The 43620-nt window shown below is 63.8% G+C and carries 44 protein-coding genes and 4 pseudogenes; 23 read left to right on the top strand and 25 right to left on the bottom strand.

Annotated features, from left to right (window positions below; all coding sequences use genetic code 11):
• Positions 1–605: 605 nt before the first annotated feature.
• Positions 606–983 (bottom strand): annotated as a pseudogene (locus ACYPYD_RS24810) (transposase); the annotation flags it as partial.
• A 57-nt stretch (positions 984–1040) separates the two neighbouring features.
• On the opposite strand from ACYPYD_RS24810, the pseudogene ACYPYD_RS24805 reads away from it, so the two are divergent.
• Positions 1041–1169, top strand: a pseudogene (locus ACYPYD_RS24805) (transposase); the annotation flags it as partial.
• 32 nt (positions 1170–1201) lie between these two features.
• Here ACYPYD_RS24805 and ACYPYD_RS24800 read toward each other — a convergent pair.
• The 5 genes and pseudogenes from ACYPYD_RS24800 to ACYPYD_RS24780 all read right to left on the bottom strand — a co-directional run bounded on the left by ACYPYD_RS24800 (position 1202) and on the right by ACYPYD_RS24780 (position 6381).
• The gene (locus ACYPYD_RS24800) at positions 1202–2473 is read right to left on the bottom strand and encodes a tyrosine-type recombinase/integrase (protein ID WP_459666128.1); all 1272 of its coding nucleotides are present in this window, start codon (positions 2471–2473) and stop codon (positions 1202–1204) included.
• Positions 2474–3038: 565 nt separating this feature from the next.
• Positions 3039–3410 (bottom strand): annotated as a pseudogene (locus ACYPYD_RS24795) (IS110 family transposase); the annotation flags it as partial.
• A 371-nt stretch (positions 3411–3781) separates the two neighbouring features.
• Positions 3782–5299, bottom strand: coding sequence for a hypothetical protein (locus tag ACYPYD_RS24790; RefSeq protein WP_459666125.1), 1518 nt, complete (start codon positions 5297–5299; stop codon positions 3782–3784).
• 6 nt (positions 5300–5305) lie between these two features.
• Positions 5306–6103 carry a hypothetical protein gene (locus tag ACYPYD_RS24785; protein ID WP_459666123.1) on the bottom strand — a complete coding sequence of 266 codons (798 nt, stop codon included), beginning with the start codon at positions 6101–6103 and terminating at the stop codon, positions 5306–5308.
• A 17-nt stretch (positions 6104–6120) separates the two neighbouring features.
• Complete coding sequence (locus ACYPYD_RS24780) at positions 6121–6381, bottom strand: DUF6429 family protein (RefSeq protein WP_459666120.1); 261 nt, start codon at positions 6379–6381, stop codon at positions 6121–6123.
• A gap of 468 nt (positions 6382–6849) precedes the next feature.
• On the opposite strand from ACYPYD_RS24780, the gene ACYPYD_RS24775 reads away from it, so the two are divergent.
• The 4 genes from ACYPYD_RS24775 (at position 6850) to ACYPYD_RS24760 (ending at position 9659) form a co-directional block, all read left to right on the top strand.
• Positions 6850–7467, top strand: coding sequence for a 6-phosphogluconolactonase (locus ACYPYD_RS24775; RefSeq protein ID WP_036526838.1), 618 nt, complete (start codon positions 6850–6852; stop codon positions 7465–7467).
• Positions 7455–7925 carry an NUDIX domain-containing protein gene (locus tag ACYPYD_RS24770; protein ID WP_008827640.1) on the top strand — a complete coding sequence of 157 codons (471 nt, stop codon included), beginning with the start codon at positions 7455–7457 and terminating at the stop codon, positions 7923–7925. Before ACYPYD_RS24775 ends, ACYPYD_RS24770 begins: the two co-directional genes overlap by 13 nt.
• A gap of 168 nt (positions 7926–8093) precedes the next feature.
• The gene (locus ACYPYD_RS24765) at positions 8094–9047 is read left to right on the top strand and encodes an FkbM family methyltransferase (protein WP_459666117.1); all 954 of its coding nucleotides are present in this window, start codon (positions 8094–8096) and stop codon (positions 9045–9047) included.
• 159 nt (positions 9048–9206) lie between these two features.
• The gene (locus tag ACYPYD_RS24760) at positions 9207–9659 is read left to right on the top strand and encodes a hypothetical protein (RefSeq protein ID WP_459666115.1); all 453 of its coding nucleotides are present in this window, start codon (positions 9207–9209) and stop codon (positions 9657–9659) included.
• Between the two features lie 83 nt (positions 9660–9742).
• Here ACYPYD_RS24760 and acnA read toward each other — a convergent pair whose 3' ends face one another.
• Together acnA and ACYPYD_RS24750 are read right to left on the bottom strand one after the other, a co-directional pair.
• Positions 9743–12418 (bottom strand): aconitate hydratase AcnA, encoded by a 2676-nt coding sequence (acnA, locus tag ACYPYD_RS24755; RefSeq protein ID WP_459666112.1) that lies wholly within the window; start codon positions 12416–12418, stop codon positions 9743–9745.
• 143 nt (positions 12419–12561) lie between these two features.
• Positions 12562–13461 (bottom strand): DMT family transporter, encoded by a 900-nt coding sequence (locus tag ACYPYD_RS24750; RefSeq protein WP_459666109.1) that lies wholly within the window; start codon positions 13459–13461, stop codon positions 12562–12564.
• Between the two features lie 175 nt (positions 13462–13636).
• On the opposite strand from ACYPYD_RS24750, the gene ACYPYD_RS24745 reads away from it, so the two are divergent.
• From ACYPYD_RS24745 to ACYPYD_RS24725, 5 genes are all read left to right on the top strand, one after another.
• Complete coding sequence (locus tag ACYPYD_RS24745; RefSeq protein ID WP_036526845.1) at positions 13637–15088, top strand: L,D-transpeptidase family protein; 1452 nt, start codon at positions 13637–13639, stop codon at positions 15086–15088.
• A 342-nt stretch (positions 15089–15430) separates the two neighbouring features.
• The gene (locus tag ACYPYD_RS24740) at positions 15431–15724 is read left to right on the top strand and encodes an MCP four helix bundle domain-containing protein (protein ID WP_051586924.1); all 294 of its coding nucleotides are present in this window, start codon (positions 15431–15433) and stop codon (positions 15722–15724) included.
• A gap of 217 nt (positions 15725–15941) precedes the next feature.
• On the top strand, positions 15942–16202 hold the full coding sequence (locus ACYPYD_RS24735; protein ID WP_008827633.1) for a hypothetical protein: 261 nt from the start codon (positions 15942–15944) through the stop codon (positions 16200–16202).
• A 746-nt stretch (positions 16203–16948) separates the two neighbouring features.
• Entirely contained in the window at positions 16949–17746 is a 798-nt protein-coding gene (locus ACYPYD_RS24730) for a M48 family metalloprotease (RefSeq protein ID WP_459666106.1), read from the top strand.
• A gap of 144 nt (positions 17747–17890) precedes the next feature.
• Positions 17891–18103, top strand: a complete 213-nt coding sequence (locus ACYPYD_RS24725) for a hypothetical protein (RefSeq protein WP_459666103.1) — start codon at positions 17891–17893, stop codon at positions 18101–18103.
• A gap of 123 nt (positions 18104–18226) precedes the next feature.
• On the opposite strand, the gene ACYPYD_RS24720 is transcribed toward ACYPYD_RS24725, so the two are convergent.
• Together ACYPYD_RS24720 and gyrB are read right to left on the bottom strand one after the other, a co-directional pair.
• Entirely contained in the window at positions 18227–19408 is a 1182-nt protein-coding gene (locus ACYPYD_RS24720) for a pyridoxal phosphate-dependent aminotransferase (protein WP_459666101.1), read from the bottom strand.
• A gap of 129 nt (positions 19409–19537) precedes the next feature.
• Positions 19538–22072 carry a DNA topoisomerase (ATP-hydrolyzing) subunit B gene (gene gyrB / locus ACYPYD_RS24715; protein WP_459666096.1) on the bottom strand — a complete coding sequence of 845 codons (2535 nt, stop codon included), beginning with the start codon at positions 22070–22072 and terminating at the stop codon, positions 19538–19540.
• A 289-nt stretch (positions 22073–22361) separates the two neighbouring features.
• Between gyrB and ACYPYD_RS24710 the strand changes: the two genes are divergently transcribed.
• The 3 genes and pseudogenes from ACYPYD_RS24710 to ACYPYD_RS24700 all read left to right on the top strand — a co-directional run.
• On the top strand, positions 22362–23447 hold the full coding sequence (locus tag ACYPYD_RS24710) for an acyltransferase family protein (protein ID WP_459666093.1): 1086 nt from the start codon (positions 22362–22364) through the stop codon (positions 23445–23447).
• A gap of 644 nt (positions 23448–24091) precedes the next feature.
• Entirely contained in the window at positions 24092–25651 is a 1560-nt protein-coding gene (gene guaA, locus ACYPYD_RS24705) for a glutamine-hydrolyzing GMP synthase (protein ID WP_036526850.1), read from the top strand.
• Positions 25652–26051: 400 nt separating this feature from the next.
• Positions 26052–26348 (top strand): annotated as a pseudogene (locus ACYPYD_RS24700) (Arm DNA-binding domain-containing protein); the annotation flags it as partial.
• Between the two features lie 40 nt (positions 26349–26388).
• On the opposite strand, the gene ACYPYD_RS24695 reads toward ACYPYD_RS24700, so the two are convergent.
• The 3 genes from ACYPYD_RS24695 to ACYPYD_RS24685 are packed head-to-tail and all read right to left on the bottom strand — an operon-like array spanning position 26389 to position 28257.
• Positions 26389–26685 carry a hypothetical protein gene (locus tag ACYPYD_RS24695; RefSeq protein ID WP_459666130.1) on the bottom strand — a complete coding sequence of 99 codons (297 nt, stop codon included), beginning with the start codon at positions 26683–26685 and terminating at the stop codon, positions 26389–26391.
• A complete protein-coding gene (locus ACYPYD_RS24690) occupies positions 26682–27929 on the bottom strand; it encodes a type II toxin-antitoxin system HipA family toxin (RefSeq protein ID WP_459666090.1) in 1248 nt (415 codons plus the stop codon). The genes ACYPYD_RS24695 and ACYPYD_RS24690 overlap by 4 nt, the downstream gene beginning before the upstream one ends.
• A complete protein-coding gene (locus ACYPYD_RS24685; protein WP_008827759.1) occupies positions 27922–28257 on the bottom strand; it encodes a helix-turn-helix domain-containing protein in 336 nt (111 codons plus the stop codon). The genes ACYPYD_RS24690 and ACYPYD_RS24685 overlap by 8 nt, the downstream gene beginning before the upstream one ends.
• Before the next feature lie 169 nt (positions 28258–28426).
• Here ACYPYD_RS24685 and ACYPYD_RS24680 point away from each other — a divergent pair, with 169 nt between their 5' ends.
• The gene (locus ACYPYD_RS24680) at positions 28427–28678 is read left to right on the top strand and encodes a hypothetical protein (protein ID WP_459666087.1); all 252 of its coding nucleotides are present in this window, start codon (positions 28427–28429) and stop codon (positions 28676–28678) included.
• A gap of 6 nt (positions 28679–28684) precedes the next feature.
• On the opposite strand, the gene ACYPYD_RS24675 is transcribed toward ACYPYD_RS24680, so the two are convergent.
• The 7 genes from ACYPYD_RS24675 to ACYPYD_RS24645 all read right to left on the bottom strand — a co-directional run bounded on the left by ACYPYD_RS24675 (position 28685) and on the right by ACYPYD_RS24645 (position 33996).
• Positions 28685–30163 carry a thiol-disulfide oxidoreductase gene (locus tag ACYPYD_RS24675; protein WP_459666084.1) on the bottom strand — a complete coding sequence of 493 codons (1479 nt, stop codon included), beginning with the start codon at positions 30161–30163 and terminating at the stop codon, positions 28685–28687.
• 30 nt (positions 30164–30193) lie between these two features.
• A complete protein-coding gene (locus ACYPYD_RS24670; RefSeq protein WP_459666081.1) occupies positions 30194–30595 on the bottom strand; it encodes a thiol-disulfide oxidoreductase DCC family protein in 402 nt (133 codons plus the stop codon).
• Positions 30592–30789: a hypothetical protein gene (locus ACYPYD_RS24665; RefSeq protein ID WP_008827762.1), complete on the bottom strand. Its 198-nt coding sequence runs from the start codon at positions 30787–30789 to the stop codon at positions 30592–30594. Before ACYPYD_RS24665 ends, ACYPYD_RS24670 begins: the two co-directional genes overlap by 4 nt.
• Before the next feature lie 185 nt (positions 30790–30974).
• Positions 30975–31382, bottom strand: a complete 408-nt coding sequence (locus ACYPYD_RS24660; protein WP_008827763.1) for a hypothetical protein — start codon at positions 31380–31382, stop codon at positions 30975–30977.
• Between the two features lie 172 nt (positions 31383–31554).
• Entirely contained in the window at positions 31555–32973 is a 1419-nt protein-coding gene (tldD, locus tag ACYPYD_RS24655) for a metalloprotease TldD (protein ID WP_008827764.1), read from the bottom strand.
• Positions 32974–33027: 54 nt separating this feature from the next.
• Positions 33028–33237: a zinc-finger domain-containing protein gene (locus ACYPYD_RS24650; RefSeq protein ID WP_459666078.1), complete on the bottom strand. Its 210-nt coding sequence runs from the start codon at positions 33235–33237 to the stop codon at positions 33028–33030.
• A gap of 189 nt (positions 33238–33426) precedes the next feature.
• Entirely contained in the window at positions 33427–33996 is a 570-nt protein-coding gene (locus ACYPYD_RS24645) for an FMN-dependent NADH-azoreductase (protein WP_036526860.1), read from the bottom strand.
• 91 nt (positions 33997–34087) lie between these two features.
• Between ACYPYD_RS24645 and ACYPYD_RS24640 the strand changes: the two genes are divergently transcribed.
• From ACYPYD_RS24640 to ACYPYD_RS24630, 3 genes are all read left to right on the top strand, one after another.
• Entirely contained in the window at positions 34088–34513 is a 426-nt protein-coding gene (locus tag ACYPYD_RS24640; protein ID WP_008827767.1) for a winged helix-turn-helix transcriptional regulator, read from the top strand.
• Between the two features lie 116 nt (positions 34514–34629).
• Entirely contained in the window at positions 34630–34953 is a 324-nt protein-coding gene (locus ACYPYD_RS24635) for an usg protein (RefSeq protein ID WP_202196460.1), read from the top strand.
• 77 nt (positions 34954–35030) lie between these two features.
• Positions 35031–35579 carry an NADPH-dependent FMN reductase gene (locus ACYPYD_RS24630; RefSeq protein WP_069708364.1) on the top strand — a complete coding sequence of 183 codons (549 nt, stop codon included), beginning with the start codon at positions 35031–35033 and terminating at the stop codon, positions 35577–35579.
• 47 nt (positions 35580–35626) lie between these two features.
• Here the strand turns inward: ACYPYD_RS24630 and ACYPYD_RS24625 are convergent, their stop codons facing one another.
• The 4 genes from ACYPYD_RS24625 to ACYPYD_RS24610 form a co-directional block, all read right to left on the bottom strand.
• Positions 35627–37114, bottom strand: a complete 1488-nt coding sequence (locus tag ACYPYD_RS24625; protein WP_459666075.1) for a PQQ-dependent sugar dehydrogenase — start codon at positions 37112–37114, stop codon at positions 35627–35629.
• A 165-nt stretch (positions 37115–37279) separates the two neighbouring features.
• Complete coding sequence (spt, locus tag ACYPYD_RS24620) at positions 37280–38500, bottom strand: serine palmitoyltransferase (RefSeq protein WP_459666072.1); 1221 nt, start codon at positions 38498–38500, stop codon at positions 37280–37282.
• Positions 38501–38505: 5 nt separating this feature from the next.
• Positions 38506–38745 carry an acyl carrier protein gene (locus ACYPYD_RS24615; RefSeq protein WP_008827771.1) on the bottom strand — a complete coding sequence of 80 codons (240 nt, stop codon included), beginning with the start codon at positions 38743–38745 and terminating at the stop codon, positions 38506–38508.
• Positions 38746–38833: 88 nt separating this feature from the next.
• Positions 38834–39196, bottom strand: coding sequence for a response regulator (locus ACYPYD_RS24610; protein ID WP_008827772.1), 363 nt, complete (start codon positions 39194–39196; stop codon positions 38834–38836).
• Between the two features lie 51 nt (positions 39197–39247).
• Here ACYPYD_RS24610 and ACYPYD_RS24605 point away from each other — a divergent pair, with 51 nt between their 5' ends.
• The 5 genes from ACYPYD_RS24605 to ACYPYD_RS24585 are packed head-to-tail and all read left to right on the top strand — an operon-like array spanning position 39248 to position 42523.
• On the top strand, positions 39248–39532 hold the full coding sequence (locus ACYPYD_RS24605) for a DUF3572 domain-containing protein (RefSeq protein WP_289357446.1): 285 nt from the start codon (positions 39248–39250) through the stop codon (positions 39530–39532).
• A complete protein-coding gene (locus tag ACYPYD_RS24600) occupies positions 39529–40191 on the top strand; it encodes an HAD family hydrolase (RefSeq protein ID WP_008827774.1) in 663 nt (220 codons plus the stop codon). Before ACYPYD_RS24605 ends, ACYPYD_RS24600 begins: the two co-directional genes overlap by 4 nt.
• Positions 40178–40642, top strand: a complete 465-nt coding sequence (locus tag ACYPYD_RS24595; protein WP_008827775.1) for a RidA family protein — start codon at positions 40178–40180, stop codon at positions 40640–40642. Before ACYPYD_RS24600 ends, ACYPYD_RS24595 begins: the two co-directional genes overlap by 14 nt.
• Complete coding sequence (locus ACYPYD_RS24590; protein WP_459666069.1) at positions 40623–41390, top strand: glycerophosphodiester phosphodiesterase family protein; 768 nt, start codon at positions 40623–40625, stop codon at positions 41388–41390. Before ACYPYD_RS24595 ends, ACYPYD_RS24590 begins: the two co-directional genes overlap by 20 nt.
• Positions 41387–42523, top strand: a complete 1137-nt coding sequence (locus ACYPYD_RS24585) for a GNAT family N-acetyltransferase (RefSeq protein WP_008827777.1) — start codon at positions 41387–41389, stop codon at positions 42521–42523. The genes ACYPYD_RS24590 and ACYPYD_RS24585 overlap by 4 nt, the downstream gene beginning before the upstream one ends.
• A gap of 1 nt (position 42524) precedes the next feature.
• Here ACYPYD_RS24585 and ACYPYD_RS24580 read toward each other — a convergent pair whose 3' ends face one another.
• On the bottom strand, positions 42525–42860 hold the full coding sequence (locus ACYPYD_RS24580; protein ID WP_008827778.1) for an SEL1-like repeat protein: 336 nt from the start codon (positions 42858–42860) through the stop codon (positions 42525–42527).
• A gap of 325 nt (positions 42861–43185) precedes the next feature.
• Here ACYPYD_RS24580 and dksA point away from each other — a divergent pair.
• Positions 43186–43620: RNA polymerase-binding protein DksA (gene dksA, locus ACYPYD_RS24575; RefSeq protein ID WP_459666066.1), on the top strand; the 435-nt coding region annotated here is incomplete at its 3' end.

Below are 43620 nucleotides of genomic sequence, written 5' to 3'. Positions count from 1 at the left end.
CGACAGCCCCGCCGGGTGAGGCGGGGGGCACCCGAAGGGCTGCAACGAAGTGGAAGACCCGGTAGCGAAGCGGACGGGTTGCGGCCCGCCGAGGCGGGGCTACAGGGCAGCGACGCCCCCCGCCACCGTGGAGCCGATCAGGCCAAACGCCGCCGCGCGCCAGCGCGGCGACCGCCGGAGGGATGCTACGCATCCCGACCTCGCGACGCGCAGCGGAAGCGACGTGCGACAGCACAACGAAGAACCGGCGACACTCCTCATGCCGCCGGTCCGTCAATCGGGGTTACGCCGCTTGCGGCAACCCATCCTCACCCTCGACGACGGGGGTATCCTCCGCATCGCTATCGACAGGGTCATCTGCTTCGGTCTCGGCCTCGGCTTTCTTCTCATCGCAAAACGCTGCCAGACGTGCCGCCCGTTCGGCGCTGCCGGCCCCGCCCCTTGCCGTGTAGGCACTAGCCGGGAAGGCCATCCAGCGCGGCACCCAGCTCTCGCGCTTCGCCCTGCGGTTCGTGCCCAAGAGGCAATCCCGCACGATGCCGTGCTGCACCTTGGTGGTGGCCTTGGCGTTCTCGGCGGCGACCTTTTCGCCCTACCTCGGCCAGCAGATGCCTAGTGATCTCGCGGGTGCTCATGCCGCGCGCGTACGTCGACACGATCTTGTCGTCGAAGCCAGGAAAGCGGCGTTGATACTTGGCGATCAACTGTGGGTCGAAGCTCGACTGGCGGCCGCGCGGCACGTCGATCGCCAACTTGCCAGTGTCGGTCATCACCGTCTTCCGACCGTAGCCGTTGCGCATGGTGCCGGCGCCGTCTTCGCCAGCGAGGTGGTGATCCATCTCCGCGTTCAGGGCACGCTCTGTCAGCGCCTTCTTCAGCGAATCGAGCAGACCGCCCTGCTCGAAGGCGGCGCTGGCAGCGCCGCCCGCCAAAAGTTGATCGAGAAGCTCATTCGGTATGGCAGGCTCTTTGCGTCGTGACATAGTGGGACTCCCTTTTTACCCCTTATGCCCGCCCACACATGGAAATCATGACACTGCCGGTATTGGAGACAGCGCTTCTGGCAAATGGGCTATTTCTCGACCACCTCCGGCAACATCACCGATGACATCATCATGCGGTATCTGGACGAACATGCCCACAAGGATGGCTTCAGCCCCGCCCCATGATCCTGCCGGCGTCAGCCGGTCAGTCATTCAGGTTATAATCTATGGTAAACTTCTTGGTCATGCCAGTCCGCGCCTGGACGCTTCCGCGCTGCAAAGTTGCGCTCGAGGATCTTGGCTCCAACGCGGAGACGTTCCAGCTCGTCAGACCAAAACTGCATCAGCGCGACTCGCTCGTTCCAATATTCACCGCGCGTATACGCGCGGCGCACTCCATTGTTTTCCATGTGTGCCAGCTGACGCTCAATCGCATCAGGATTGAATTGCCCGGTCTCGTTGAGGAGCGTGGCGGCCATCGCCCGAAACCCATGCGCGGTCATCTCCTCTTGGCCGAAGCCAAGAGCCCGCAGTGCCGCGTTGACGGTGTTCTCCGACATCGGACGCTGGCTGGTCCGAAAAGAAGGGAAACAATAGCGACCGCGCCCTGTGAGCTCCCACAGCCCCTCAAACAGCCTTAAGACTTGAGCCGAAAGGGGCACGCGATGCGGCCGCCGCATCTTCATCTTCTCAGCAGGAATGTTCCAGACGCTGCGATCGAAGTTGAACTCCGCCCACTCAGCCTGTCGCAGTTCACCGGGACGCACGAACAGATGGGCTGACAGTTTCAAGGCGAAAAGCGTGATGGCATGACCGGAATAGCCTTCGATCGCTCGCATGAGCTCTCCCGCCCGATCCTCGGTGGTGATCGCGGCGAGGTGCTTGGCCTTGGGAACGGTCAATGCGCCGCGAAGGTCGCTCGCTGGATCACGCTCTGCCCGCGTCGTTGCAATGGCGTAACGGAAGACCCGGCTGAGTACGCTGCGCATGCGCCGCGCGCTCTCATGCCGACCCGTTGCCTCGACGGCTCGCAGAACGGCCAGAACCTCCTGCGCAGTGATCTTTGCCACCGGGCGATCACCGATCCGGGAATAGGCCTTGTCCAGGAGCCAGCGCAGTTTTCTGAGCGTGACCTCGGCCAAACCTTCCCGCTCGTTCTTCGCCACCCACTCCTCGGCCACAAGCTTGAACGTGTCGTTCTCCTCGACCCGGGCGCGAGCGGCATCGACCTTTTGCTGATGCGAAGGGTCTGTCCCGGCCGCTAGCAGGCGCCGTGCACCTTCGCGGCGATCACGCGCGTCAGCGAGGCTGACCTCGGGCCAGGCCCCGAACGCGAGCGTACGGTGCTTCTCGAGATAGCGGTAATTGAGACGCCAGAGCTTTGTGCCGTTGGGACGGACAAGAAGATAGAGACCACCGCCGTCCGACAGCTTATAGTCCCGCTCGCGTGGTTTGGCGCTGGCAATGGTCGTGGCGAAAAGGGTGGCCATGAGGGTATCGTCCTAGCAAAGGACGAAAATCGATACCCTCGGATATACCCGCATTGTTCCCGATTGGTGCCGAATTCGCCCGGATTTGAGCGGACGATCATAACACAAAAAGTGGCGGATTTCAGCCCTTCCGCGGACGTCTGTGGACGTCCGCGGGAGAACAAATGGTGCCCAGGAGAACACTCGAACCTCCACGCCCTCGACCGTCAGCGGCGTGCTCATTGAGCGATGCGGGTGAGCCTGTGGAATGTTTGGGCTTGGTAAGTGCGGAGGCTCCGTGATCGTGATTAAGCATAGTGAACGGTGCGCCGATGATGGGACGGGCAAGCCATGCCCGATCTGCCGGGGCGAAGAACTCTACCCGGATTTCCTCGCGATAATCGAGCGGGCGGCGGCTCAGCCGGGGAAGGCGATGTCCTTCGATAAGTGATAGAGTGGCTGCGCACTCTGTGATCAGGCGGCGAGCAGCCGGTAGACCGATGCGCGCCCGATCTTGAGGCGCTTGGCTGCGAATTCCACTTGAAGCCGGCCGGGGATTGCGACGCGAAGCCGGCCAACATTCCGGGCTGAGGCCGGCCACCCGAGTGCGTACGAGCATGCTGTCATAGCCCTTTGCCCGGACCTCCTTGTAAAAGGCGGCCTCAGCAAGATGAGCGAGACCGTCAGCATCGATCGGGTCGGTCTTGTTGCGCGCCATATCAAGCCTCTTTTTGGCCTGACGCGCATCGTTACAGATCGCTGGAATGCCGACTACTGTTCGCTCGTGATAGTACCAGGTCGATAGGGGGCAGGTCTCGAATACGACTCTCGCGGCATCAGGTGCGCGTTTGCGGATCACATCAGCAAAAAGTTTAGGATCTGATGGGCATTTGCCGTGCCAGGTCCGTCGGCCGCCCTCGCGGACGGAGACGAAAGTACCTCTCAGCGAAACGTCCAAACCTACATATTGCGCGACGGTTTCTCCATTTTATGCCACTTGGGCCCGCAAGAGCAGGGTGAGGGGTGGTGACACGCCTCAATGCGTAAGGGCCCGCTACTTCGAGATGCGCCTGTCGCCAATGCCCCGCGGCCAGTGACGCGCCTCTGCCGGACGGCCCCGCGCCGCTAATGGTACCGACGCCGGACACAAACATCGTCGTCCAGGCAATATCCGCCCAATGGGGTGGGGGTACGCCCAGATCAGTTGGGGCGAGGCGCAAAACACTTTGCCTCACAGACGATCCCCGCCTCACCTTTCAATGCCCGACGCCGGGGCAGCAACGTCTGAAGAACCGCACGCGCGACGGCGGTAGCTCGGCGCGCGGCGCTTCACGAGCGCGAGCGTAAGGATCTGAGAAAGCCCAGCAGCCTGTGCTTGCGTCGATGCGTCGTCATCAGCTCGTCGAGATAGCGATGCCACTCGGCGGTTCTGCCGAGCGTTATGAACCCGCACGCAGCCCGCTCGAGCCAGAAAGCGGCAAGGTCGTATCTGCTCGAGCGCCCGCTCTCGATGATGGGGGATGCCATCTTCACCGCAAAGCCGGCAGCCCATTCAGGGCGGGCCTTGAGCGCGGCATTGGTTAGCCTGACGAGCGCTTCGTCGCGCGCATAATGCAATCGTGGATTGGCGTGTTCGATGCTTGCGATCGCGTCATCGAGTCTATCTTCGTCAAGCAGGATCTCGATGCGGTCGACGGCGTAAGCGGCGGCGATCAGGCGACCGAGCAGTTCTTCTCGCACTGTGTCCCACTGATGGGGCTCGCAGATTTTCGCAGCCGCTCCAAAATCCTCGCGGGCCAGGCTCGTTTCAAACGCGCCGATGGCGGCTGACACCGCCTTTGCGGGCTGACCTGCGAACGCCGCCCGATCTCGCACCCAGCGACACAGCGTCAGCCATGGGTGAGCGCTTGTGTGGACCGCCGTATCGGGATCAGGCGGCATCGATAGGCCCCAGCCGCCAAGATCGAGCGCGACGTCACACCGCCCGGTGTCCCACACGGCCTTGGCAAGTCCGAGAACATCTTCGGGCGCGCGCAAATGGGTTCTGGCAACGTCTATGGCGTCCTCGATCCGGTCAAGGCGTACCAGCATTCCTGCATGCGCTGGGAAATGCTTCGCGGCGAATGAAAAACGCAGGAACTCCTGGTGGCGATCCATCACGTCCAGCGCCGATAGCCGGGCTGCGGTAAGCCGCTCCTCATCGGCATCGCTGCTGCCGATCAGCGGCCAGGTCGAGCCACGACCGGCCAGGAGATCCTCGAGGCCGGGGTCGTCCCATCGGCGCGAAGCGGCGGCGATGGCCAACTCGAATGCACCGCTATCGCTGTATTTGGCAATTTCGTGCTGGCAGCGGCTGAGCGAGTCGCAGGCATTGTCGCAGGACTCCCGGGTGACGCTCTCGAGAAGAACGGCAACCGCAATCCGCTCGTTGAGAATCGCCAGCAGGTCCTCGAAGCAGCCCTCGCGCTCGTCGCAATTGCCTACGACCTCGGCAAGCCCTCGCGCCAGAGGGATCAGGATCGCCAGCGCACTGACACCGTCTTTCGCGGTAAGCAATGTGTTCGCCTGCGCAACCAGTTCATCGAGTGCTTCGTAGTCGACTTCGAACAGGGTATCGTGCCGATAGCCTCCTCGGAACCCTACGAACGGTGGCGCGAGCAATGCGGCAATCCGCGCTTCGAACGGTGCCGGATCCAGCCCGGCACCGTCATTCAGCGAGTTCTGGATAGCCAGTTGCGTTGCGAGCCAGGTCTTGAACCGGTCGTCGTCGCGTGCATGGCCGTCAATGAGGTCAATCAGCGCTGCGTGGCTGAGCCTCTCGAGCTCGGTCCTGATATCGCTGCTCAAGCGGGTTCACCTGTCGTTGGCGTTCTTATTGTCGGCCTGCCCACCGGTGCGCCGCGAAGGGAAAACCGGTGCCAGGGATTTCATCGCCGCGTCGAAATCCTCTTCCATGTCGATGCCCATCGCGATGGCGGAGATCATGGGTTCAACGGCGCGCATGACCAGATCCTCACCCATCAGGTGCGACTGGTAAATCAGTTCATGCAGGTCGTGACGCTTCTCCTCGATCTCGTCGGGATCGCCATCACTTGCGGAAAGTGCGAGCATGATCGCGAGACTTTCACTTTTGCGCAAAGGAATGATGATCCCGAAGCCGACATACCAGGGGCCAAGGTCCACGAAGCGACCCGCTATCAGCACTTCGCCGATCACTTGTACCTGCTGGGCTAGCGCATGATCCATGATATGGATGGGGCGCTGGCGATCCAGCAAATCCAGTGCGTGTACACCCCCGTCCTTGTGACGACCGATCACGCGAAAGATCGAGAAAATGGCTGCAGGCAGGCGCGCAGCGATCGCGGATTTGAGCGGATCGCGCTTGACCGGCAGCTTGCCGGCGATCCTGTCGATAGCGCGGCGCGCGCGTAGCGGGTCGCGCCGCGAGAACAGAGCGGTGTCGCTCAGCATTTCTATGGCCGCCGTGTCATCTTCATCGAGGCCGGCGAGATCGAGGACCTCCCACGCGAACCTGCGATCAGCCTGCGTCAGCTTGACGACACACAAGTCAAGAACATCGTTGAAAGCCTCCCGCACCGCCGCATAGCCGGTCACTGCGATGACCTCGCTCTCGGTCTCCAAAGCCGCCATTGGGTGCCTTTCCTCGACTACGGCGTCGTTTTTGACCCGGAAGTTTCGTCATTTCCAGAGCTGAACAGCGATCTAAACGCGTTTTCCGCAGCGGCATCACCCTCCTCGGTGAACCACACCGACTTGCGTCGCCGTGCGGGGTCGGAAATGAGCCCGCGCTCGTGAAGGCGGTTCATCGTTGCCCAGTCGAAGCCCTTCCACGCCACGCCCGTCACCTGCTGGTTGAGCCACAGCAATGCGAGTATGGCTTCATCCACCTTGTTCTTGGCAATCTCCATGCTTCTCGTCCTGGCGCGCGTATGGCTAAAGGCCGCATTGCCGCTCGTGCGAACTTGGCGGCCACAAAAACTCCGTCGTCTGGCAATGAGACGATAGCATGACGACGTCAGGAGGGGAAACCTCGGTCCTGACGATTGCCGGAGCATCACGTGGCGCGGGAGCTCGTAGCTGGGGCGGCGAGGCGATGCATCATCCCTACGGGTAAGCGATACAACGAACTGTGCCAGGCCGGATCCGATCAAGCCGCACATGCAACCAGATGTCAGGAGCTTCGCAAGGGTGCCGCGCGGCTTGCAAGGGGTTCAGGAAGGGCGGGAGAAGCCAATCGGCCGGAGAAGCCGGCGATAACGCCACTGACGGTATTATCGACGACCGGGCCGACCAAGCCGAGCAGCGCGCCCGGTTCCTGCGCGAGAATCTCGCTTGGCCCATTCCGCAGCGAGCGGCGGAGTGCTAGGGCGCTCCCTATGCTCAACGTCGAAATGATCGAAGGCGCCGACGACGCTGCCATCGCCACCTGGTTTGCCGCGCGCCTGCGCAGTGCGCTGGCTATATCTACCGAGATCGCCGTGACCGTGCCGGGCGGCTCCACGCCTTTCCCGATCTTCGAGCGGCTTGCGGCCGAGGATCTCCCGTGGCCGCGCATTGCGGTGTGGCCGGGCGATGACCGCATCGTTGCCGAGGACCATCCCGCCAGCAACGTTGGCAAGATCCGCGCCCGGCTCGAGCCCGCCGGTGCGAGGATCGTCCCGCTGACCGAGGATGCGACGCCGCCGCATTTCGCCATCGCATGGCTGGGGATGGGCGGCGATGGTCATATCGCCTCGCTGTTCCCTAATACCGACCCCCAGGTCGATGATGTGCTGCCGGTTCGTCGGCTAACCCCCGATCCGCTCCCTCCCGAGGCGCCGTTTGATCGGGTGAGCCTCACCATCCCCTCGCTCATCGATAGCGACGAGATCGTGTTCGTCATCCGGGGTGCCGACAAGCGCGCGGTATTCGACGCGGCGATTGCCGGGGAGCATGACCTGCCCGTCGCCCGCCTGCTGCGTACGACTAGCGCGAAAGTCACTTGCTTCTGCTGATCCGTTTGCCCGCGCCGCTGCACCGGGCGCTCTACCGGGCGGCGCATGCGATACGCGTGAAGGTCTGGCGCGTATGGCGTCCGCGCCTCGACGGGGTGCGCATACTGGCGCTCGATGCGGATGAGCGCATCCTGCTGGTACGCCATTCCTATGGCTCAGACAAATGGATGCCGCCTGGAGGCGGCCTCAAATCCGGCGAGGACCCGGTCGCCGCTGCGGTGCGTGAAACTCTGGAGGAGACCGGCTGCGCACTCGTTGGCGCGCGCTTGCTGACAGTGAGCACCGAGGAACTGCACGGCAGCCGCAATGTTGTGCGGGTCGTGCGCGGGGCCGCCCGCGGCGAGCCGCGCGCCGATGGGCGCGAAATCGTTGAGGCGTGCTTCTTCGCCCTGGATGACTTGCCGCAGCACATGCCGCGTGGGCTGGCGGAGGAGATCAGGCACTGGGCGGCAGTTTGACAAGGCGTGCTGGCGACGCGCCCTTGTGCAAGGGAAGGCTGCTGGTCTGGAGGTTCGCAATTCGCGGGCGCCGCAGCGCGAAGCCGCTGCCTGGATGACATCCGATTTACGAGAACGGTCATCATCGTCAGTTATCATGTCACCAATATACACACTGGTGATAATGCGATGAGCCCGCGCTACGGTCGCAAAACGGCAGTGACAGCGTGGTTGATTGTCCCAGTACCCGGCCATTTTCAGGGCTGGTATCCAGCGAGCCGGATGAACAATTCCCCGGCATCAGAGCTAATGAAGTTGCAAAGCTTGCGTTTTCACTTTGCGCGCCTTGCTCGGGAACTCGGCAGTCAGATTTCCATTGGTACCCGTCGCTACCGCGTGAAGGGCTACCTTCCAAGCCAGTTTGCCGTCGAAATGGGGCCCGAGCCGTACCTTGCCAAGCCACTGGGCGCCGCGATGGCTTCGCGGGCTGGCCCGATCGTTGATGTCGGAGTGAACAAGGGGCAGACGTTGCTGCGCATCCTGTCGATCGACGCGGACAGAGAGAATGTCGGATTCGAGCCGCAGTCTGCATGTTGCGCGCTCGCTCAGCTTTTCATCAAGGACAACGCCCTTCGTGACGCGACGGTGGTCGGCGTTGCGCTCAGCGACAGTGATTGCCTCCTGCCGTTCTACGCGGAGGGTTCTTACGATGAAATGGGGACGCTCGATGTGCAATCGAGGGCGCGGTATGTTGACACTGTGCCGCCCCAGTTCGTTCCGGCGCGCAAAGGGGACGGGGCGTTGCAGGATCTGAACATGCTCGCGCCGGCCATTATCAAGGTCGATGTCGAAGGTGCCCAACTGAGCGTATTCCGGGGCTTGTCCGAAACGATCGCACGCGCCCGGCCGATCTGCTTCGTTGAGGTATTGCCGAATTATATGGGCGACGATCGGGAAGCCATCGATAAGGATGTTGCCGCGGCCAATCGCGAGAAGGCGGCAGCAATTTTCCAGTTCTTTCGGGATTCAGGATACCGGATTTACCAGATCGACCTTGCGGGCGAGGAATCGCCGATCAATGGTTTCGATCTCGACGATCCGGGCGCTTTTCTCGGAAGCGACTATGTCGCCCATCCGGTGTAACTGATGCGAGGATGCGTGCCTTGGGATCGCCGCGAGCGGCCGCTTCGTGCACCTCGGATCCCGAATGCCGGACGGGATTGACTTGCGACGAACCGCCCGTGGCCAAGCGTGCAAGCGCAAGGTCTTCCATGTCGGCGCTGAGCCCCGTAATGTCAGGCGATGCGTATTCGCTCCCTTCTGCTCGTTTGCCTGCTGATCCCGCTCGGTCCGTCCATTTCCGCCCAAAGTACCCCGCAGCCCACCCGCATCCTCGACGCGAAGAGCGCGCAGCGGTTAGCGGCGAACAAGGGGCTGGCGCTGCAGTGGATCGACTGGAACACGCGCGGCACGGCAGTGGTGCGGCAGGACGATGGCGTCTGGAAGCTGCGCGGTGCACAGGCCGAAGCGGGCGGGGCCGGGCGTCTGTTCCTCGACGGCACCATCTCCGAGATTGGCGCAGACTATTTCACTTTCGAGGGCCGCATCGCCATCACCGATACGCCCGATGCCGGACGCCAGTGCGATAAGACGAAAATCTGGCATTTTGCGATAACACAGAATCGCAGGTATTACCGGCTGCGTGAATTCGAATGGTGTGACAGCCTGACGGATTACATCGATATCTATTTTTGAGGTGCCGCGAGGCAGCATAAAAAACCCCGCCTGGATCGCGCCAGGCGGGGTTTTCGTTTCGGCATCCGACGCGCCGGGTCGGATCAACTCGCGGCGAGGTTGCGCAGCACGTACTGCAGGATGCCGCCGTTGTTGAAGTATTCGACCTCGTTGGCGGTATCGATGCGGCACAGCGCGGTGAAGGTGAACTGCGTGCCATCCGGACGGGTCACCTCGACTTCCACGTCCTGACCCGGCTTCAGGGTGGCCACGCCCTTGATGGTGAAGGCGCAGTCGCCATTCAGCGCCAGCGAGTGGCGGCTGTCGCCCTCCTTGAACTGCAGCGGCAGCACGCCCATGCCGACGAGGTTGGAGCGGTGGATGCGCTCGAAGCTTTCGACGATGACCGCGCGCACCCCGAGCAGGTTGGTGCCCTTGGCCGCCCAGTCGCGCGAGGAGCCGGTGCCGTACTCCTTGCCGGCGATCACCACCAGCGGGGTGCCTTGCGCCTTGTACTTCTGCGCGACGTCGTAGACCGCGCCGGGCTCCTCGCCAAAGCGGCTCATGCCCCCTTCGATGCCGGGGACCATCTCGTTGCGGATGCGGATGTTGGCAAACGTGCCGCGCATCATCACTTCGTGGTGGCCGCGGCGCGAGCCGTAGGAGTTGAAGTCCGCCTTGGCGACCTGGTGCTCCATCAGCCACTTGCCCGCCGGGCTGTCGGCCTTGATGGACCCTGCCGGCGAGATGTGGTCGGTGGTGATCGAATCGCCCAGGATCAGCAGGGGCTTGGCCTCGATGATGTCGGTCACCGGGGCCGGGGTCATCTCCATGCCCTCGAAGTAGGGCGGGTTGGCAACATAGGTGGACCCGGCGCGCCACTGGTAGGTTTCCGAGCCGACCACATTGATCGCCTGCCAGTGCTTGTCGCCCTTGTAGACGTCGGCGTAGCGGGCCTGGAACATCTGGCGGTCGACGGCGGCGGTCATCGTCTCGGCGACTTCGAGGTTGGTCGGCCAGATGTCCTTGAGGAACACGTCCACGCCGTCCTTGCTCTTGCCGATGGGGGTGGTGAGGAAGTCCTCCACCACGGTGCCCTTGAGAGCGTAAGCGACGACCAGGGGCGGCGAGGCGAGGAAGTTGGCGCGCACGTCGGGCGAGACTCGGCCCTCGAAGTTGCGGTTGCCCGAGATCACCGCGCTGGCGACGAGGCCGTTGTCGTTGATCGCCTTGCTGATCGGCTCGGCCAGCGGGCCGGAGTTGCCGATACAGGTGGTGCAGCCGTAGCCGACGAGGTTGAAGCCGATGTTGTCGAGGTGCGCCTGCAGGCCCGCCTTGTTGAGATAGTCGGTGACGACCTGCGATCCCGGCGCGAGGCTGGTCTTGACCCAGGGCTTGGGCCTCAGACCCAGCTCGTCCGCTTTCTTGGCGACGAGACCGGCGGCCACAAGAACGCTCGGGTTCGAGGTGTTGGTGCAGCTGGTGATCGCCGCGATCATGACGTCGCCGTCACCGATGTCGAAGTCCTTGCCTTCGACGGGGACGCGCTGCGGGGTCTTCTTGTACGTCGCGGCCATATCGGCGTTGAACACGTCGTCCACTTCGGGAAGGGCGACCCAGTCCTGCGGGCGCTTGGGACCGGCGAGCGAAGGCACGACGGTCGACAGGTCCAGCTCCAGCGTGCTGGAGAAGATCGGATCGGGCGCGCCCGGCTCCATCCAGAAACCCTGCTCCTTGGCATAAGCCTCGACGAGGGCGATCTGCTCTTCCTCGCGGCCGGTCAGGCGCAGGTAGTCCAGCGTCTTGCCGTCGATGCCGAAGAAGCCGCAGGTCGCGCCGTATTCGGGGGCCATGTTGGCGAGCGTCGCGCGGTCGGCGAGGCTGAGCGAGGCGAGGCCGGGGCCGAAGTACTCGACGAAGCGGCCGACGACGCCGTGCTTGCGCAGCATCGAGGTGCAGGTGAGCACGAGATCGGTGGCGGTGACGCCTTCCTTCAGCTCGCCCACGAACTTGAAGCCGACGACTTCGGGGATCAGCATCGACACCGGCTGGCCGAGCATTGCGGCCTCGGCCTCGATCCCGCCGACGCCCCAGCCCAGTACGCCGAGCCCGTTGACCATCGTGGTGTGGCTGTCGGTGCCGACGCAGGTATCGGGATAGGCGACCAGTTCACCGTTCTGGTCCTCGCTCGACCACACGGTCTTCGCGATGTTCTCCAGATTGACCTGGTGGCAGATGCCGGTGCCCGGCGGCACCGCATAGAAGTTGGAGAGCGACTTGGAGCCCCACTTGAGGAAGTCGTAGCGCTCCATGTTACGGGCGTACTCGATCTCCATGTTCTCTTCGAAGGCCTTGGGGTGGCCGAATTCATCGACCATGACCGAGTGGTCGATGACGAGGTTCACCGGGACCAGCGGGTTGATCTTGCTGGTGTCGCCGCCGAGCTTGGTGATCGCATCGCGCATGGCGGCAAGATCGACCACGCAGGGGACGCCAGTGAAGTCCTGGAGGAGAACGCGGGCCGGACGGTACTGTATTTCCTCGCCGGTGACGGGGTTCTTCTGCCAGTCCACCACGGCCTGGATATGCTCGGTGCCGACGGTGAAGCCGCCGTCCTCGAAGCGCAGCAGGTTCTCGAGCAGCACCTTCATCGAGAAGGGGAGGCGGGAAACATCGCCCAGTTTCTCGGATGCCTTGCCTAGCGAGTAGTAAGCGACGGTCTTGCCGCCGACGGTCATGGTGCTGCGGGTGCCGAGCGAGTCCTGTCCGACCTGTGTCATGGTGGGCTTTATCCCCTTTTGTGTAGAGCCTGCCTCGGGGACAACACGATTTGCTGCGTCGTGTTGCAGTGCGACAGGCGGAAATCTCTAGTCCCGGACGTGGGCTCTCGGCGGCCCAAGGTCAAGGGTGCGCGAGGCTAGACTTAGGTGTTGTTTTGGGCGGGGCGCGTGCCGATCCAGCAACCCGTCACGATCAATGCCGCACCTGCGACGATCCCGAGCCCGGGGCGTTCGCCGAACACCACCCAGCCCATGAGCGCGGCCCAGAGAAACCCGGTGTACTCGACCGGCACGAGCACCTGCGCCTCGGCCCGCGCATAGCCCCAGGACAGGAACAGCAGCGCGATGGTGGCGAGCACGGCGCCGAGCAGCGTCCATGCAAGGCTCGCGGCATCGGGCATGGTCCAGTAGAACGGGGCGAACAGGGCGAACAGCACCGTGACATTGAGATTCTGGAACAGCGCGATCTCCACGGGCCCTGCGAGCAGGGCCTGCTTGCGCTGCATGACGAGGTTGAGTGCATAGAATACCGCGGAGAGCACGATGGCGGCGGTGCCCTTGACCGCTTCGGCCCCGTACTGCCCGGCTCCGAAGCGGTCAGCACCGATCACCACCATGCCGACAAGGCCGAGCAGGGCGGCGAAGATAGCGCGCGGCCGGATCGTCTCGCCCAGCAGCAGCGCCGCGAAATAGAGCGCGATGATCGGCGCGAAGAACGATATCGCCATGCCCTCGGCCATCGGGATGCGCACGAGGCCGTAGAAGAACAGCGCCGCCATCACCGAGGTGACGCAAGAGCGCTGGAAGTGGAACAGTGCGACCTTGCGGGTCGGCGTCGGGCGGCCCTTGGCCAGCCACAGCGGGATCGTCAGCAGCGTTCCGAACAGGTTGCGCAGGAGCAGCGCCGTGCCGACGCCGAGAACCAGCGAGGCGGCCTTCATCGCGGCATCCATGACGCTGAATGCGGCGATCCCGGCGACCACGGCCAGGACCGGGGCAAGCACGGGCAAAGCAGGCGGGTTGGGGGTGAAAGCGGCACGCATAAGGCCTGCGCCTCTCGCCCGGCGCAAGGTTGTGCGCAAGCAATTCATCGCCGGGACATGTCGCATCCTTGAAGAATGGCGCGTAAACGGGCACATCTATGCGGCGTGGCGGCAACCTTGGAGAGCGCCGCGCGTCTTCCCCCCAAGGTCTCCATCGGGCAGGTTTCAAGGCAATATGGTGAGTTTCAAGCGCTTCGGTTCCAGCGTCGTGTCGGCGCTGACGCTTCTGGCTGTCGGCGTGCAGCCGGTTCAGGCGCAGAAGATCAAGACCGAGAAGTTGCCCGAGGACCTGCTCCCGCCGACCGTCGCGATGCCGACACCGACGGCTCCTGCGACCGCGAGGCCGGTGCGTCCCGCAGCGGTCCCGACCGCGCAGCCCTCCTCTGCCCCGGGCGCCGTGCCGGTACAGGCGCCGACTGTCTCCTCTCCCATCGTGCAGGAAGTGACGCTGGCCGAGCCCGTCATGCCCTGGACTGTGTCGGATGCGCAGGCGCTGCTCTCCACGATCGGCTACATCGGCAAGGAAGGCCTGATCCCGGCCGACTACCAGCCCGCGGCGCTCAAGGCCGCCATCGCCAAGGGTGAGGGCGATGCGCTCGACGCGCTCGCGAGCCGCGTCTTCGCCTGGCTGATCGAGGACCTGCGCGACGGCCGCACGCCGATGCCTGCGCGCGTCCAGTGGTTCGCGGTCGATCCCGACCAGGACACCATGCCCACCCAGCAGATCATGGCGCAGGCGCTGTCCGACCATGACGTTGCCGGTGTCGTCGCCAAGCTCGCGCCGACCAACCCGGATTATGCCGCGCTCAAGGATGCGCTCAACGCCACGCCGATGGCGCAGAAGGATCGCCGCGCGCTGATCCAGGCCAACATGGACCGCTGGCGCTGGCTCGCCCGCGATCTCGGGACCGTCTACCTGATGACCAACGTGCCGGAATTCCAGCTGCGCCTGGTGGTCAAGAACAAGATCCTGCGCACTTACAAGACGGTGGTGGGCAAGCCTGGTCGTACCGCCACCCCGCAGCTGGCCGAGACGGTCAGCGCGGTCGTGTTCAACCCGACCTGGACGGTGCCGCAGTCGATCGTCAAGGGCGAAGGGCTGGGCGCCAAGGTCATGAACAACCCGAAGTGGGCCGCCAACAACGGGTACAAGGGCTACAAGGCCGAGAACGGGATGATCACCGTCGTCCAGCAGCCCGGTCCCAGCAATGCGCTTGGCCTCATGAAGATCGACATGCCTAACCCGCATGCGATCTACCTGCACGACACGCCCGCGAAGTCCTACTTCAACTCCGACGTGCGTGCCTTCAGCCACGGCTGCATCCGCACCGAGCGCGCGGTGGAACTGGGCATGACGATGGCAATCCTGGGCGCCGGCATGTCCGGCACCGATGCCGCCGAACTGTCGCGCGCGGGCGAGTACAAGAAAGTGGCGATGACCCGGACCTTCCCGGTCTATCTCACCTACTTCACCTTCGCCCGTTCGATCGACGGGACGCTGCAGGCGTTCAACGACATCTACGAGCGTGACGCGCCGGTGCTCGCCAGCTTCAAGGCCGCGCGCCAGCTCAAGACCACCCAGCGTGCCAGCGACGAGGCGATCATCCAGCTTGATAACCCGCTGTAAAAGGCATGCCTGGCGAGCGGGAATGGGCCGCCGAGCGGCGCTGCATCCGTGAGCATGCTGGATCAATGCAGCATGGCACGGCCGCTGATGCGGCCCGCTATAAGCGTTAATGCCAGAACTGGTGCGGTGACACTGCGCGGGCGGAGCTTGTCCAGTTTTTGCTTCGCCATATGTGAAGCCTGCACGTCAGCGCTGCAGGGCGTAACTGCCCAGGGTGCGACCCCGGCCGATCAATCCGCGCTTCGAGCGGCGTATGAGATCAACGCCGCAGCGATGGGGCCGTCCCTTTGCTTGTCGCGCGCGCCGCCGGGCTCCTAAGGCTGAGAGGCAAGGAGAGCTGCGATGACTGATCCGAACGACGCCGACCGTATCGATGCTGCTACCAGCCGTATCGTCGACCTCGAGGCTGAACTGGAAGCTTCCGGCACGACAACCCGCGAAGCTGAGGCGTTGGCCCGGGTTCGCGAGGTTCTTCATCAGTGGGTTGATACCGTATCGGCGGTGGTCGCCACACCTGGGGTCGGACGTGTCGTGCTGATTCATGAGAACGGAAGCGAATCGCGCATCGCCTCCCCCGAGCTGCCGTTCCTGCTAGCCGTCCCGGTGACGTTTGGCGCTTTCAGCCAACAGGACTAGCGGTGCCTTGCTCGCCTCGCTGGCCCCGCAACAGCGCGAAATGTCTGCGCCGGATTTTGAGGTCCAGAAAGCGACGAGCGTCCCGTCAAACATGATCGATCGGTGTAAATGTTTTGGTGCTATCAATAGGGCGGCCATCGCCTGCGGCGCGATAAGCGGCGTTGCGTATCCGGCCCATAGTTCCTAGAATGCCGCGGTGCAGCAATTACTATCATCAATGCGCTTTTTCGTTACGGCGATTGCATTCGCCCTTTGCGGGGCAGCCGCGCGCGCGACGTTCCAGTATGTTGAAACGCGCTGGCAGGTCGTGATTTTCGTGACAATGGCCGCGGTGATGGAGATCAGCGCCGATGATCGCGGTCGCCGTGCCAGCAAACTCCGGTTTGCCGTCAACGCAAGCAGCGCAGCGGCGGCGATCATTGCCGTCAAATGGTACATCGAGGGCGTATCACCGCTGGTTCTGACCTTGCTGCCGTGAACGGGCGCCCGCGTTGCCATTGCCGCGATACCGCTTCGGCAGCGACAATACCGGCTGCACCGAACGACACCTCTCATCGCGATCCGCGCCCCGGCAGGAATGAAACCAGGCGATCCGGGTTCATGTTCCCGCGCCCGTTTGCTGCCCCGGTGCAAATGTGAAGTGGGGCGGAATTACAGCGGTACTGACCCGTTTTTCCTCCTTAAGCGGTCTGGGCCGAATTTTCGTGGTTCTGGCCGCGCGCGGCCGGTCGCTTCTGATGATACGCGATGCTTGATGGCAGAGTGCGTATTGGTCGTTCCTGCCGCCGGTGGCAGTGGCAGGACCCGCACGGTGATTGGCCCGCCGCGTCTCGAAAGAATGACAGGGCCTTACTTTGGAACCTTTGCGAAGCAAGATGCGAGGTGTGCCCACGTCGCCCAATGGAAAAGGTCGTTTGAAAGCCGCTGGCACGAGCCATTGCAGGGGTGGCCCGTATCTGCTTTGCCAATTGCGGTTTCTCGCAATGCGGCAAGGGCGCTATCATTTCTGGCGGTAAGCTTAGTGCGGTAAAAATGAGATTTATGAACACCGACATTCGAAGTTCCATGGTGCATCGCACCGCTGTCGCTGCACCGAGGCGGTTGCAACATCGGGTTTGCCGATTGGCCCTCGTCCTGCTGGCTCTTGCAGCAGGGGCGCTATCGAGCCCATCGGTTTTCGCGGCGCCGCCGAGCGAACCCTGGCCCGTCGCCTTGCGGGTCCAAATGGCGAAACTGACCACGGTTGGCTACAGACTGAATCTGGCCGCTGTGGATTTGTGCTCCAGCAAGGCCGCCGGTACCGGAATGAGCCTCGACTACATCGGCGCTTATTCCGAAAGTGACCGGCCGGCCGTCTCGCAGCTGCTGAGCATGAATGATAAGCCCCAGATCGCTGCCGTGGTCAAAGGTGGCCCTGCGGACCTTGCGGGTGTCCGCGTGGGTGACGAATTACTGGCCGTCAATGGTGAAACAGCTGGCGCGATAATCGCCGCTTCACCTGACGCTGCGCTGATCGCCGATGAGATAGAACAGCGCTTGGCACAGCAGCCTGTAGCGAAGGTGATCCAGCTTGGATTGCGCCGTGACGGTAACGCCTTGGAGGTTCACATCCAGCCGCAACTGACTTGCGCAGCGCGCTTCGTGATCAAGACCGGTGAGGGGATCACTGCGTTTTCTGACGGCAGTAACGTCGCGATATCCAGCAAGCTGATCGCATTTGCCGTTAACGACGATGAACTGGCTTTGGTCGCCGGGCATGAATTGGGCCATGTCATCTACCACGACGGGACGGCGGGAAGTCTTGCGGAACGCAGGCGGATGGAGGATCGCGCGGATAGTGTGGGGCTGCGATTGGCCACGTGCGCGGGATTTGACCCCTCGACCGGATTGGAGTTCTGGCTCCGACGTGACGAGCAGGACATGCTCCGACTGTTTCGTGACCCATCGCATCGCTCCCGCAAGGCGCGCGTTCAGCTGATGCGTGATGAAATTCCGAACATTCAGTGCCCATATCGGCCTTGAGTGTAGCTCTCTTGCAGTAATCCCCTGTCCTCTCAGCCGCGCTTGCCGCACTGAGGCGCGAGATCGCAGGATCGGCCGCTCTGGCCGGCTCATTATCGATGGCCGGGCCTTCCGTTCGCGAAGAGCGGTTTGCGACCAGCACCCTTGGCCCAGCCGGATATGAACGGCGCGCCATCGTTATCTCAGCAAACCAACGATTTCCTGGCCGGCATTCCGTTGCGTCGCCATGATGCGCTGAGCGCCACCGGCATGGAGCGGCGCACGCATCACCCAGCCATTCTTGAAATGAATGTCGCGGGCCATCGCAAGCGATCCTTCTTGCCCGCAGCGACAATCCGCTTGATCCAGCGGCATTAGGCCGCGCCAGCGAAATGATCCAGTCTGTGTGTGAGGACGACACCGTGATGATACCAGGCGTGGCCACACCCAATGGCCATGCTGGCTGGCTGTTCCCGTTCGGCGGAGATGATACGCGTTAGCTCACCCAGTTAGGATACGGTCCAGTGCCAGCCGAAACTTCGCCATGTCCTCGGCCGAACCCACGGTGATCCGCGACATCCGTGGATAGGCGCTCCATGAGCGGCCGATCTGTACGCCCTGCGCCAGAAACGCCTCGCTCATCTGTTTCGGCGAACGGTCGTTCCATTCGAGAAGGAACATGTTGGCGCGGCTGCCCGGCAGAACCTTCAGGCCCCGTTTCGCGACGTTCGCCAGCGTTTCCTCGCGCGCGGCTTCCATCTGGCTCCGCCGTGCTACGATCTCGCCCGTCTGCGTCAGTGAGGCGGTGCCGCAGGCGACGGCCGTGATCGGCAGCATCATCGTCACCAGTTCGCCGTCGTAGCGCATCATCCGCTTGTGCAGCGCCGGATCGGCGACCGTCAGGCCAAGGCGCATGCCCGCCATCCCGAACAGCTTGGAGAACGACCGCATCACGATCACGTCGCTGCGCGTCGCGGCAAGCGGCATCGCGCTGGGGGCGCCGGCGAAGTGGAGATAGGCTTCGTCCACCAGCACCACCGCGTCCTTGGGCTTGGCGGCGAGCAGCCACTCGATGTCGGCAAGCGGGGTCAGCGTGCCGGTGGGGTTGTTGGGCGTGCAGATATAGTAGAGCCCCGCGTTCGGATCGGCGGAGAGCATCGCGCGCACGTCATGAGCGTTGGTCGGTGTGAGCGGGACTTTCGACACCTTGGCCCCCAGCCATTCGCCCACCTGCCAGATCGGCTCGAAGGTCGGGTCGGCGGTGACGATCCCGCGTGCAGGGGACGCAAACGTGACGGCGATGCGGGCGAGCGGATCGCTCGAGCCCGGCCAGGCGATGACGCGATCTGCAGGCACCCGTTCGGCCATCGCGACGGTGTCGCGCAGCTTCTGGATCTCGCCGTCGGGTTCGTAGCGGTTGCCTTGCGTGACCGCCTTCATCGCGGCCTCAACTCCGGCGGGGAAGGGGCCGGTCCAGCACTCGTTGGCGCCGATCCGGACGGTTCCTGTCCCGGCCTTGGGCACTTGCGCGAACGCAGGCCCAAAGCCTGGCATGACCTGCGCCGCCGCGACCCCGCCGCCGAGCAGCGCGGCGATCCGTCCGAAGCTGCGCCGATCGTAGCCGCGGGTGACGAGGTCGTGCTTCAGGTCGTCGTCAAGCGAAAGGGGAGGCGTGTCGGGCATGGGCGGCTCCAGCTGTGCGGTTGCAGCATGATGCCTCAGCAAGCGCGCAAGACAAGAGCGCCCACGCAAAAGGGCGGGAGTGCATCCAGTGCCCTCCCGCCCCTTCAGATTTTCAACGCCGTGCGCGGATCAGACGTCGAGGTTGGCGACGTTGAGTGCGTTTTCCTGGATGAAGTCACGCCGCGGCTCGACGATGTCGCCCATCAGGCGGGTGAAGATCTCGTCCGTCACGTCGGCGTCCTCGACCTTGACCTGCAGCAGCACGCGGTTTTCAGGGTCCAGCGTGGTTTCCCAGAGCTGGTCCGCGTTCATCTCGCCCAGACCCTTGTAGCGGGCGATCGACAGGCCCTTGCGACCGGCGGCAAGCACCAGCGCGAGGAGCTGGCTGGGACGGGTGATGACGTCCGCGCCCTGGGTCGGGCGGGCAGCGACGACGGGTTCGTCCTCGCCGTCTGCATCCACGGTCGCCTCGGGCTCTGCCTCGGCTGCGCTGGCGCGCACCAGGCGCGCGGTACCGGCGTAGACTTCGGCGTTCTCGGCGGCGAGGCGGGCGAGCTTGCGGGCCTCGGCGCTGGAGAGGAAGCTGCCTTCGATCTTGTGGTGATCGGTGACGCCGCGCCACAGGCGTTCGACCTCGACGGTGCCGTCATCGGACAGGCGGGCCGACCAGCGGGCCTCGGTGTCGCCGCGATCGAGCCATGCCGCGGTGCGGGTGAGGGCGGCGCCGCGGGCCTCGATCGACAGGTCGGGCTCGAACACGCCGGCGAGGCCCAGTGCCTCGATGATGACGGGGTCGTAGCGGCGGGGCACGAAGGCCATCAGGTTGCGCATGCGGATCGCGTGCTCGACCAGCGCTTCGAGGTCAGGCCCGAGACGCGCGCCGCCCGAGGTTTCGAGCACGCGGCCGTTGAGGCCGGCCTCGACCAGATAGCGGTCGAGGTGGGCACCGTCCTTGAGGTAGACCTCCGAGCGACCCTTCGACACCTTGTAGAGCGGCGGCTGGGCGATGAAGAGGTGCCCGGCGCGGATGATGTCGGGCATCTGGCGGTGGAAGAACGTCAGCAGCAGGGTGCGGATGTGCGCACCGTCGACGTCTGCGTCGGTCATGATGACGATCTTGTGGTAGCGCAGCTTGTCGAGCGTGAAATCGTCGCGGATGCCGGTGCCCATCGCCTGGATCAGCGTGCCGACTTCCTTGGACGAGATGATGCGGTCGAACCGCGCACGCTCGACGTTGAGGATCTTGCCCTTGAGCGGCAGGATCGCCTGCGTCTTGCGGTCACGCCCCTGCTTGGCGGAGCCACCTGCCGAATCGCCCTCGACCAGGAACAGTTCGCACAGCGAGGGATCGCGCTCCTGGCAGTCGGCCAGCTTGCCGGGCAGGCTGGCGATGTCCATCGCGCCCTTGCGGCGGGTCAGTTCGCGGGCACGCTTGGCGGCTTCGCGGGCGGCGGCGGCGTCGATGATCTTCTGGACGATCGACTTGGCATGGGCGGGGTTCTCCTCCAGCCAGTCGTTCATGCGGTCCGCCATCAGGCTTTCCAGGGGCTGGCGCACTTCGGAGGAGACCAGCTTGTCCTTGGTCTGCGACGAGAATTTAGGATCGGGCAGCTTGACCGAGACGATCGCGGTCAGGCCCTCGCGCATGTCGTCGCCCGTCAGCGAGACCTTCTCCTTCTTGAGCAGGCCCGACTTCTCGGAATAGTTGTTGAGCGTGCGGGTCAGCGCTGCGCGGAAGGCGGCAAGGTGGGTGCCGCCGTCACGCTGCGGGATGTTGTTGGTGAAGCACAGGACGTTCTCGTAATACGAATCGTTCCACTCCAGCGCGACGTCGATGCCGATGCCGTCGCGCTCGGACGAGATCGCGATGGGCTCGGCCAAGAGCGCGGTCTTGTTGCGGTCGAGATACTTCACGAAGGCCGCGATGCCGCCTTCGTAGAACAGGTCGTGCTCCTTGACTTCCTCGTGCCGCTTGTCGCGCAGCTTGATGCGCACGCCTGAATTGAGGAACGCCAGTTCGCGGTAGCGGTGCTCGAGCTTGTCGAAGTCGAACTCGGTGACGTTCTTGAACGTGTCGGTCGAGGCAAGGAAGGTCACGCGGGTGCCCTTCTTGAAGCCGTCGTCGTCCGGGTTCTGCTCGGCCTTGGGGGCGGGGCCCTTGACCACCAGCGGCGCCACGGCGTCGCCGTGCGCGAACTTCATCCAGTGCTCCTGGCCTTCGCGCCAGATCGTCAGCTCCAGCCATTCCGACAGCGCGTTCACCACCGAAACGCCGACGCCGTGCAGGCCGCCCGAGACCTTGTAGGCATTGTCGTCCGACGTGTTCTCGAACTTACCGCCGGCGTGGAGCTGGGTCATGATGACCTCGGCAGCGGAAACCCCTTCCTCGGCGTGAATGCCGGTGGGAATGCCGCGGCCGTTATCCTCGACTGAAACCGAGCCGTCGGGATTGAGTTCGATCAGCACCAGGTCGCAGTGGCCAGCGAGCGCCTCGTCGATGGCATTGTCCGAAACCTCGAACACCATGTGGTGCAGGCCCGAGCCGTCATCGGTATCGCCGATGTACATGCCGGGGCGCTTGCGTACCGCGTCGAGGCCCTTGAGGACCTTGATCGAATCGGCGCCGTAGGAGTTCTGGTTCTTGTTTTCGGGATTGCTGGCCATGGCGAGCATATAGGGTCTGAGGGGGGTAAACCCAAGCGAAACCGGCTCTGAGGCCGGGGTTTTCCACAAGGGTGCGACAGTGGTTCGGCGAGGCTGCGGCGAAGCGATGCAGGCAGGCGGCGGGAACGACATGCGTGGGGGGATGACGCCGGTCTACCAGAATTAAATATCTGTAATTCTGATGTCGTCGCCAGTGCAATTGATTGTTACTTGTCTGCGGCTTCTGATGATTAACGTCAGAATAAATATATCTCCTTAGCTTCCTGCTCTGAACAGGGGGTTAGAGCGCATGATTACGGACGTTTCCCAGCGGGACCTTGTCTGGCCCAATTTTGCCAAGGCGGGATGTATTTTGCTGGTGGTGATGATGCATCTGGGTGAGCAGGTTGCGTTGATGCCATGGGCGAACAATGTGGAACTGGCGGCGGCTTGGCATGTCTTGAACGGTTTCATCCGGCCGGTGCGTATGCCCCTGTTCTTTCTTGTCTCCGGGATTCTCGCTTCTGAGTCGGTCATGCGGCCGCGTCTCGATACGCAGCGCAGCCGGTTGGTGAGGCCGCTCTACCTCTACTTCGCCTGGGGCGTGATTTACCAGATCCTGGTGCCGATGGACCCGGCCGCGTCCTGGTTTGAATGGACGGCGGATAACCGCCTCCTGCCCGTGCTGCTTCTGACCCGCATGTCATGGTACCTGTTGGCGCTGGGCATGTATTACCTGCTGACCAGGATAACTTTGCCGCTGCCGGTCTGGGCGGCGCTGCTGCTCTGTGCAGTGCTGTCAGTGCTGGGTACTATGTTCGAAGGGCACCTGTCCGCACATCAGCCCAAGATGCTGCGCTGTGCGATTTTCTTTGTCGCTGGTGTGCGCATGAAGGACCAGGTCCTGGCGTTCGTCGAGCGCGCAACGGCTTCGCGCGTATTGGTACTGGGCGGGGCGTACCTTGTCGGGGCGGCCATGGCTTTGAAATCCGACACGTTTCTGCTGCCGGTGGATATTCTGGCGGTAGCGGCCGGTGCGATGCTTTGCATGCTGTTGGTGCGTCGGAGTTCGGCGCTGATCGCGCCTGCCTCCTGGCTCGCCAAGCGAACCCTGCCGATCTACCTCATGCACTTCCTGATGATGCCCGGGCTGGCCTTCCTCCTCGAGCGCTGCGCTGCGCCTATCCTCACCAGTGTCTGGGCAGGAGCAGTCTATCCGCTCCTGGCTGTGCCGCTGATCGTGACAGCGTGCCTGGTGGCACATGGTGCGTTGTTGCGGACGGGAGCGGCGGACTGGCTGCTGGATCTGCCCGCATGGCGCTTGCCGGATACTAGCCGCAAGGCAATGCTTTCTTCGCGTGGCGGCGTGACCATGCCTGTGAAGATGGCAGCATGACGCTGGTACGAAAAAAGGCGGCCCTGGGGCCGCCCTTCTCATGGGTAATTCAGGGTAACGCCACCGGCGCCTGGAAAATCAGGCGAGGGTAAGCGCGAACGCCAGCGCGCTGGTGCCCAGCGCGGCAGCGAACCCGAACGTGCGGTGCACGAGGGTCATAATAAAGCTCCTGCAAACATTCTTATCGTTTCATCGCATGTGCGGAGCGTTCCGGCGCTCCGCCTTGCGTGCGGCAGGAAGCGTTCCGGCGCCTCTTGCTGCGATGCGGCAAATAGCGATGCACAAATTTTGCGCAAATTCAAAAGCGGCAAGTTATGTTGCATATCTTGCAACATAGGCTCGATTCGGCGTGCATTGCGCTCAAGTTGTCGCCGAAAATGACCGATTTTCTGCTGTTTCTGTTATCGCTGTGTCGATCGGACTGACGTGGACCTCCGGCAAGCCTTCAGCAGTCGTGAGCGGGTTGCCTAAAAAATAGGCAATCATCGCCGCGACGCTAAATGCTGCAATGCGAACTCAAAATCGCGGAGCCTACGCAAAGAAATGGAAAACTGCCCTGACGGGTTGCCTGGCGCAGTAATGATGCGTCATCTGCCGTGTTTCGGGGGCTGGACAGCCAACGCGCGCGCGACTAGTGGCTCGCCATGAATATCCAGCCCACCGAATCCGTTCTGATCGTCGACTTCGGCAGCCAGGTGACGCAGCTTATTGCCCGGCGCGTGCGCGAGGCCGGCGTCTATTCCGAGATCGCCCCGTTCAACGCCGCTGAGGAGGCGTTCCGCCGCATGAACCCGGTGGGCGTGATCCTCTCCGGCTCGCCCGCCTCGGTGCTGGATGAGAACGGCCCGCGCATCCCCGACGTGATCCTCGAGAGCGGCCGCCCGATCCTGGGTATCTGCTATGGCCAGCAGTCGCTGATGCATCAGATGGGCGGTGAAGTGACCGGCGGCGACGGGGGCGAGTTCGGCCGCGCCTTCATCGAGATCGGTGACGAATGCGCGCTGTTCAACGGCCTGTGGAAGGTCGGCGAGAAGCATCAGGTCTGGATGAGCCACGGCGACAAGGTGACCAGCCTCGCTCCCGGCTTCCGCCCGGTCGCATCGAGCGCAGGCGCGCCTTTCGCGGTGATCGCCAACGACGAGAAGCGCATCTACGCGATGCAGTTCCACCCCGAGGTCGTGCACACGCCCGACGGCGGCAAGCTGCTCAAGAACTTCGTGCGCCATGTCTGCGGTCTGACCGGTGACTGGACAATGGCCGAATTTCGCAAGACCAAGATCGAGGAAATCCGCGCGCAGGTGGGCGAGGGCCGGGTGATCTGCGGCCTTTCGGGCGGCGTCGATTCCGCCGTTGCGGCAGTGCTGATCCACGAGGCGATCGGCGACCAGCTCACGTGCGTGTTCGTCGATCACGGCCTGATGCGCATGGGCGAAGCGGACCAGGTTGTCAGCCTGTTCCGCGGCCACTACAACATCCCGCTGGTCCACGTCGATGCCTCGACGCTGTTCCTCAACGGACTTGAGGGCGTCACCGACCCCGAAGCCAAGCGCAAGTTCATCGGCAAGACCTTCATCGACGTGTTCGAGGACGAGGCCAAGAAGATCGGCGGTGCCGAGTTCCTGGCGCAGGGCACCTTGTATCCGGACGTGATCGAAAGCGTTTCGTTTACCGGCGGTCCTTCGGTGACGATCAAGAGCCACCATAACGTCGGCGGCCTGCCCGAGCGCATGAACATGAAGCTCGTCGAGCCGCTGCGCGAACTGTTCAAGGACGAAGTGCGCGAACTGGGCCGCGAACTGGGCCTGCCCGACGTCTTCGTCGGTCGTCACCCGTTCCCCGGCCCGGGTCTTGCCATCCGCATCCCCGGCGAAGTCAGCCGCGAGCGCTGCGACATCCTGCGCAAGGCGGACGCGGTCTACCTCGAGGAGATTCGCAACGCCGGTCTCTACGACGCGATTTGGCAGGCCTTTGCGGTGCTGCTGCCGGTCAAGACGGTGGGCGTGATGGGCGACGGTCGTACTTACGACAGCGTCTGCGGCCTGCGCGCGGTCACTTCGACCGACGGCATGACGGCGGATATCTACCCCTTCGACGCGGCCTTCCTCAGCCGCGTCGCGACCCGCATCATCAACGAGGTCAAGGGCATCAACCGTGTGGTCTACGATTACACCTCGAAGCCGCCCGGCACGATCGAGTGGGAATGATTTTTACCCCTCTGGCGGTATCCGATTGCACGCCATGTTGCGATCTAACCGTATGAGAAAAAACGATAAAAATATCATCATCTATCGTCGTCTATCGAGGGGCAATGCTCCGATTTGACGGTATAGCGGACGGTATGGGGGAACTTGTTCGGTTAGGGGTTTACCTATACCGTCAGGGCTAAGAGAGCTGCTGACGGTATAGTTTTTGGCCATAAATATTTGAAATTACGAGATAAAATCGCTTCCAGCGACGCCTGTTTTGGCCTGACGGTATAATTGGCGCCTCTCTGCTGTTGTTTGGACAGATTTGGAGGCTCTCATGCTTACCAACACTGCTATTAAGGCACTGAAATCACAGAAAAAATTGTACAAGGTGAGCGATCGTGACGGTATGTAAGTCGTGGTCCAGCCGTCAGGGACCATCGTATTCCGCTGCGACTACCGGCTCAACGGACGGCGCGAGACGCTGACGCTCGGTCGATATGGTCCCGACGCCCTTTCGCTAGCCAGGGCTCGCGAGAAGCTAATCGACGCGAAGCGGGCCATTTCTGAGGGGCGGTCGCCTGCTCAAGAGAAGCAATACGACAAGCGTCGACTGAAGGAGGCGAAGCGGTTCGGCGAGTTCGGCGAAAAGTGGTTCCAGGAGTCGCGCATGGCGGACAGCACGCGGGCTATGCGGCGCTCCATCTACGAGCGCGACATTCTGCCGACATTCCGAAACAGGCTGCTGACGGAGATCACGCCGGACGATCTCCGTATGATGTGTGGGAAAAGTGAAGGATCGCGGCGCTCCAGCCACAGCCGTCAATGTGCGCGATATCGTGAAGCTGATCTTTGCATTCGCCATCCTGCATGGCGAGAAGGTCGCCAACCCAGCGGATGAGGTTGGACCACGCGCCATAGGCGGCGCCCGGCGTCTGAAGCACCTCGCGAATGCCGGCGTCCTCGATATCCGCCACGTCCAGATCGACTGTAGCGGCGTTGACGGGGTTGGCCGACGGTGGATCGAAGCTGTGAAGGAAGGTTCTCGTCATAGGGCCAGCGCCCGCTTGAGGTCGTCATGCTCGAAGGCGCTGGCCATGCGGTTTATCTCAGCCGGTCTCGCGCCGACCGCCTTTGCAGTTTCGCGCCAAGTTGAGGTCACGGTCGCCACGTCCTTGATGACCGTGCGAGCCTGCGCCAACGTGAGGGCGAAGAACTCCGAGGCCTCTTCCAGAAGGTCGAGCGAGCAGGTGCCCTCATCGAGATCGATGTTGGTCGTCAGCACTCGCGCTTTGATATCGGTCGGCACGGGATTGAGGTCATACGCTGGGGACAGTGCCCATCCGGCCTTACCCAGCCAGAGGAAGCCGTGATTGCGCAGATGATCGTCGACATTTGAGATCAGCACATTGAAGACGACACGGCGATAAAGGGCGTGGGCATCGGTCTTCCCCTGCGCGCCATGCTCGGCCAGGGCGTCGACGATCTCCGGATAACTGCCGCGCTCGCCATCCTTGGCTCCCATCATCGCCATCGCCGACAGGAAGGGAATGCGGACCGCACCCTCTCGATCGAAGCGCCGCGACAGCATGACCTTCTTGCCGGCGACATCGATCAGTTCGTGGAGCGGCGTGGCGATGCCGGCTTGGCCCGCCAGTCGTAGGGCGATCTCCTCCCATGTCTCCATGCTGTAGTCGTCGGTCTCTTTGGGAAACTTGGCGATGGAGAGATGACCGTGCTGGTCCACGACCGAGGCCTTGGGCCGCGCTCCGCCAAGTGACGAGCCGGGCGCGAAGATGAGCTGGAGGTCGTCGTCGGTTTCCTCATCGCGCAGAATGCGTTCGGTGATCTGAAGCAGTCGGCCGAGTTCGATCAGGGCGGGCACGCCGGCGCGGATCGGCGCTTGGAATTGTTCTTCGCCGACCCAACGGAAGCGAAGCGCGCCAAGTCGGGTCTCGTCGGCGACGCCGAGCAGATAGCCGCTTTCGGCCAGACTGCGCACGGGGCGGCCATCGCGCTCGGCGCTGCGCCGCTCCGAGCGTTGCATGAGGCGGCGTCCCCAGGTGTCGGGCGCGGAATCGCCGATAGAGCCGAAGGTCGCCAGACCAGCGGGTGGCGCGAATGCCCCGCGCGTCAGGGCCAGAGCCGGCTCAAGCGAGAAGCGATCCGGGTCCTCAAGCCAGCCGCGATCATATTCGAACATGATGGTCTCGGCGCCACGGACGCGATTGCCCCGCGCCAACCCGATTGGGCGCGTGTGGCCATGAAGGTCGAGATGAACCTCGAAATCAGCCATCGCGCGACGCTCCGGTCGGCCGCTTCGGGTGGGCGTGCTTCGGCAAATCGGCGCTGGCCAATGCCTGGCCGACGCTGTCGTTGCCGATATCGGCGATCTGGCTCAATCCTTCCAGGAGACCGAGCGCCTGAAGGACGCCGGCATAGATACCGATGCTGACATTGGTATCGCCCGCCTCGATCTTTTGGAGCGTCGAACGCGACGTGAAGGCTCGCTCGGCCACAACTGACATCGGCAGCCGACGACGGCGACGGGCATCATGGATGTCCGCGCCAAGCTTGCGCAGCGCGCGCCTCACCGCGGCGGGCGGATTATGGGGTGTCGGCATTTGCTACCTTCGCACTACAGACTGGAGGGATGTGTAGCGCGAAGATTACAATTTTTCTATAGGGAACTGAGCCGATTGGTCCGTCGCCCGATTGGCAAAAAATGCCTATGACGGTATAGCCCAGAGAGGCGCGAATGCCGGCCAGAGTAACCTGGCGTAGAAACGGCGAATGACGCTGGGGACGAGCAGTTTGGACCCTGCAATTTCGCCGTCGGCGATAGATGGCGAAACCATTGAATTTGGCATATGGCCAAAAAGTCCAATGATTTCAAAAGCGCTGTTCTTTGTCGGTGTCGCTGACGGTATAGTTTTGGGCGAGAAATATTTTTTCCCTAAAAATCAATCGGTTAGGATGTTAGGAAATAATCGAGTGGGAGTAAGCGGCAAGCCCGGTCCGATCGGCTGGGGGTCGGCTTCCTGACCGGTCCTAGTGCGTGCAGACCTTGGGCCGGTTGGGGTCGACCTGCTTGAAGATGAGCAGCTTGCGTTCGAGCCAGGTCGCGGATTCCAGCGTCAGGCTGGCGGCCGTCGCCTGCTCGATCAACTGGCCGTCGTGAATATAGGTTACCCACTGGTCGGGATGACGGCGCAGGAATTCCTCGATCGAGAACAGCACGTTCATCCGGCCCTCGTTCGCCGTGCGGGTGAGCGAGGGGCTTGACGAGGCGACGACCTGCACCACGTCCCGCTGGTAGTCGAACAGATAGGGCGGGCGCGAGAACAGCAGGTGGTTGGTGGTGCCGCCTTCTGTGTGCAGGTTGCTGAACATGTTGATCGAACTTTCGGTCTTGAGCCCGAGGTAGGGTGACAGGCAACTGACGAAGTAGAGTACCGGGACGATCCAGTTCCATGCAGCATAAGGACTGCGACCGGCGGTTCCTCCGCGATAGGGCAGGTACAGCATCGCTGCGTAGATCATCGCGGTCATGGCCACGCCGCCGACCACTGCCCAGGTCAGGATGAAGATCGAGTGCAGCAGCATGAGCGCGGGGCGGCCCGGGTTCGCGAGCGCCAGCAGCAGCACGACCAGCGTGGCGATCGCCAGAAGCGCGGCTATCGGCGCCAGAATGCCGATGCGGCCGAACAGGCTGCGCAGCGGCTCCACGACATGACGGCAGGTGATCTCGTAGATCTTCGCGCTGGCCTCGCGCGGCATCGTCAGCATGTAGAGCGCGAAGACGAGGCTGGAGAAGTCCATGTACCAGCTGTAGGCCGAGATCGGAATGATATAGTGGAACACCAGCGCGCTGGTCAGGCCGATCGCGAACCACCGCTTCCAGAACAGCGCGACGATGGCGATGCCTTCGATCACGAACGTCGACCAGATCGCAAGGTAACGGCCGACGAGGTTGTCCTCCAGCCCGAACGGCTCGGCCAGCGGCTTGTAGAGACCAACCGCGCAACTGACGGTGGGATCGAGGAAGTCAGTATTTATCTTATGGAAGATCCCGTAGAAATACATCGTCGCGAGGATCAGTCGCGCCGGGGTGCGCAGGGACTCGTAAAGGCGCTCGCGGGTCAGTTTCCCCTGCGCGGCCAGCACTGTACCGCTGAGCAGGATGCACAAGTCGAACATCGTGGTGATCGTCTTGTTGTTGGATGCGACGGGCAGACGCAGTGCGTAGAGCAGGACTGTGCAGGCGGCGAGGGCGACGAAGGCGTAAGTCTTGCGCGGGAACAGGATCGTCATCACGCTGGTGGCCACGACCGACCATGCCAGCAGCATATAGAGCGCGCCTTCGCGCCCGGTCAGGCCCCAGGGATCGCCGACGATGCTGAACAGTGCCGCGACGCCCCAGCAAGGGGCTACGGCGGTCAGGCCGTCGAATGTGGGCGTTGCTGCGCCCTGCGATAGGCTGCGCCACGCGATCGGGCGGAAAAGCGGAGTGCCTGGTGCCGACGACATAAGTTTCCCCTCGGTGTCGTTAGGTGCCGGTCAGTCCCCGGCGGCAGGGGACTGTGCGATGCGCTTGCGCCCGCGCAGCCACAGGGTCGCCCTTCGCCCCGCCTTCAGCCAGGGATAGCTGAGCCGGGCAATGGAGGGGCGGGAAAAAAGCAGGGCATTCATGCGGTTGAACAGGCTGGAGGGCGACGCCAGCAGCGCCAGCGCATGCACAGCGTCGGAGCCGTGGTAAATCCGTTCGCGGTAGGAGAAGACCATGCCGTGGTCGAGGTCGAAGCCTTGCGCCGCGATCGCGGCCACGCGCGGGTCGTCGCTGCGCGCATCGACGAGTTCGACGGGGCCGACGCTGTCGCGCAGCCTGAGCATGCGCACGTAGTTCTGGCAGAAGATGCACTCGCCATCGTAGACGACCAGCGCCGGCACCTCGCCGCTCACGGGACGTCCTTGCCGAGTTTACCGGGAGGATCGCGGAACGATTCCCTCTCGCAGTCGCCGTAGAAGGCGCAGCCGGATACCACCGGGATATTGTGCAAGGCATCGACTATGCCCACGAGGGTCAAGATGACGCTTGCGTAGACGGCCGCGCGCTTGAGAGGCGTCAGGGCCTGCGGGTGGGTGGGGTCCTGCACGGCCCGAATCCTCCACGGTGACGAGATCGATTTGATCTCGGTACATGAGGAGGTTTTCAGACTTGGCGCGGCAGGACAACCGTATCGGAGTGGCTAACCCGTTCGGATAGTCGCTGCGATGCAGCAAAAACGAAGAAAACGGTCGGGGAAATCCCCGACCGCCTTCTTCGTGCGACCGCTCAGGCTCAGTTGGCCGATGCGACCTTCTTATAAGGGACGAAATCCTGCAGGCCGACGAAGCCATTCCACATGAAATTGGCATTGCGGTCATGCAGTTGCACGGTGTCGAGGCGGCACAGCTGCGAGGTGTACAGCCTGGTCACCATGACATCGTCATCGTCCAGCCGATCCACGTTGGTCGGCCGGTTGACATAAAGTGTACTGCCGACCCGGTAGACGATCGCGGTCTTGTCGATCACGGTCGTGTTCTGGGTCTGCGAATAGGGGATGCAACTCACCGGCTTGCCGGCTTCGCGCCCGTCTAGCATCTTGGCGAGCTGTTGCTCACCGGTCAGCTTGGTGCGGGCCTCGGCGGCAGGCATGGCGAGCAGCGAAGCGACAGCGAGTGTCGCGCAGATCGCAAGCGTCTTCATGGCCTTCTTCCTCAGTTAACGCACCCCGCGTTGATCTTGTGTGTAGCACGATTCGTCTGAACTTGGGCTGACTGTTTGCGCCCTTCGACAGGCTCAGGGTGAGCGGGAGTAATGTAATCCTCTCAAACCCGCTCAGGTTGAGCTTGTCGAAGCCCGGCGACCATACTTCGGCTCAGGCGGTGCCGCCCACCGTCAGTCCCTCGATCAGCAGGGTGGGCTGGCCGACACCGGCGGGCACGCTCTGGCCGCCCTTGCCGCACACGCCGACGCCGCGGTCGAGTTCGAGGTCGTTGCCGATGCCCTTGACCTTGGTGAGCACCGAGGGGCCGTCGCCGATCAGCGTCGCGCCCTTGATCGGAGCGCCCAGCTTGCCGTTCTCGACCATGTAGGCCTCGGTGCAGGAGAACACGAACTTGCCCGAGACGATGTCGACCTGGCCGCCGCCGAAGTTCTTGGCGAAGATGCCCTTCTTCATGCCAGCGAGCAGTTCTTCCGGATTGTCGTTGCCGGCCTTCATGAAAGTGTTGGTCATGCGCACCTGCGGGGCATGGGCGTAGTTCTCGCGGCGGCCGTTACCGGTGGGCTCGACGCCCATCAAGCGGGCGTTGAGGCGGTCCTGCATGTAGCCCTTGAGGATGCCGTCCTCGATAAGCACGGTCTCGCGCGTGGGGGTGCCCTCGTCGTCGATGGTGAGCGAGCCGCGGCGGTTCGGGATCGAGCCGTCATCGACGATGGTGACGCCGGGCGCCGCCACCCGCTCGCCGATGCGGCCGGAGAAGGCCGAGGTGCCCTTGCGGTTGAAGTCGCCTTCGAGCCCGTGACCGATCGCCTCGTGCAGGATCACGCCGGGCCAGCCGGGGCCGAGCAGCACGGGGAACTCACCGGCGGGGGCGTCGATGCTTTCGAGGTTCACCAGCGCGGTGGCGAGGGCGGTGTCGATGCCCTCATTCCAGTTCTCGGGCTTGAACAGGTCGTCGTAGAGGAAGCGGCCGCCCATGCCGAACGAGCCGGTTTCGCGCCGCCCGTTGCTCTCCGCCACGATCGAGACGTTGAGGCGCACCAGCGGGCGCACGTCGGTGGCGATGTAGCCATCGGGGCGGACGATCTCGACCACCGACCACGAGCCCGACAGGCTGGCGCTGACTTGCGCCACGCGCGGGTCGCGGGCGCGGGCGGCGGCGTCGATCATCTCCAGCAGGCGCACCTTCTCGGCGAAGGGCACGAGGTCGAGCGGGGAGACGTCGGTGTAAAGCTTGGCGTTGGTGCGCTGCGGGGCGGCCGGGCGGATGCCGGTGGCGGGATCGAGCAGGCGCAGCGTCTCGCCCGCGCGGCGGATGGCGGCGGCGGAAATCTCATTGGCATGGGCGAAGCCGGTCATCTCGCCCGAGACGCCGCGCAGGCCGAAGCCCGCGTCGCGCGAATAGTCGGCGGTCTTGAGGCGGCCGTCGTCGAAGCCGAACGCCTCGCTGGCGACGAACTGCATGAACAGTTCGCCATCCTCGCAGGACTTGAGCGTCTCGGCGGCGAGCGCCTGTGCCTCTTCGGGCGAGAGCTGGGTGTAGAGCAGCGAGCGCGGGTCGGTCATGGTCATGCCGCCGATATAGGCAGCATTATCCCCGCGCGAAAGACAAGAACCGCGAAGGGATCAGGCGGCCTGCTGGTTTGCCCCGTTGTCGGCAACCCCGCCCTTGAGCACGAAGCGGCGGTCGCAGTAGCCGCATTCGACATAGCCCTTCTCGTCGATTTCGAGCCAGACGCGGGGATGGCCGAGCGCGGCTCCGCCGGGAATGTCGGTGGCCCCGTCGCAGGAGACGCGGTGGGAATCGGTGAATACGGTTTCGGGCGCGTTGGTCATGGTGTCGCCGGATTACCAAGGGTTTGCGGCGATTTCCAGATGGAATGCGCGTGGGACGGGAAGGAAGGTCCACCCCCGCCCCCTCCCGCAAGCGAGAGGGGGGAAGAAAAGCGCTGGGCTACCCCTCCCGCTTGCGGGAGGGGAGCGAGACTTGGACCGCGGGTCCTAGTCGCAGCGGGGTGGGCTCTGTCAGGCCGCGACGGCCAGCGAACCCGCTTCCTCGATCGCGGCAGCGACCGACTTCGCGCGGGTGTCGGCGTCGATGGCGATGCCTTCGGCCAGCACGAAAGTCGGCTCGGTCACGCCGATGAAGCCGAGCACCGCGCGCAGGTAGCTCTCTGCGTGCTCGAAGGCGGCGGCAGGCTGGCCCTCGCCGTAGTAGCCGCCGCGGGCGAGCGCGACGTAGACCTTCTTGTCGCCGGCGAGGCCCACGGGGCCTTCGGCGGTATAGCGGAAGGTCTTGCCGGCGATGGCGATGCGGTCGATCCAGGCCTTGAGCTGGCTGGGGATCGAGAAGTTGTAGAATCCCGCGCCGATCACCACCACGTCGGCGTCGAGGAACTGCGCCAGTTCGGGCGTTCCCTCGGGGTTGCCGAGGACGTCGAGGGTCAGGTGCGCCAGCGGCTCGGCGGCGAGGTCGCGGTAGGTGACTTCGAGCGAGGGATCGGCCTTGGTCAGCGAGGATACGATGGCGGCGGAAATGGCGCGGCTGGCCGAATTGTCGCCGAGAATGCTGGAATCGAGGTGGAGAAGCTTCATGGGAGGGTGCCTCAGTCTGGAAATGTGACCAGGTCTAGCTATGTTGCTGGAATGATCGCGCCAAGAGCGCATATTTTCGGGACCTGGTACCATGAAGCTGACTACGTTCGACGAAGCTGACCGGCCTGCCGCCGCCCCGCAGGAAGCGATCGTCCACGACCCCAACGGCAAGGACTGCCGCCTCGTCGGCGACATTCTTGCACGGGTCGGGGACAAGTGGTCGATGCTGGTGGTGATGACGCTGCTCGAGGCGCCGCTGCACTTCAACGAGTTGAAGCGCGCGATCCGGGGCGTGTCGCAGCAGATGCTCTCGCGCAATCTGCGCGCGCTGGAGCGGGACGGACTGGTCGAGCGTACCGTCCATGTCGGTGTGCCGGTACGGGTGGAATATGCGCTGAGCGACCTTGGTCGGTCGCTCGCAGGCCCGGTGCAGGCGCTGGGCGCCTGGGCCGCCCGGGCACGTCCGGCGATCGAGGCGAGCCGCACCGCGTTCGACCGGGAGCACGATGCCCAATGAGGGTAAATCTTCAAGCCACCGGGATTTTCCGCTCCTCTACAAGCGCTTGACTGCCGTAACCGTTATGTCATCCTGCGATTGCTGCACCGCAAGGTAGCGGTGCCGGAAGGAGGTCTATGGCTGGTCGACCGGTTGGAGCTTCGTCGGATTTTCGTGGTCTTGTGGATTCTCAGGCTTCCGCGGATTTTCTCAGGCAGCTAGCGGGCTATGGCCTCACGACTGTCGAGATTCACTATTTCCTGCCCGACCATCCCCGCTTCCTGCAGCTTTTCGCCTTTCAGCAATACGACGTGGCACCGCGCTTTCCCGTGCTCAAGGGCTTCCTCGATTACTGGACGCGCGAGATTGAAGGTCCGCTTCATTCGGTGCGTATCGCCCACAATCACCTGATCGGGCCGCAGGAATGGCGTGCGGTGGACGGGATCATCTCGATCCACTGATAGACTGGCCATTGACGGGGTCTTGCTCCTGACATGCTGCGGGTGGATACCCGGCGCATCCGCAAGAGGAGACAGCCATGTCCAAGATCGCCGTCGTCGTCGGCAGCCTGCGCGCCGAATCGTTCAACCGCAAACTGGCCGAGGCGCTGATTCGCCTGCCTGCCGCCGAGGGGCATGATTTCACCTTCGCCGACATCGGCGCGCTGCCGCTCTACGATCAGGACGACGACGATGACCAGGCCGAAAGCGTCAAGGCGCTGAAGGCGCTGGTTTCAGGTTCGGACGGGGTGATGTTCGTGACGCCGGAATACAACCGCTCGATGCCGGGCGTACTCAAGAACGCGATCGACAATGCCTCGCGGCCTTATGGGCAGAGCGCCTGGGCGGGCAAGCCTGCGGGTGTGATCGGCGTGTCGGTTGGCGCGATCGGCACGGCGCTGGCGCAGCAGCACTTGCGCAACGTGCTGGCCTATCTCGATATGCCGACGCTGGGCGCGCCCGAGGCGTTCCTGCAGTGGAAGGAGGGCCTGCTGAACGAGGACGGCACCGTGGGCGCGCAGTCGGCGGACTTCCTTGGCGGCTGGATGACGGCTTTCCTGGACTACGTGGCCATTCACAGCGCCTGACAAGCGGACCCGGTCACAGGCAGCACTGTGGCCGGGCCCGCCGGGCGTCACGACGCGGGCGGCGTGGTAACGTCGATTTTGACGGTGCCGGTCGGTACGACCCGGAACAGTTCACCATCACCGTCGAGGATGTAGAGCGTGCCGTCCGCGTCGATGGCCATGCCTACCGGCCGGTCGATCGTGCCCGCGTCCGGCATGAAGTCCTCGCTGCGCAGTTCCAGTGCGGAGGCCTGCAGCGTGCCGGTGCCCGAAAGGCGGGCCAGCGGGATGGACCAGATCCGGCCGCCTTTGTCCGAAAAGACGTAGTGATTGGCGATGCCGGGGATCGACCCGGTATAGGCCACCCCGCCGACGATCCCGCGGCTCTGTCGCGGCTCCGTGCCGAGGGGGACGACCAGCGACGGGGTGACGAGCCCGGCCAGCCCGGCGCCTCCGGCCCGCTTCTCCTTCGTGCCTTCGAAATAGGGCCAGCCGAAATTCGGGGCGCCGAGGTCGGCCGTCAGGGAAAGTTCGTCGAAGTCGGTGCCGCCCCGGTCGGACACGATCATGCGGCCATCGGGCAGCGCCGCGACACCGGCAGGCGCGCGCAGGCCGCTGCCCGCCACCGTGCGGGTGTAGTAATCCATCGGGACCGATGCACCCGAATAAGGGTCGTAGCTCAAAGGGAAGGGAACGAAGCGCACCAGTTTGCCCAGCGGTGATGACGCATCCTGCGCGGAGGTGCCGTCCGGATCGCCGATCGCGACGTAAGCGTTGCCATCCGCGCCCTTGCCGATGGCGAGGTTGGCAGCTTGGCTGTCGGGAACGAGGTCTGCGAGAGAAAAATACGTGCAACTCAGGCAGGCGACCCAGGCGCGTCCGAACTGGGTTCCCAGGACGAAGATCGATTCGCGTGATCCCTCGGAACGGGCGCGGGCGATGCCCAGCAGAGAGACTGCCGAAATCGGCGACGTGATGTGGGGAAAGAAGGAATAATAGGTGGACTGCGCCCCGGTGCGACCGTCGATCCGCATGATCGCGTTGGCCCTGAGCGCCACCGCGACATTGCCGTCGACGCCGAGGCTGGCGATGCCGACCGGATCGGCGAGCCCGGTGGCGATCCGCTCGACACGAATGCCTTCCCGGTCGTTGGTGACGGTGATGGCGACGCCGAGCGTGCTGCTCGCCTTGCCGTCGCTGGCCTGCAGCGTGACGTGATAGACATTGTCGCCGTCGGCGTCGGCCGGCAGGTCGTAATTGGGCGCGGCGACGAAGCTGAGCGCCCCGCCCGATGCGATCGCGAAGGCCGCCGCGTCGGCCCCGCCGGAGATCGTGTAAGTGACCGCATCGCCCTGCGCATCGCTGGCGCTTGCCTGATAGGCGACGCCGGTCGTGTTTTCGGCGACAGTGCCTGTTGCAGCAGACGAGAAGGCGGGGGCGGTGTTGGCCGAACCCGTGCCGCCGCTACCGCCGCTGCCGCCACAAGCCGCGAGGGCGAGCGCCAGCATCGAAGTCGCGACGATCGTCATGCCGCGACGCGATGCGCCGCGGGTCATACCTGTTAACATTCTGTAATAGCCCCGTTTTTCGTAGTACCCGGTTAGAATATACTTTGGACAGGCAGGCAAGCACGGTCTGCTTGAGACAAATAAAGGACAAAAAAAGGCGCGCCGTTGCTCTGGCGCGCCTTTGGATGTCCGGGCCTGTCGCGGCCGGCGAGGTCAGCCGATGATGCCCACCGCCGTCCCGGCCCGCGTGAACATGCCGATGATCTGCTGGACCTGTTCGGCCGAATGCTCGGCGCAGAGCGAGCAGCGCAGCAGCGTCATGTTCGCAGGCGTCGCCGGCGGACGCGCGAGGTTCACGTAGAGGCCCTCGTGCAGCAGCGCTTCCCACATCATCGCGCCGCGCTCCAGATCGGGCATGATGACCGAGATGATCGCGCTCTGCGGTTCGGTGGTGCCGAGCTGGAAGCCCGCGTCGGTCAGGCCCTTGTGCAGCGTGCGCGAGCTGTCCCACAGGTGGGCGCGCTTGTCGGCGGCGGTCATCAGCTTGCGAATCGAGGTGGTCGCGGTGGCGACGACGCTCGGCGGCAGGCTGGCGGTGAACACGTAGGGGCGGCAGACCAGGCGCATGATCTCGAACTTGGGATGGTTCGAGACGCAGAAGCCGCCGACGGTGCCGACCGACTTGGAGAAGGTGCCGATCACGAAATCGACGTCATCGAGGCAGCCCTGCTCCTCGGCCACGCCGCGTCCGTTGGGGCCGATGAAGCCCATCGAGTGCGCCTCGTCGACCAGCACCATCGCGCCGTACTTCTTGGCGACCGCGATCATTGCCTTGAGCGGGGCGATATCGCCCAGCATCGAGTAGACGCCCTCGAGGATCACCAGCTTGCCGGCACCCTCGGGAATGCGCTTGAGGCGCTTTTCCATCGCCTCGATGTCGTTGTGCTTGAAGGGCACGACTTCGGCGTCGCCCATCTTGCAGCCGTCCCAGATCGAGGCGTGGCTGTCGATGTCGAGGACGATGTAATCGCCCTTGCCGGCGATGGTCGAGATGATCCCGAGGTTGGCCTGGTAGCCGGTCGAGAACACCATCGCGTGGTCCATGGCGTAGAAGTCGCAAAGCGCCTCTTCTACCGCCTTATGGCCTGCGTAGGTGCCGTTGAGTACCCGGCTGCCGGTCGTGCCGGAACCGAAGTCGTCGAGCGCCTGCTTGCCCGCCGCGATCACGTCGGGGTCGAAGGTCATGCCCATGTAGTTGTACGTGCCCAGCAGAATCGTTTCGCGCCCGTTGCACAGGGCGACGGTGGGGGAGATGACACGCTCCATGACCAGCCCGAACGGATCGGTCACGCCGGTGGCGAGCAGGTCGCTGCGCATCTTGATGAGCGGGTCGAACTTGCTGAAAAGATCGGTGCTTTCAACGGTCTCGGTCATCGCGTTCAGCCCTTGAGCTTGACCACGGCATCGACGAGCTGGCCGTAGTTCTCGATCTCGGCCTGGGCATTCATCGAGATGATGATGTCGAACTCGTCCTCGATGGCGGCGACGAAGTCCATCACCGTCAGGCTGTCGAATTCCAGGTCGTCGGTGAAACGGGTGGCATCGGTCACTTCGACGCCCTTCTTGTTGAAGGGCTCGATCAGCGCGGCGATGCGGGCCGAAGTCTCTGCGCGGTCCATGGGTATCTAACTCCGAAAGCGTCGGGCGGCTCTCTGGCCGGGAATTGCGGCGCAAAAGCGGCGCGGGTGTAACATGTCAAGGGCGCGCTTACAGCAGCGCCCGTACCGCCTGCATGAACGGGCCGATCGAGACCGGCTTCGCCAGATAGCCTTCGGCGCCTGCCTCGCGGATGCGTTCCTCGTCGCCCTTGCCGGCGTAAGCGGTCACCGCGAGTACGGGAATCGTGCGCAGGACGGGGTCCTTCTTCGCCGCCTCGATCAGGTCCAACCCTGAGACATTGGGTAGCTGGATGTCCATGATGACGAGATTCGGCACGAATTGCCGCGCCTTGTCGAGCGCATCGAGGCCATCGGCGCACGGCTCCACCGCGTAGCCCTGACTGCGGAGCACATCGCAAAACAGCTTCCGGTTGAGATCGTTGTCCTCGACAACGAGGATTCGCTTTGCCATTCGACGCCCTGATGACCATCTGGGGTAATATACCCCGTCTATTCCGTCCGAGTGAGACTGACAATTCTTCGAGAGCCCTCATCCCCATCCGATCCGCAGGCGCTGGCCCTGAACGCCCTCGGCTGGGTGCTGAGCGATCAGGACCGTGCCGAGCGTTTCCTGTCGCTCACCGGCCTGACGCCGGAGGAACTGCGCGCCTCGCTGGGTGAGCCCTCCACGCTGGGTGCGGTGATGGATTTCCTGTGCGCGCACGAGCCGGACCTGCTGGGCGCGGCCGACGCGCTGGGCGTTCAGCCCGAGACGCTGGTTGCCGCACAAAGGAAGCTGGGCGCATGACAAAACCGCTGCTCATCACCGACTGCGACGAAGTGCTGCTCCACATGATAAAGCACTTCCGCGACTGGCTGGCCGAGGAAGAAGGCGTCCATTTCGATATCGAGAACGGCGAGTTCTACAAGTCGATGCGCCGGATCGGCAGCGACACGCCGCTGGAACAGGCGGAGATGTGGACGCTGCTCAACGGCTTCTTCGATTCGCAGATGCACCGCCAGACGCCGATCGAAGGCGCCGTCGATGCGATCGCCGCGATCCGCGAGCACGCCGACGTGGTGGTCCTCACCAACCTCATGGATTTCCGCCGCGAGGCGCGCGAGGCGCAGCTGATCGAACACGGCATGCCGCTGCGCGTCTTCACCAATCAGGGACCGAAAGGCCCGGCGCTCCAGGCGATCCTCGACGAGTACCAGCCCAGCCGTGCGGTCTTCATCGACGACCTGTCGCAGCATCATGGCTCGGTCTTCGAGGTTTCCCCCCATGTTCGCCGACTGCACTTGTGCGGTGAACCGAAGATCGCCCCCAACATCAAGTGCGCTCTCCAGCTCGGCCACGCCCACGCGCGGATCGATGACTGGAAGACCGCGCTCCCCTGGCTGCTGACCAATCTTACGGCCCCCAGCCTGACCCGCGAAGAAGAGGAATTCCATGAGCAAGATTGATGACCGTCTCGCCGAACTCGGCCTGACCCTGCCTGCGGCGGCGGCCCCGGTTGCCGCGTACGTTGCCGTGGTCGAGGCGGGTGGCCTGGCCCACGTTTCCGGCCAGTTGCCTTTCGTCGATGGCAAGCTCGTCACCGGCCGTCTGGGCGAGGATGTCTCCATCGAGGCGGGCACCGAAGCAGCACAGGCCTGCGGCGTGATGATCCTGGCGCAGCTGAAAGCCGCGCTCGGCTCGCTCGACCGGGTGGAGCGGATCGTCAAGCTGGGCGGTTTCGTCAATTCCACCGGCGATTTCACCGACCAGCCCAAGGTCATCAACGGCGCCTCCGAGCTGATGGTCGCGGTGTTCGGCGATGCCGGCAAGCATGCGCGCAGCGCGGTCGGCGTGCCGGTGCTGCCGCTGGGCGCCGCCGTCGAAGTGGACGCCATCGTTGCCGTTCGCCCTGCTTGATCGCTGGCGTGCGCCTGCACCCGATCCGCGCAAGGTCGCGTGGATCGGGGCGCAGGACTATGCCCATCGGGGGCTACACGGCAGCGGCGTGCCGGAAAACTCGCGCGCGGCCTTCGCCAGGGCCATCGCGGCAGGCAACGGCATCGAACTGGACGTGCAGCGTTCCGGCGATGGGCAACCGGTCGTCTTCCATGACGATACGCTCGATCGCCTGACCGGCGAGAGCGGCCCCACCGAGCGCCGCAGCGCGGCGCAGCTGGGCACCATAACTTTGACGGGCACGGCAGAGACCATCCCGACCCTGCGGCAGGTTCTGGCGCAAGTCGGCGGCAAGGTCCCGGTGCTCATCGAGATCAAGTCCGACCGCAAGGTTCGCATCGCCGCGCTGTGCCTGGCGGTGCGCCGGGTGCTGGAGGGTTATACCGGCAACCACGCGGTCATGAGCTTCGACCCGCGCGTATCGCGCTGGTACTGGCGCCATTCGCCGCACACGGTGCGCGGCCTCATCGTTTCCGAGGGCGAGGACCGGGCGCTGCCCGGCAAGATCCGCCGCCGCCTGTCGCTGTGGCATGCCCGGCCCGATTTCCTCGCCTACGACGTGCGCGATCTGCCGAGCCGCTTCGCTGCCGCGCAGCGAGGCCGGGGCCTCCCCGTCGCGACCTGGACCGTGCGCGAGCCCGAGCACGACGAGCGCGCCGCCGCTTACGCCGACGCGGCCATTTTTGAGATTCGCGAAGGGGACGCGTGAGCGAGGGCGCCTTCACCGCCCGTCTGCTCGGCGCCGTGGGTGATCTGCCCGCCGATCAGTGGGATGCGCTGACCGATGGGGCGAATCCCTTCGTCGCTCACGCCTTCCTCACTGCGATGGAGGAATCGGGCAGCGTCGGCGGCCGCAGCGGCTGGACGCCATTACCGCTGGTGATCGACGGTCCTGACGGCAGCCTCGCCGCCGCGCTTCCGGCCTACCTGAAGGAGCACTCGCAGGGCGAGTACGTCTTCGACCATGCCTGGGCCGATGCCTGGCACCGGGCCGGCGGCTCGTACTATCCGAAGCTGCAGATTGCGGTGCCTTTCACCCCGGCCACCGGCCCGCGCCTGCTGACACCGCATCCCGAACTCATGCTGCCGCTACTGCGCGCGGCGGAGACGCTGTGCCGTGACAATGGCCTCTCCTCCGCCCACGCGACCTTCATCGAACCGGCGCAGGTCCCCGTGTTCCAGAAGGCCGGATGGCTGCTGCGCGAGGACATTCAGTTTCATTGGGAGAATCGCGGCTACGCGACTTTCGACGATTTCCTCGGGCAACTGTCGTCCCGCAAGCGCAAGGACCTGCGCAAGGAGCGCGAGAAAGCGCAGGAGGGCGTCGAGATTCGCGCTCTGTCAGGCGATGAGATCACCGAGACGCACTGGGAAGCGTTCTGGGATTTCTACCAGGACACCGGCGCGCGCAAATGGGGCCGTCCCTATCTCACGCGTGAGGCGTTCAGCCTGCTGGGCGAGACGATGGCCGATCGCATCCTGATGGTGCTGGCCTTCATCGACGGGCAGCCCGTCGCCGGCGCGCTGAACTTCATCGGCGATGAGGCGCTGTACGGACGCTACTGGGGCGCCGTCGTCGACAAGCCGTTCCTGCACTTCGAACTGTGCTACTATCAGGCGATCGATGCCGCGATCCGGCTGGGCCTGGGCCGTGTCGAAGCGGGCGCGCAGGGCGGGCACAAGCTGGCGCGAGGATACGAGCCGGTGCGCACGATCTCGGCGCACTACATCGTCCATGATGGTCTGCGGGCCGCGATTGCCGACTATCTCGAGCAGGAGCGGGCAGGGATCGCCATCGACCAGCTCCGGCTAGGCGGGCATTCGCCCTTCCGCAAGGCCTAGCTCAGGCAGCCTTGCGGACCGTCGCGCCCAGCCACTGGCGCGCGCGGCGCTGGGCTTCGGCGATTTCACGGGCTGTCATGTCGTCGGCGACTTCAGCGCGGCAGACGGTGGCTTCCTCGTGCCCGCCCACGGCGGCGAGGTTGAACCACTTGTGCGCTTCGATGAGGTCGCAAGGGGCGCCGTGGCTGCCGGTCGAGAATGCGACACCGAGATCGAAATAAGCCGAAGCATCGCCCTGCGCGGCGGCGGACAGCGCCTCGGCGATGACCATGTCGCCTGCGAAGTCGTTCGCGGCGGCCGGCGTGGCGAGATCCTGGTTAATCCAGACAGTTTCCATCGTAATCCCCGTGCCTTCAAAAAGGGTTGTGACCGCGTGGACCTCAATCGTTTGCAAATGGCCCCTGCGTTCGATTTGGCCAATCTGTCCGACGGCGATCAAGAAATGGTTAACGGCGACTGCGAGCAGGTCCCGCCTGCGGATTAACTTTGTGTCACCCGGAGACGGCGTTAAGAATTTTGTGGATCGCCACGGATATACGCTTGTGCGGTCAAGAGTGCGGAATTATAGGCCGCCTCAACTGCGGATCGTTGTACGGTTACCGGAAAAAATTCGGGGCTGCAGGGCGTTGGCGATCTGTGGAAGCACTGCGGAGTTTCTCTGGATGGCAACGGCCCTAGCTGACGAAATTGATGTACTCGCCAAGGCAAAGCGTGCAATTGGCGGCGCCTACATTTCCGAACCTGACGAAGAATACATGAATGAGGCACAGCAGGATTATTTCCGGCGGCTGCTTCTGGCATGGAAAAAGTCGATCCTCGATGCGGCAGCAGGCACGCTGCAGCAGTTGCAGGACGGCCCGATTCGCGAACCCGACCTCAACGATCGTGCCTCGAGCGAGACCGACTGGGGTATCGAACTGCGCACCCGCGACCGCCAGCGCAAGCTGATCGCCAAGATCGATTCGGCCATGCGCCGCATCGAGGAAGGCGAATACGGCTACTGCGAGGTCACCGGCGAGCCGATCGGCCTCGGTCGTCTCGAAGCGCGTCCGATCGCGACCATGACCGTCGAGGCGCAGGAAGCGCACGAGCGCCGC

The sequence above is a fragment of the Novosphingobium sp. 11B genome (assembly GCF_054589055.1).
This window is presented reverse-complemented; position numbering and strand designations above follow the sequence as displayed.

Excerpts from the sequence above, each read along its gene's own strand:
- ACYPYD_RS24800 (WP_459666128.1), bottom strand. The coding sequence starts at position 2,473 with ATGGCCACCCTTTTCGCCACGACCATTGCCAGCGCCAAACCACGCGAG.
- ACYPYD_RS24785 (WP_459666123.1), bottom strand. The coding sequence starts at position 6,103 with ATGGCGGCTTTGGAGACCGAGAGCGAGGTCATCGCAGTGACCGGCTAT.
- ACYPYD_RS24780 (WP_459666120.1), bottom strand. The coding sequence starts at position 6,381 with ATGGAGATTGCCAAGAACAAGGTGGATGAAGCCATACTCGCATTGCTG.
- ACYPYD_RS24775 (WP_036526838.1), top strand. The coding sequence starts at position 6,850 with ATGCTCAACGTCGAAATGATCGAAGGCGCCGACGACGCTGCCATCGCC.
- ACYPYD_RS24765 (WP_459666117.1), top strand. The coding sequence starts at position 8,094 with ATGAGCCCGCGCTACGGTCGCAAAACGGCAGTGACAGCGTGGTTGATT.
- ACYPYD_RS24760 (WP_459666115.1), top strand. The coding sequence starts at position 9,207 with ATGCGTATTCGCTCCCTTCTGCTCGTTTGCCTGCTGATCCCGCTCGGT.
- acnA (WP_459666112.1), bottom strand. The coding sequence starts at position 12,418 with ATGACACAGGTCGGACAGGACTCGCTCGGCACCCGCAGCACCATGACC.
- ACYPYD_RS24750 (WP_459666109.1), bottom strand. The coding sequence starts at position 13,461 with ATGCGTGCCGCTTTCACCCCCAACCCGCCTGCTTTGCCCGTGCTTGCC.
- ACYPYD_RS24745 (WP_036526845.1), top strand. The coding sequence starts at position 13,637 with ATGGTGAGTTTCAAGCGCTTCGGTTCCAGCGTCGTGTCGGCGCTGACG.
- ACYPYD_RS24740 (WP_051586924.1), top strand. The coding sequence starts at position 15,431 with ATGACTGATCCGAACGACGCCGACCGTATCGATGCTGCTACCAGCCGT.
- ACYPYD_RS24735 (WP_008827633.1), top strand. The coding sequence starts at position 15,942 with ATGCGCTTTTTCGTTACGGCGATTGCATTCGCCCTTTGCGGGGCAGCC.
- ACYPYD_RS24730 (WP_459666106.1), top strand. The coding sequence starts at position 16,949 with ATGGCGAAACTGACCACGGTTGGCTACAGACTGAATCTGGCCGCTGTG.
- ACYPYD_RS24720 (WP_459666101.1), bottom strand. The coding sequence starts at position 19,408 with ATGCCCGACACGCCTCCCCTTTCGCTTGACGACGACCTGAAGCACGAC.
- gyrB (WP_459666096.1), bottom strand. The coding sequence starts at position 22,072 with ATGGCCAGCAATCCCGAAAACAAGAACCAGAACTCCTACGGCGCCGAT.
- ACYPYD_RS24710 (WP_459666093.1), top strand. The coding sequence starts at position 22,362 with ATGATTACGGACGTTTCCCAGCGGGACCTTGTCTGGCCCAATTTTGCC.
- guaA (WP_036526850.1), top strand. The coding sequence starts at position 24,092 with ATGAATATCCAGCCCACCGAATCCGTTCTGATCGTCGACTTCGGCAGC.
- ACYPYD_RS24695 (WP_459666130.1), bottom strand. The coding sequence starts at position 26,685 with ATGACGAGAACCTTCCTTCACAGCTTCGATCCACCGTCGGCCAACCCC.
- ACYPYD_RS24690 (WP_459666090.1), bottom strand. The coding sequence starts at position 27,929 with ATGGCTGATTTCGAGGTTCATCTCGACCTTCATGGCCACACGCGCCCA.
- ACYPYD_RS24685 (WP_008827759.1), bottom strand. The coding sequence starts at position 28,257 with ATGCCGACACCCCATAATCCGCCCGCCGCGGTGAGGCGCGCGCTGCGC.
- ACYPYD_RS24680 (WP_459666087.1), top strand. The coding sequence starts at position 28,427 with ATGACGCTGGGGACGAGCAGTTTGGACCCTGCAATTTCGCCGTCGGCG.
- ACYPYD_RS24675 (WP_459666084.1), bottom strand. The coding sequence starts at position 30,163 with ATGTCGTCGGCACCAGGCACTCCGCTTTTCCGCCCGATCGCGTGGCGC.
- ACYPYD_RS24660 (WP_008827763.1), bottom strand. The coding sequence starts at position 31,382 with ATGAAGACGCTTGCGATCTGCGCGACACTCGCTGTCGCTTCGCTGCTC.
- tldD (WP_008827764.1), bottom strand. The coding sequence starts at position 32,973 with ATGACCATGACCGACCCGCGCTCGCTGCTCTACACCCAGCTCTCGCCC.
- ACYPYD_RS24650 (WP_459666078.1), bottom strand. The coding sequence starts at position 33,237 with ATGACCAACGCGCCCGAAACCGTATTCACCGATTCCCACCGCGTCTCC.
- ACYPYD_RS24645 (WP_036526860.1), bottom strand. The coding sequence starts at position 33,996 with ATGAAGCTTCTCCACCTCGATTCCAGCATTCTCGGCGACAATTCGGCC.
- ACYPYD_RS24640 (WP_008827767.1), top strand. The coding sequence starts at position 34,088 with ATGAAGCTGACTACGTTCGACGAAGCTGACCGGCCTGCCGCCGCCCCG.
- ACYPYD_RS24635 (WP_202196460.1), top strand. The coding sequence starts at position 34,630 with ATGGCTGGTCGACCGGTTGGAGCTTCGTCGGATTTTCGTGGTCTTGTG.
- ACYPYD_RS24630 (WP_069708364.1), top strand. The coding sequence starts at position 35,031 with ATGTCCAAGATCGCCGTCGTCGTCGGCAGCCTGCGCGCCGAATCGTTC.
- ACYPYD_RS24625 (WP_459666075.1), bottom strand. The coding sequence starts at position 37,114 with ATGACCCGCGGCGCATCGCGTCGCGGCATGACGATCGTCGCGACTTCG.
- spt (WP_459666072.1), bottom strand. The coding sequence starts at position 38,500 with ATGACCGAGACCGTTGAAAGCACCGATCTTTTCAGCAAGTTCGACCCG.
- ACYPYD_RS24615 (WP_008827771.1), bottom strand. The coding sequence starts at position 38,745 with ATGGACCGCGCAGAGACTTCGGCCCGCATCGCCGCGCTGATCGAGCCC.
- ACYPYD_RS24610 (WP_008827772.1), bottom strand. The coding sequence starts at position 39,196 with ATGGCAAAGCGAATCCTCGTTGTCGAGGACAACGATCTCAACCGGAAG.
- ACYPYD_RS24600 (WP_008827774.1), top strand. The coding sequence starts at position 39,529 with ATGACAAAACCGCTGCTCATCACCGACTGCGACGAAGTGCTGCTCCAC.
- ACYPYD_RS24595 (WP_008827775.1), top strand. The coding sequence starts at position 40,178 with ATGAGCAAGATTGATGACCGTCTCGCCGAACTCGGCCTGACCCTGCCT.
- ACYPYD_RS24580 (WP_008827778.1), bottom strand. The coding sequence starts at position 42,860 with ATGGAAACTGTCTGGATTAACCAGGATCTCGCCACGCCGGCCGCCGCG.